Raw genomic sequence first — 47,374 nt, 5'->3', positions numbered from 1 at the left:
TCCCAGCAGCAGTGGTACACCCGCGACAGCTCCGTCGGCGGCTGGACCAACGGCGTCTGGAACATGACCTTCTCCGGTGTCGAAGGCGCCCCCGCGCAGAGCTTCCCCAACCCGCCCTACACCACCCTCAACACCACCCCCGTCTCACGCGAGAAGCCCTTCCTCTACCTCGACGGGAACGCCTACAAGGTGTTCGTCCCCGCCAAGCGCACCAACGCGCGCGGCACCACCTGGGGCAATGGCGCGCCGCAGGGCCAGTCGCTGCCGCTCGACCAGTTCTATGTCGTCAAGCCGGGCGCGACCGCCGCGACGATCAATCAGGCGCTCGCGCAGGGGCTCAACCTGCTGTTCACACCCGGCATTTACCACGTCGACCAGCCGATCAACGTGAACCGCGCCAACACCGTCGTGCTGGGGCTCGGGCTCGCCACGATCGTGCCGGACAACGGGGTGACCGCCATGAAGGTCGCCGATGTGGACGGGGTGAAGCTGGCCGGTTTCCTGATCGACGCGGGTCCGGTGAACTCTCCGACGCTTCTGGAGGTCGGTCCCCAGGGCGCCTCGGCCGACCACTCCGCCAATCCGACCACCGTGCAGGACGTGTTCATCAGGATCGGCGGCGCGGGCCCCGGCAAGGCCACCACCAGCATGGTGGTCAACAGCGACGACACGATCATCGACCACACCTGGGTCTGGCGCGCGGACCACGGCGCCGGTGTCGGCTGGGAGACCAACCGCGCGGATTACGGTATCCGGGTCAACGGCGATGACGTGCTGGCCACGGGGCTCTTCGTCGAGCACTTCAACAAGTACGACGTGGAGTGGTACGGCGAGAACGGCAGGACGATCTTCTTCCAGAACGAGAAGGCGTACGACGCCCCCAACCAGGCCGCCATCCAGAACGGCTCCATCAAGGGCTACGCCGCCTACAAGGTCGCCGACACCGTCAACAACCACGAGGGCTGGGGTATGGGCAGCTACTGCAACTACACCTCGGACTCGACGATCCAGCAGGACCACGGCTTCCAGGCGCCGGTCAAACCCGGGGTGAGGTTCCACGATCTCCTGGTCGTCTCGCTCGGCGGTATGGGCCAGTACAACCATGTGATCAACAGCATCGGGTCACCCACCTCGGGAACCTCGACGGTTCCGTCGACGGTGACCTCCTTCCCGTAGGAGGCGCTGCCGCGGGGAGACCCGCGGAGGTCCCGTAGGCGTCCCTCATGAGGGCCCGGCCCGGCAGCGCGCACCGGCGCTGCCAGGCCGGGCCCCGCCCGTTACCCGACCGGCGGGCCGACGCCGCGCACCGACCGGATGCGCCGCCCCCGTACGGCGCAACCATTCATACGATCGGCCGGGCGGCACACCGTGAAGCTGCGGCTTCCCGTGAGGCGCTCGATGATGCGCCGAAGGCCCCGCCGTCCACGGGCTGTCCACGGCGCCAGGCACAGCACGCCGGCATCGAAGACGCGAGCGAAACCCGCACAGACAGCCGATGCCCGTGATGCACCGTTACGTACCCGTGCCCAGACTGACGGCATGTCGGGCAAACAGAGCGCGGGTCTCCTCGTGTACCGGGTGACGGACACCGGTACCGAAGTGCTCCTCGGGCACATGGGCGGGCCGTTCTGGTCCGGCCGCGATGCCGCCGCCTGGTCGATCCCCAAGGGTGAGCACGGACCGGACGAGCGGCCGGAGGACGCCGCCCGCCGGGAGTTCCAGGAGGAACTGGGCCTGCCCGCACCCGACGGACCGTGGATCCCGCTCGGCGGGACGCGGCAACGGGGTGGCAAGACGGTCACGGTCTGGGCCGTAGAGGGGGATCTCGACCCCGCCCTCGCCGTGCCCGGCACTTTCACCATGGAGTGGCCGAGAGGATCGGGTGTCCTGCGCGAATTCCCCGAGCTGGACCGTGTCGCCTGGTTCTCGCTGGAGAACGCCGTGGAGCCACTGGTGACGGGGCAGCGGGTCTTCCTCGACCGGCTGAGCGAGTGCATAGGCGACGGCCGCAGGCCGTCCCCGCCCAGCCGCTGACCCCGCCATCCGGGTGCCGCCCAGGCGCGCCGTCCGGTCTTGGTTCATTCAGGAAAGGGATCTTCTCCGTGCCCGCTCGCCCCCATGTCTTCACCGCCGCCAGTACGGCGCTGCTCGCCGCCGCGGTCATCCCCGCGACCGTGCTCCCCGCCCTGGCCGTACCCGCCGAGGCGCCGCACGCCCCCGCGCCGCACGCCCGCGCGTCGCCTGACGCCGCGTCCGCCGACCCCGCGTACCGCGCCCTCGTATCGTCCCTCTCCGTAGCGTCCGCCTCCGCGCCGCACTCCTCCGCGCCACTGGCCTCCGCGCCGTCCTCCGCCGCGCCGCCCTCCTCCGACGCGCCACGAGCCTCCGCGCCATCCGCCTCCGTGCCATCCGCCTCCGCGCCGTCCGCCTCCGCATCGCCCGATCGCCACGGCGCGCCGGAGCCCGCGGCAGGGCCGCCCGCCGGTAAAGAATCGTTCAGGCACGACGGATTCCCCGAGGACGGACCCGTCACCGCGTCCGCCCTGCTCGCCAGGGCAGGCGGCTGCGACCAGATCTCCCACGGGCAGTACCGCACCCGGGAGAGCACTCCGGCCACGATCCCCGTCTGCGATGCCAAGGGCGCCGTCTTCTGGAAGGCCGACATGGACATCGACTGCGACGGCCAGACCACGGCCCACTGCAACCCCGCGGCGGACCCGTACTACCAGGACACCACCGCGTATCTGCAGTCCGACGGCAGGGCGCTCAACCCGGAGGAGCTGCCGTACATCGTCGTGCCCCTCTCCAGCTCCATCTGGAACTACCGCTCGTCGGGCGTCCGGGGCGGATCCGTCGCGGCGGTCATCCACCGCGACAAGGTGGAGTACGCGGTCGTCGGCGACACCGGCCCGCCGGGCATCATCGGGGAGGCGTCGTACGCGACGGCGCGCGCGCTGGGAATCGCGCCCGACCCCTCGGGCGGCGGGGTCCCGTCGGGGGTGACGTACATCGTCTTCAAGGACTCCGAGCTCTCCCGGCTGGATGACCAGGAGGCCATCGCGCGGCGCGGCGACGAGCTGGCGAAACAATTCCTCAGGGACAACTGAGCGGAGCCGCCAGGTCGAAGGGCCCGTCGGCACCACGCGTACGTGCGGCGGGGGCCCCGCCCTCGGGCCGGACCCCCGCCGCACACACCTCGTCCCTCCGGACGGGGAGAAGGCTCAGACGATGCCTTCCGAGATCTCGGACTGCTCGCGCGCGTTGCCGTACGCCTGCGGAGTGCTGTACGAGCCACGGGCTATGTACCACCAGGCGGTCGCCAGGATCAGCACCACGGCCAGGGCGATCACGGCGTAGTTCATCGAGTCGACCGTCACCGGGTTCGACTGGGGCAGGCAGAAGAGGACGGTCACCAGGGCCACCCACACCACGGCTATCCAGCCGATCGGCTTGCTCCAGCGCCCGAGCGTCCACGGCCCCGGCTCGAAGCGGTCCTTGGCGCGCAGCTTCAGGAAGATGGGGATGGCGTACGCCGGGGTGATACCGATGACGTTGATGGCCGTCACCGCGCCGTACGCCGTCGTGGAGTACAGCGACGGCACGGCGAGCACACCCGCGACGATGACCGCCAGCCAGACCGCCGGGACCGGGGTCTGGGTACGGCTGCTGACGCGCCGCCACAGCGCGGAGCCCGGCAGGGCGTTGTCGCGGCTGAAGGCGAAGACCATCCGGCTGGCCGCCGCGACCTCCGCGTTGCCGCAGAACAGCTGCGCCACGATCACGAGCAGCAGCAGCGCCGTGGCACCGCTCGTACCGAGCGCGTCGATCAGGATCTGCGCGGGCGGCACGCCGGTGGCGCTGTTCTGGGCGCCCGCGTAGTCCTGGATGGCGAAGGTGAGACCGGCCAGCAGGGCGAAGCCGGCGATCCAGGAGACCCAGATGGCCCGGACGATCCCGCGCGCGGCCGTCACGGACGCGTTCGAGGTCTCCTCCGAGAGATGGGCCGAGGCGTCGTAACCGCAGAAGGTGTACTGCGCGAGCAGCAGCCCGATGGCGGCCACATAGAGCGGGTTCTGCCAGCCGGTGTCATTGACGAACTCGGTGAAGACGAACGACGGCGACTGGTGGTGGTCGGGGACGATCGCCAGGGCACCGACGATGATGGCGACACCGGCCAGATGCCACCACACACTGATCGAGTTGAGCACGCTGACCAGCCTGACCCCGAACAGGTTCAGCACGGCGTGCAGCAGCAGGATGCACAGGAAGATGACGAAGGTCCAGCCCGGGGTGGGGCTGAAGCCGAACTGGAGATTGAGGAAGGCTCCGGTGAACAGCGCGGCCCCGTAGTCGATTCCCGCGATCGCGCCGAGCAGTCCGAGCAGGTTGAGCCAGCCGGTGTACCAGCCCCACTTACGGCCGCCGAGCCGGTCCGCCATGTAGTAAAGGGCGCCCGAGGTCGGATACGCGCTCGTGACCTCGGCCAGCGCCATGCCGACGCAGAGCACGAACAGACCGACTCCCGCCCAGCCCCAGAGCATCACCGAAGGACCGCCGGCGCCCATGCCGAAGCCGTACAGGGTCATACAGCCGGACAGGATGGAGATGACCGAGAAGCTGATGGCGAAGTTGCCGAAGCCACCCATGCGGCGGGCGAGAACGGGCTGGTAGCCGAGCTCGCGCAGCCGCTGCTCCTCGTCCCTCTGGGGTAGGGGACCGGCCTTCGACCAGGCCGGTGGCGAAGTGGACATCGAAAGTACCTCCGGTAAGGAACAACAAATCGGGGAACGGCTGGGGGACGTGCTGCCGAGGGCGGAGGGCACAAGCGGCACCGCGGTGGGTGCCGCTCAGCCGCCCGGCCCGTCCCGCTGGTCGCGGGCCGCCGCGAGACACCGGCTGCGGGCGCGCAGGAACACGTCCTCGGCCTGCCCGGCGTCGCCGGGGCTGCGCGTACGATACGCCCACGGCACGGAGACGTAGTAAGGCCCCAGGGCCTCGAACACCCGGGCCCCTTGCTCGAATTGGAGCGATCCCCACAGGGCGTGCGCCAGCTGGTTGAGGTCGAGCAGCGAGGCCTCGGCGAGGACGGCGTGGTCGAACCACAGACTCACCGCGCGCAGCGCGTCACGGGTGGCGTCCTCCGTGACCCAGTGGAGGTCGAGCGCCTTCTCGTGACCGTTGTCCCGGCGGTAGCGCTCCACCCGTACGAACAGGGGCATGACGTGCAGCGCGGAGCCCTCGGGCGCGGAAGAGGCCGCCCACTGGACGAAGTTGACCGCTTCCGAGAGTGATCCGTCGGCCCGCCGCGCGTAGACGAACTGGAGCATGCGGTGGTACGCCTCGCGGTTGTACGGATCGCGCTTGTCGGCCTCCGCGAGCAGGGCCCAGGGACCGGGGAAGAGCATCGGTCCCGGCGGCGGCAGCCGGTGTTCCTCCAGCCGCTGTCTGCTGTCGAGTTGGGACAGGGCCAGCAGACAGACCCAGGGCACCGGGTCGTCGGGAGCGTGGCGCGCGGCGGTACCGCACGCCTCCCATGCCTGCTGCCACAGCTCCTGCGTGCGGGCGTGTCCCTCGCGATGGGCCCGTACGGCGCGTTCCACCAGCACGCGGGTGTGCATCACGAGTGCGGCGACGCTCCCGGGCTCCTCGGACAGCCATGCCTGTACGGCGTCGGACCCGGCGGCCACGGCGGCGAGCACCTGGGTGCGCTGGGTCCACAGGGACCAACCGGGCGTCTCGGCAAGGACGTTGCGCATCGAGACCCAGCGGCCGGTACGCAGATCCTGGACCGCGGCGCGGAGTTCGTTGTCGTGTCCCGCCGGGTGGTACACGGGGCGCATGTTGTCGCTCACCATCAGCCCCGCCCCGTCCGCACACACGTGGACGGCCGCCGGGCGAGCCACGACGACGGCCGTCGGAGGATGGCCCGCGAGGGCGGCGGGCCGGGCGGGACTTTCGGGGCGCGCCCTAGCATCGCCCCTCCCTTCCCGGACCCGGTGGGCCGGGGACCCGTGGATGGCGGACGCTCCCCCGTTCCGGTATCGCGGAACTCCCGTACCGCGGCGGCCGGGAGACGCCGGCCGTCGCGGGCTGCCTACAGGACGTACTGAGCCGGGCGCGGCCGAAGGGGCACCTGGCTGAAAGTATGTTCGTCATAGATCCTCTAGGACGGTGGGGGGTGGAGCGATCCGGCGTCGTCGCAGAAGGCACAGACCTGATGTGCCGCAGGTCAGGAAGAGCCGAAGAGCACTGTCTGTCGCTGCGGCGATCAGTGTAGGGGGCATAGTGACATGGCTCGAACACTTTGCTGATCTTTCGCAACTCTCTGTTGATCAAAGCAGGTTGGACTTCGCCCGGCGGCGGTGCCCGGACGATTTCCCGGAGCGCCGGGCCGGGACGCCGCCGCACCCGCGCACGGACGGGCCAGCGAACCCTTGACGCCCGCTCTGACCTGCATCACGCTTTCGCTCAGCGATCACGACGCGCCGCGACCGACGCGGCCTCGTGCCCCTCCGCGACCGAAGAACGGGATATGCCGCCAGCCCAGCACTCGCCCCGCCCCCGCGCCGGATCGATCACCCGGCCGGTACTCGCCATCGACCAGGGCACCTCGGCCACCAAGGCGCTCGTGATCTGCCCCGAACGAGGCGTGATCGGTACGGGGTCCGCCCCGGCGCCGCCCCGCTACGGCTCCGGCGGACTGGTGGAGGTCGATCCCGCCGTCCTCCTCCGCTCCGTACTCGACGCCGGGCGGCAGGCACTCGCGGACGCGGCGGAGCCGGTCGCGGCCGTCGGTCTGGCCAACCAGGGCGAGACGGTGCTCGCCTGGGATCCGGGTACGGGTACACCGCTCACCGACGCGATCGTCTGGCAGGACCGCCGCGCCGAGCCGCTCTGCGCGGAGCTCGCCCCGTACGGCGACCGCTTGAGGCAGCTGACGGGGCTTCCGCTCGACCCGTACTTCGCCGCGCCCAAGATGGCCTGGATCCGACGCGAGCTGACCCGCGAGGGCGCCGTCACGACCAGCGACTCCTGGCTGATCCACCAGCTGACCGGCGCGTTCGTGACGGACGCCGCCACTGCCGGGCGCACGCAGCTGCTCGACCTCGACCGGGTCGGCTGGTCGCCGGAGGCGCTGGAGATCTTCGGGCTCTCCCACGAGGCGCTGCCCCGTGTCGTCGACGCGGCGGGGCCGGTCGGCACCACCGCTGCCTTCGGTGCCGAGATCCCGCTGACCGGACTGCTCGTCGACCAGCAGGCCGCGCTGCTCGCCCAGGACGTGACCGAACCGGGATCCGCCAAGTGCACGTACGGCACCGGCGCGTTCCTGCTCGCGCAGACCGGCGGACTGCCGCGCCGGGGAACGTCGGGCCTGGTCAGCTGTGTCGCCTGGCGGCTGGACGGACGGACCAGCTACTGCCTCGACGGGCAGGTCTACACGGCCGCGTCCGCCGTGCGCTGGCTGACGGATCTCGGGGTGATCTCGGGGGCCGCCGATCTCGACGCGGTCGGCTCCGCCGTACCGGACAGCGGCGGCGTGACCTTCGTACCCGCGCTCGCGGGGCTCGCCGCGCCGTGGTGGCGCGGCGATCTGCGCGGCTCGATGACCGGCCTCGGTCTGGACACCGGCCCCGGACAGCTGGTGCGCGCGCTGTGCGAGGGCATCGCCGCCCAGGTCGTGGAGCTGGCGGACGCGGTGGCCACCGATCTCGGCTCGCCGCTGACGAGCCTGCGGGTGGACGGCGGGCTGACCCGGTCGGCGCTGCTGATGCAGACCCAGGCCGATCTGCTCCAACGGCCCGTCGAGGTCTCGGCGTTGCCCGATGTCACGGCGCTGGGGGTGGGCGCCCTCGCGCGTCTCGGCCTCGATCCGGCGCAGTCGTTGCGGCAGGTGATCCCGGAGTGGAAGCCCGCCGCGGTCTACGAGCCGGGGATCGGCGCGGACGAGGCGGCGGAGCGGCTGGGCGTCTTCCGCGCGGAGGTCGCGGCGCTGCTCGACCGCACCGGACCTGGAGCACCATGACTGTCACGACCTCGGGCACGCTGCCGGACGAGGTGTACGACGTCGCCGTCATCGGCGCCGGAGTGGTCGGCGCGGCCATCGCCCGTGAACTTGCCCGCTACCCGCTGCGGATCGCGCTGGTGGAGGCGTCCGACGATGTCGGCGACGGTACGTCGAAGGCCAACACGGCCATTCTGCACACCGGTTTCGACGCCGTGCCCGGTTCGCTGGAGTCCCGGCTCGTACGCGAGGGACAGCGGCGCCTCGCGGAGTACGCCGCGCGGACGGGGATCCCCGTCGAGCCGCTCGGCGCCCTGCTCGTCGCGTGGGACGAGGAACAACTGGCCGCGCTCCCCGGGCTGGTGGAGAAGGCCGAGCGCAACGAGTACCGCGCGACACGGATCCTGGACGCGGCCGAGCTGTACGCCCGTGAGCCGCGTCTCGGCCCCGGCGCGCTCGGGGCGCTCGAAGTCCCCGGCGAGAGCGTCATCTGCCCCTGGACGACGACGCTCGCGTACGCCACCCAGGCCGTACGGGCCGGGGCCGATCTGCATCTCAACTGCCGGGTGGAGGACGTCTCCGACGTGCCCGGCGACGCGTCCCCGCACGAACTGACCACCGGCCGCGGCGTGTTGCGGACGCACACACTGATCAACGCCGCCGGACTGTACGCCGACGAGATCGACCGGCTGCTCGGCCACGCCGACTTCACCGTGACCCCCCGGCGCGGTCAGCTCATGGTCTTCGACAAGTTCTCCCGCGATCTGGTCCGGCACATCCTGCTGCCGGTGCCCACCGCGCTCGGCAAGGGGGTGCTGGTGGCGCCCACGGTGTACGGCAACGTGATGCTCGGCCCGACCGCCGAGGACCTGGACGACAAGACGGCGACCGGATCGACGGCCGAAGGACTGGACTTCCTGCGGGAGAAGGGCGGACGGATCATGCCGGAGCTGCTCGACGAGGAGGTGACGGCCGTCTACGCGGGACTGCGCGCCGCCACCGAGGAGGACGACTACCGCATCCGCTCCCATCCCGGGCAGCGCTACATCACGGTGGGCGGTATCCGCTCCACCGGGCTGACCGCGTCCATGGCGATCGCCGCCCATGTCGTGGAGCTGCTCGCGGGCTTTGGCCGGGACCTGGGCGCGGCACGGGAGCTCGAACCGGTGCGGATGCCGAATATCGGTGAGGCGTCGCCACGACCGTACGCACGCGCCGAGCTGATCGCGGCGGACCCGGAGTACGGCAGGATCGTCTGCCACTGCGAACGGGTCTCGCGCGGGGAGATCCGCGACGCCCTCGCCAGTACCGTCCCGCCCCGCTCGCCCGAGGGGCTGCGGCGGCGCACCCGCGCCCGGGGCGGCCGGTGCCAGGGCTTCTACTGCGGCGCCGCCGTACGCGCCCTGCTCGCCGCCGAAACCCCTGAAGCTCCCGAAGCCCCGGGCGCGATCGGCGCGTCCGGCACACCCGGACCGTCCGGCACACCCGGAGCGTCCACCAGGCCAGGACCGTCCGGTGGCGGCGAACCGTCCCAGGGCCCGGAGGTCGGACCATGAGCGCGACATCGGACCGGGACGGCCTGTCCTCCGTCCCCGGCCCCGGCCGACGGCAGCGCTCGGTCGAGGTGCTGGTGGTCGGCGCGGGTCCCGCGGGTCTGGCCGCGGCCGCGCGACTGGCCGCCTCGGGCGCCGGTACGGTCGAGGTCGTCGAGCGCGAGGAAGAGGCCGGAGGCGTCCCCCGCCACTGCTTCCACACCGGGTTCGGCCTGCGTGATCTGCACCGTCCGATGAGCGGACCCGCGTACGCCCGCCACTGGCGGGAGCTGGCGACCGGCGCGGGGGCGACGCTGCGCACCGGTGTCTCCGTGACCGGCTGGGCAGGACATCACGGGCGCGAGGTCTCCCCCGGCGGCCCCGGGCCGCTCACCGTGGAGATCACCGGCCCCGAAGGCCTGGAAAGCCTCTCCGCCGGAGCGGTCGTCCTCGCCACCGGCGCGCGCGAACGGCCGCGCAGCGCACGGCTGGTGCCGGGGACACGGCCGGCCGGTGTGTTCACCACCGGCGAGCTGCAACAGGCCTTCCATCTGCATCATCAGCGGATCGGGCGGCGGGCCGTCGTCATCGGGGCCGAACCCGTCAGCTTCTCCGCGGCGCGCACCCTGCGGAGCGCGGGCGTGGAGATCGCGGCGATGGTCACCGAGCAGCCGCGTCACCAGTCCTCCTGGGCTTCAGGGCTCGGGTCGCGGCTGCGCCACCGCGTACCGCTGGTCACCGGCACGACCGTCACCGAACTGCTCGGCCGGGGCCGGCTCACCGGAGTCGCGCTGCGGCACGACGACGGCAGGACGACGACCGTCGGCTGCGACACCGTCGTCTTCACCGGGGACTGGATCCCCGACCATGAGCTGGCCCGCCGGGGCGGGATCATCCTCGACCGGGGCACCCGGGGCCCGGCGGTCGACACCGCGTTCCGCACGGCCGCGCCCGGCGTCTTCGCCGTCGGCAATCTGCTGCACGCCATCGAGCCCGCGGGCACCGCCGCCCGGGAGGGCCGGCTCGTCGCGGGGCCCGTGCTGCGGTATCTGGCGGACGGCGCCTGGCCGGGCGGGCAGGTACCGGTGGAGGTGGACGCGCCCCTGCGGTGGGTCGCGCCGAACCGTATCGATCCGCGCGGCCCGCGCCCGCCGCTGGGCCGCTTCACGCTCCGTACGGCGCGCTCGGCGGACCGGCTCTCGTTCCTCCTCGTCAGCCAGGACGGACGGGTGCTGCACCGGGAACGGCTGCGGCGCGGCGCGGTGCCGAACCGCCCGCTGTACGCCTCCGCCGACTGGATCGACCGCGCCGATCCCGGCGGCGGGCCGGTCGTGATCAGCACGGGCTGAGCGCGGTCGCGGTGCCGCCGTGCCGCGCGTACGGGCTCAGAGGGCGTCGGCCCCCAGGACCGCCGCGTAGAAACCGGCGCGCGAGGCGAGCGGCGTCAGCTCGCCCGCCCGCCGCGCCGGGAAGCAGACCAGCGGGTAGCAGTCCGACTCTATGTCGAGCACGGCGAGCGCCACGCCCTGTTCCAGATGGAGCCGGCCGGCCTCATTGAGGAAGGCGGCGGTGTCCAGCGGCTCCGCGTCCGTGCCGTCCGTGCCGTCCGTACCGTCCGCGTCCTCCGGGCCCGCGAGGGACCACGGGTCGACGGTGGGACGGGATTCGAGGCCCCGGAGCTGACGCCTGATCTCGTCACCGCCCTCCTTCCAGTCGACCTCGGCCAGCAGCCCCTGGGCGGTGAGAGCGTCGACGAGCGCGATCCACGCGAGGTTCTCGATGGGCGCGTCGATGCCGCGGCGGTCGAGCCGCGTGGCGTGCGTACGGACGTAGGCGTCCGGATCGTCGTACGCGAACAGGGCCTCTTCCGCGACGGCCGCGCGGCCGGGCGCGAGGAGCTCGGCCAACTCGGCGAGCGCCTGCGCGGCGGGGGCGGAGGCGGAGGCGGAGGCGGGACTATCCGTCATGATGACAGCTCCTCGGAGGTCGGCTCAGGAACCAGCGCATGGCGGGAACCAGGGCTGGGCATCGGGGAGTCCGGGTGTCCAGGGGGGATCACCGGCCCGGGAATCACCCTCCCACGGGGGTCTGACAACCGGCCGGTTCGCCCGGGGGCACGGGAAGCGGAGCCTCGGGAAGCAGGACCGCGGGCAAGCGGGACCGGAGAGCGGCGCCCGGAGGCGCGGACACGGGAGGACCAGCCGCCCTTCCCCGCAGAGTGAACGCTGAGTGACCGGCTCCGGTCCTGTGGCCATGGGCGGGGCGACGGTTCCCCGACACGGTGATCCCTGTGTGGTGATCGGCGTTGGCCGTTGGAACTTCGTTCACCCGCAGGCCACGCCCAGTGTCAACCATCAAGGAGTAGCCAGGGGGCCGTCCCCGGCGCGCTTGTTGACGCGCTCGCACTCGGGAGACCGCAGAATGACACGCATACGCTCCGCAGTCACCGCCGTCGACCGCCGTTCCTTTCTCACCGCCACCGGAGCGGTCGGCGTCTCCGCCGGGATCGGGCTGGCGCTCGGCGCGGGCGGCGGTCCCGGGCAAGCGGCCGCCGCGCCCGGAGTGACCGCCGCACCCTCCGTCCCCGGTCCCCGCGGCCCCGCCGCCCCGGCCACGCCCATCCGTACCGTCCCCGCGCGTACGACGCTGGAGACGGTGGCCGCGCCACGCGACAGCGCCGCGGCCTTCCGGCGGCTCGGCGACGGCCCCGGCTGGCGCAGGGTCGTCCGCGAGACGCTCGCGGCCCCGCGGCCCGGCCGTGCCCAGCGGCGCACCGTACTCAGCTCCTTCGTCCAGCTCACCGATCTGCATCTGGTGGATGTCCAGCACCCGGTGCGCACCGAGTATCTGCGCTCGCAGCAGCTCTCGGGCTGGCGGCCGCAGGAGGCGCTCACCGTCCCCGGGGCGGTGGCCCTGATCGAGCAGATCAACGCGCTGAAGGCCGGACCCGCGACCGGGACTCCGCTCGCCTTCGCCGTGACGACGGGCGACAACACCGACAACAACTCCCGGGCGGAACTGGACTGGTTCCTCACGGTGATGAGCGGTGGCCGTATCTCCCCCAACACCGGTGACCTCCAGCGCTACGAAGGAGTGCAGAACTCCGACGAGCGGTTGTTCTGGCACCCGGAGGACTCACGCCGCGACACCGACAAGCGGCTCGGCTACCCCCGTATCGACGGGTTCCTCGCCGCCGCGATCCGTTCCGTGAACAGCCCGGGGCTGCGGATCCCGTGGTACTCGACCGTCGGCAATCACGACGGTCTGGCCAGCGGGGCGATGGCCGACCCGTCCGGCTTCCTCGCCGAGTTCGCCGTCGGCGCGAAGAAGCTGTACGGCATCCCCGACGCCGAGGCCAAGCAGCTGCTGAAGCTCCTCTCGAAGGGCGGCGACCCCAACGGGCAGAAGCTGATCGACCTGCTGCGCCGCTCGAAGCGCGCGATGCGGTCCATCACCGCGGATCCGCGCCGGGCGCCGTTCGGCCCGCGTGAGTATCTGACCGCGCACCTCGACCCGGAGCGGGCGGGCGCCGGTCCGGCCGGCCATGGCTACACCGCGGCCAATCTGGACGACGACACGCTCTACTACACGTTCCCGATGGGCGAGAACGTCACCGGTATCAGCCTCGACACCACCGACCGGGGCGGCCACTACACCGGTTCGCTCAATACCGCCCAGCTCGACTGGCTGAAGCGCAAGCTCGCGGAGCACCGGGACGGATACGTCGTCATCTTCAGCCATCACAACAGCTGGACGATGACCAACACCCACCCCGACCCCGCGCACCCCGGTGAGGCCCGGCACAACGGCGACGAGGTCCTGGCGCTGCTCAAGCGGAACCGCAATGTGCTGGCCTGGGTCAACGGTCACAGCCACCGCAACTCGATCCTTCCGCACGGCAGCTTCTGGGAGATCTCCACCGCCTCGCACATCGACTTCCCGCAGCTCGCCCGGGTCATCGAGATCGCCGACAACGGGGACGGCACGCTGTCGCTGTTCACCACGCTGATCGAGTCGGCCGCGCCGCACAGGACCGACTTCGAGGACCTCTCGCAGACCGGTCTCGCCGCCCTCTACCGGGAGCTGTCGCACAACGCGCCGGGTTCGACCACCGCCCCGTCGGGCAAGTCCACCGACCGCAACACCGAGCTGCTGCTGAGCCGCTGACCCACCCCCCGCCGCCACTGCCCCGGCCGGACCCGACCACCGGCACGGCCCCGCCCGACAGAGCCCCGGCCGCTGACGCCGCACGGGCGACGGCACCACTCACGAAGGGACGCACAGCCATCCACCCCGGTCCTGCCTCCGACCGCGGTCACCGGACCCGGCACACTGTCCGGGGCGGTTCCGGATCCGGTGCCCGCCCGACGACCGCCGTGGGAGGCACGATGCCGCTGCAGATCAGCGCGACCAATCCGGAGCAGCCGGCCGTGCTGCTGGATCTGCCGTGGACCACTCCGCTCGACCAGTGGCCCGACGCGTGCCTGGTCGCGCTCCCGCGCGGTATCTCACGCCATGTGGTGCGCTTCGCGTCGGCAGGGCCCGAGGTCGTGGCGGTCAAGGAGATATCGGAGCGCGGGGCGGTCCGCGAGTTCGGTCTGCTGCGCGATCTGCACCGCCTCGGGATCCCGGCCGTGGACCCGGTCGCGGTGGTGACCGGGCGTGTGGACGCGGACGGGGCGCCCCTGGAGCCGGCGCTGATCACACGCCATCTCAAAGGATCGCTGCCCTATCGCTCGATGTTCGAGTCGACGATGCGGCCGACCACGGTGAAGCGGTTGATGGACGCGCTGGCCGTGCTGCTCGTACGACTGCATCTCGCCGGATTCGCCTGGGGCGACTGCTCACTGTCCAACGCGCTCTTCCGGCGGGACGCGGGCGCGTACGCCGCGTATCTGGTGGACGCCGAGACCGGGCAGATCCAGCAGAACCTGAGCCGGGGGCAGCGCGAGTACGACATCGAGCTGGCACGGGTGAACATCGCCGGGGAACTGATGGACCTGGAGGCGTCGGGCGCGCTGCACCCTTCCGTCGACCCGGTGCCCTTCGGCGCGGCCATCGTCCAGCGGTACGAGGACCTCTGGCACGAGGTGACACGCGAGTCGGTGTACCCGGTCGACAAGCGGCACTACATCGACCGCCGGATCCGCCGGCTCAACGATCTGGGCTTCGATGTCGCGGAGATGCAGATCGAGCGCTCCCCGGTGGGTGACACCGTCACCTTCCTGCCGAAGGTCGTGGACGCGGGCCATCATCAGCGCCAGCTGCTGCGGCTGACCGGCCTGGACGCCGAGGAGAACCAGGCGCGCCGGCTGCTCAACGACCTGGAGAGCTGGATGGCGGGCGAGGAGGACTACGCGCCCGGCGATCCGCTCGGGGCGCGGCCCGAGGTCCTCGCGCACCGCTGGGTCCGCGATGTCTTCCGGCCGACCGTACGGGCCGTCCCGCTGGAGGCGCGCGGCGAGATGGACGCGGCGCAGATCTACCACGAGGTACTTGAGCACCGCTGGTATCTGTCGGAGGCGGCGGGGCGCGATGTCGGTCTGGAGACGACGATCGCGGACTACCTCGTGAACGTACTGCCGCACTCGGTGAACGCGATGACGCCCCCGGGGGCGGAGACCACGGGCGGTCTCTCACCCTGACCCCGGCAGCCGGCGATCGCGTCGTGCGCGCTCTCACTGGAGGGCGCGTACCGCCGCCGCGAAGACCGAGGGCATGCGGGCAGCCGCCGGCACGATCAGCCGGGCTCCCGCCGCGTGGCCGCTGACCCTCAGCAGCCCCTCCGTCAGCATCCGGTGGCGCCGGGACAGCGCGCGCCACAGCCCCTCGTACTCCTGCGGCCGCCCGGCCCGCAGACACCGGACGGCCGCCTCCGCCGAGGCCAGCGCGAGCGCGATGCCCTCGCCGGTGAGGGCGTCGACGTACCCGGCCGCGTCGCCGACGAGCAGCACCCGGCCCGCGCTGCGGCGGCGTACCCGCTGGCGCAGAGGGCCCGCGCCGCGCACGGCGCCGACCGGCTCACCGTCCAGCAGCGGGACGAGCCGGGGGAAGCGGGCCAGATGGTCGTCGTAACCGCCCCTCACCGTGGTCAGTACGGCCACCCCGACCAGATCGTCCGCCACGGGCGTCACATACGCCTCTCCCGCCCGCCCCGAGGACGACCAGTGGACCTCGACGAAGTCCGTCCAGGGCTTCATGCGGTAATGCCGCCGCTGCCCGTACCGCCGGGGCCGCCGGTCGGGGACGTCCAGGCCGAGGCGGTGCCGTACGGGTGAGCGCAGCCCGTCCGCGGCGACCAGCCAGCGCGCCCGCAGCCCGCCCGCGGTCACGGAGTCCGCGCTCTGCTCCACCGCGCCGACCCGGCCGGTCACGGTCCTGACACCCGCTTCGGCGGCCCGTCGTGCCAGCGCGGCGTGGAGTTCCGTACGCCGCACGCCGAGCCCGGGTCCGTCGTCGAACGGGGCCTCGGCCCGGTGGGCGCCGCGGATGTAGCGGATGCCGCGCAGTGGATGGCCCGGGAGCGGGTCGAGGCCGAGGGCGGTCAGCGCGCGTACGCCACTCGGCATCACGCCTTCGCCGCACGCCTTGTCGACGGGGGTGGAGCGGGGTTCGATCACCACGGTCTCCAGGCCGGCCAGCGCGGCATGGACCGCGGTGGCGAGACCGGCGGGTCCGCCGCCCACCACCAGCAGATCGATCACGGCCGGGCGCCCGCGGTGGCCGACTCCAGCGCGCGGTTCTCGCACCGTATCCGGATCGTCAGCAGTACCGCGTTGCACGCGGTGAACAGCAGCGCGGTGATCCAGGCGCCGTGTACGAGCGGCAGCGCGATCCCTTCCGCCGCCACCGCCACATAGTTGGGGTGCCGCAGCAGCCGGTACGGGCCGCCGGTCACCAGTGGGAGTCCCGGGACGACCAGCACCCGGGTGTTCCAGCGCGGGCCGAGCGTACGGATGCACCACCAGCGCAGCGCCTGCGCGGCCAGCACGACGGCGGCCATCGGCCAGCCGAGCGCCGGGTCGAACGGCCGGTCGGCCAGCCATACTTCCGCGAGACAGCCGAGGAGCAGCAGGGTGTGCAGCGCGACCATCGGCGGGTAGTGCCCCCGCCCCCGCTCGACGGCGCCGCGCGCCAGACTCCAGCGCGCGTTGCGCCGGGCGACGACGAGTTCGGCGACGCGCTCCACGCCCACGGCCAGTACCAGCGTGGTGTACCAGATCATGTCTCCCCGTCCCTCTGTCTCTTCTCCCCGTCCCTCGCCGCCGGGGCCGCCGCCGCCCCTACCAGCGGAGCAGCACCAGCTCGGAGCAGAATCCGGGCCCCATCGCCAGCAGCAGTCCGTGGGTACCGGGCGGTGGCGGGCGCTCGGCCAGCGTGTCACGCAGCACATGCAGCACGGAGGAGGACGACAGATTCCCCACCGCCGCCAGCGAACGCCACGTCATGTCGAGCGCGTCGGCGGGCAGTCGCAGGACCTCCTCGACGGCTTCCAGCACCTTCGGCCCGCCGGGGTGGCACACCCACGCGGTGATGTCCTCGCGCGTCAGTCCGTTGGCGGCGAGGAATCCGTCGACATCCGCGGCGAGGTTCTTGCGGACCAGATCCGGAACGCTCGCGTCCAGGACGATACGGAACCCGGAGCCCGTGATGTCCCAGCCCATCGCCTGCTCGGTGTCCGGATACAGCCGGCTGCGCGTGTCGACGACGACGGGGCCGGTGGCCCGGCGCCGGGGGCCGCAGGCGACGACGGCCGCGGCGCCGTCCCCGAAGAGCGCGGTCGCGACGAGATTGGCGGACGAGACGTCGTCACGCTGGAAGGTGAGCGAGCACAGCTCGACCGAGAGGAGGACGGCCACCCCGTCGGGCCGTCCGAGCAGATAGTCGTGCAGCCGGGCGATACCGGCCGCTCCCGCCACACAGCCGAGCCCGAAGACCGGCACTCTCTTCACGTCGGAGCGCAGTCCGAGCCGTCCGACGAGGCGCGCGTCCACGGACGGCGCGGCGATACCCGTCACCGAGGTGAACATCAGCAGATCGACATCGCGCGGGGAGAGTTCCGCCGCGTCCAGCGCCCGGCCGACCGTCTCGGCTCCCAGGGGCACGGCCCCGGCGATGAAGGCGTCGTTCACCGCCCCGAAGTCCTTGAGACCGTCGTACTGATCGAGGGGGAGGGCCGTGTGGCGCGTCTCCACGCGCGCGCCGCGGTGCAGCCGGTCGAGTACCTGCCGGTCGGCACCTGCGGGCAGACACGTCTTGGCGACCATGTCCGTGATCTCGTGCTGGGCGTACCGATGCGGAGCCAGGGCTCCATGGACGGCTGCGATGCGAGTCATCTGCGGTCCGGGGTCGGAGGGGGCGGCTGATGTGCAATCCCTGCCCCCGCTCGGTCGTGCCACACACGAAGTCGCCTGTACGGCCCCTCAGGCCCGGTCGTACGACCGCGCCGTGACGGTCGGTCCGGCCGGCGCGGGGTACGGGCGTCACGGACCGGCCGCTGTCGGTGGCGCTGCTTACGATGGACGCGTGGACGCCATCGACCAGCCGGGGAGCATCGTCCGTACACCGCTCGGCGAGGCTCCGGGCGGCTGGCCGCGCCGGACGGCCGGGCTGCTCGGCGCGCTGCTGGGCGCGTGCCATCCGGGGCCCACGGTCGCGGTGACGCTGCTGGTCGCGGGGCTCGCGGTGGCCGCCGGACAGGACGCGTCCGGCTGTCTGCTGGTGACCGCCGCCGTCCTGACGGGGCAGTTGTCGGTCGGCTGGAGCAATGACGCCGTCGACGCGGCGCGGGACACCGCGGCCGGGCGCCGCGCCAAGCCCGTGGCGGCCGGGTCCGTCGGCGCGCGTACCGTACGGGCCGCGGCCGTGGCGGCGCTGGTTCTGTGCGTTCCGCTGTCGCTGGCGTACGGCGTGCTCGCGGGCGTGGTGCATCTCGTGGGGGTGGCCGCGGCCTGGCTGTACAACGTCCGGCTGAAGTCGACGGTGCTGTCCTGGCTGCCGTACGCGATCGGGTTCGCTTCCCTGCCCGCCTTCGTGACGCTCGGTCTGCCGGGGCGGCCCCGGCCGGACTGGTGGATCGTCACCGCCGCGGCGCTGGTGGGGGTCGGGGCGCATCTCGGCGATGTGCTGCCGGACATCGAGGCGGATCTCGCGCTGGGGGTACGGGGCTGGCCGCAGCGGCTGGGGCCGGCCGCCGTGCGGCTGCTGCTGCCGGCCCCGCTGGTGGCGGCGACGGTCCTCCTCGCGCTCGGCGGAGCGGGCGCGGTCGGTGCGGTCGCCGTCGCCGTGGCGCTGATCGCGGCGGTCGGCGGCTCGCTGCTGGGCCGCCGCCGCCCCAAGGTGCCGTTCCTCGCGGCGATCGTGGTCGCGGGTGTCGATGTCGCGCTGCTGCTGTCGCGGGGGGCCGCGCTCGGCTGACCCGGTGCCGGCCGGGATACGGCGTCAGCCGGAGACGCCGAGTTGCTCGCGGAGGAAGGCGATCGTGCGCTCCCAGGCGAGCGCGGCGGACGCGGCGTGGTACGCCTCGGGGCGGCCGTCGTTGAAGAAGGCGTGGCCCGCGCCCGGGTAGAGATGGATGACCGGAACGATCCCGGACTGGGACTCGATCGCGGTACGCAGTTCCTTCAGGCTCGACGGCGGAACGGTGTCGTCGTCCTCACCGTAGTGACCGAGGATCTCGGCCTTGAGGTTCGAGAAGTCGGGGACACCGTCGCGGTTGACGCCGTAGAACGGCACGGCCGCGGAGACCCGCTGGTCCTTCGCGGCGAGGCTGAGCACGAATCCGCCGCCCATGCAGAAGCCGACGGTGCCGATCGTCTCGCCGTCCGTCTCGGGCCGCGCGAGCAGATAGTCGACGGCGCCGGAGAGCAGGTCGACGCCCCGCTCGGTGGGCAGGTCGCCCATCATGCGCAGCGCCTCGCCGGAGTCATGGGCGACCCGGCCGCCGTACAGATCCGGGGCGAGCGCGACGAAGCCCGCGCGTGCGAGGCGGTCGGCGATGTCCTTGATGTGGGCGGTCAGGCCCCACCACTCCTGGATGACGATGACGCCGGGGCCGTGTCCGGCGGGCGGTACGGCGAGATATCCGTACGCGGTCGTTCCCGCGCTCGGGAACGAGACGTTCTGCAGGGTGGATTCGGTGGGCGCGGCGGAGTCGTTGGAGTCGGTCGGCTCGGTGGCCATGGCGGGTGCTCCCAGCTCTGGTGTGCGGTGACGGAACGACATCGAGATCGTATGAAACGCGGACGCGCGGAGGGCGCGCGCCTCTCCGGGCCACACGCGGGTACGCACGACGGGCACGCGGCGCCGGTCTCGCTCGTTGTCGGAGTGACTCTGTGTGACACCTGAGGAGAGATGACCGAAATGGCCCTGTGGGACCGGTTCAAGGAATCCGCCGCGACGATGCAGACGCAGCTCACGGCGAAGAAGAACGACCTGAAGAGCGGCTCGTTCCGCGACGCGAGTATGGCGATGTGCGCGCTGGTCGCCGCGGCCGACGGCTCCGTCGACCCCGCCGAACGCCAGCGGGTCGCCTCGCTGATCGCCACCAATGACGTACTGCGGAACTTCCCCGCGGACGACCTCCAGCGCCGCTTCGACGGCTATCTCAACCAGCTGACCGCGGACTTCGCGTTCGGCAAGGTGGGGGTCCTCCAGGAGGTGGGCAAGGCCAGGAAGAAGCCCGACGAGGCGCGGGCCGTCATCCAGATCGGCATCGTCATCGGCGGCGCCGACGGCGACTTCGACAAGACGGAACAGGCCGTGGTCCGCGAGGCCTGCTTCGCGCTCGACCTGCCGCCGCACGAGTTCGACCTCTGATCCGGCCTCTGAACGGCCTCTGAACGGAGCATCCGGCCCGATACACACGGGGCGGTGGCCGACGGCCACCGCCCGTGTCGTACCCCCGGCCTCAGCTCCAGGGCCTAGCTCGTTCCGCGCCGCTCGGCCGGGCCGGTCCTGGAAGCCGGATCCGTTCTGAACGCCCAGGCCATGTCCGGCTCCAGCGCGAAGCGGAAGAGCCGCTGGACGGGAGGCGTACAGAGCAGCGTGACCACCACGCCCGCGAGGACCGTGACGACGACCGGGCCGATGGGCCGGTGCAGCCAGCCGGCGTCGTACCAGTCCCAGGTGCTCGCGCTCTGGGCGAGGAATCCGTGCAGCAGATAGCCGCAGAGCGTGCCGGCTCCCAGCAGCGTGAACCACATGCGGCGGCCGGGGACCCAGGCGAAGAAGCAGGCGGTCAGTACGAGGGAGCAGCCGAAGAGGGCGAGCGTCATCAGGATCCCGCTCCACCAGGGCGCGCCCAGTTCCTGCGCGCTGTCGCGGTGGAAGAACCACGCCATGTTCATGCGGGTGACGGCCCAGTACGCGAAGACGACCGTGGCGGCGAAGACCGGAACGGCCAGGAGGCGTACTTCCCTGCGGCGGACCAGCTGGAAGTGCTCGGGCTTGAGCCGCAGGCCGAGCACGAAGAACGGCAGGAACTGCAGGACCCGCTGGAGATCGAGGTCGTCGCCGATGTCCGGGGAGAGGGAGGCGAGCATGGCGATCCCCAGCGCGACCGGGACGGGCCACCGGACCAGACGCCAGATCGGCGCCGTCATCCGCCAGACGAGGAGGGCGAGCAGGAACCAGGTCAGATACCAGGGGTCGAGAAGGGTGATCTCCATGGACGGATCGTCCGCGGCCCATCGGTGGAAGAGGCTGTAGGCGACCTCGAACACGATGTACGGCACGGCGATGCCGGTGATCAGCCGGCGCACCCGGTCGGGCCGGAAGTCGAAGCTCCGCGAGAAATAACCCGAGATGATGATGAACGCCGGCATATGGAAGGCGTAGACGACGATGTAGAGCGCGGAGACCGCCCGGCTGCCGTCCCGCAGCGGCTCCCACGCGTGTCCCATCGCGACCAGCACGATCGCCAGGAACTTGGCGTTGTCGAAGAACGCGTCCCGCTTCTTCGCCGGTGGCGCGGCCGGCCCGGCCGGTGCGGCTTCCGCCGGTCGCGCGGTCGCCGTGGCCCGTACCGGCTGATCAGTGAGCTGCGTCACAGAGCCTCCCAGCGGGAACCCGGATCGGCGAACACACCTCTTACGGAAAATGTGGGGGGAAAACGTGGGGCGAACATTCAAGGCACCCTAACCAGGGCTCCCGCCGCCCCTCCACCTGGGTGGCGCGGATCCGGAGGCCCCTACTGAGCCATCACAGACTCGCCACACGGCCTCCTTCCGGCCACATCCCCCCGGACGGCGTGGAGGCTCGCCGCCGGGCCCGGACTCACTGGGCCCGGACTCGCTCGTCCAGGGCGTGTTGCGAAGGTAGCGCCGTCCGCCCGAAGGGCGGGGCCCGCGGCGTCCGGTGCACTACGCTCGCCGCGCTCTCTCCGTCTCGGCGCCTGACTCCTCCTTTGGATGCCGAGCGGCGATCGCAAGGCGGAGGGTCGCCCCAGTACTGGACGTACTGGGGTGATCCCGACAACACCGCAAGCGTGCGTGCTGGGCGTCGCGGGCCAGGCGGGACTTTCGCAACACGCCCTAGACCTTGAGGAGATCCGCCGCGAGCTGGTCGATCCGCGTCCGCCAGGCGGCCAGGGCCGCGTCCGCGTCGGCGCCCTCGGGGCCGGTCTGGGTCAGTACCAGCCGGGCCCCATGGCCGGTCCCCTGCCTCAGTTCCCAGGTCACCGCTCCCTCGGGCTGCCAGGTATAGGTCAGCGACTTCGGCGCCCTGACCTCCGTGACATGGCCCGCCGGAACGTTCTCGGCGGTGAACCCGACCGGGACGGGCAGGCCCGCCACCGGCTCGATGCCCGCCGACAGGACGTCCCAGACGGTCGCGGCCGGCCGTACCAGCTGACGTTCCAGCCGGATCCGCGGGCCGGCGGTGTCGTCCCCGGCCGGCTCGGCGGTGCCACGGCCGAGACCGAACCGCCGTACGTACGTCTCGTGCAGCTCGCCCGTGTCACGGCCGACGGTGACCGGGCCCCCGGCGAGCAGCTGGGCGAGGGCGGCGATACAGAGGTGCCAGCCGGAGGCGAAGCTCGCCGCGCCCGCGAGATCGTCGAAGGTGTGCACGAGCGTGAGCAGGGAGCCCTCTCCGTCGGGCGCGACGGACCAGCTCAGATGGTCGGCGCCCCAGGTGAACGCGAAGAGCCGGGGCTCGTCGACGTCCGTGACCGTGCCCGTCATGCCCGGTCCGCTGACGCCGGGGAAGTGGAAGCCCATCGCGCCACCGGGCGTGAGGTCGACGGTCACCTCGGAGGGGAACCACTGGGCGAGAGCGGCGGGTTCGGTGATCGCGGCCCAGACCTTCTCGGGAGGGTGCGGAAGCCTGCGCTCCATCCGCAGGGCGGTCCGGCCGTCGGCGGCGGTCGTCAGCGTGTCGTCCTGCGAGATGTCGTGCCAGGTGTGGTCGTAGGGGGTGCCGTCGTGCGGGTTCGTGTTCATGAGGGGTCGTCCTCCATCGCGTCGAGACCTGCCGGCCCCCGACGAGACCGGCGTCGCGCAGTACCCGCAGATGCTGGCATACGACCCCACGGCAATGGACGCTCCAGCACGGCGCGGTGTCATGAAATTTCCGCCATGGAGGGCGGTGATTACGCTCCGGATCTGGCCGGATCCGCGTCGTGACAGGACGTCAGTAAAGGCTTCATAGTTGGAAGTTCGGGCATTCCGGAGTCGCTTTCCACTCCCCCGGGAAATCACTCCGCCACGGCACCCGAGGTACCCGCGCAACGTCACCGCAAAAGCACTGCGGCCCACGCCATCAGGGTCCACAGAACGGCGCAAGGAGAGCGGCCGTGCATGACGAATTCCTGTGCCATGTCACCGCGTACGGAATCTGCGGTGGACAGCGTATCGGCGTTCCGCTGGGAACATATCGCGCCCCCACTCTGGCACTTGCACTGTGGTGGTTGCGGGATCGTGCGACCTGGATAGCGGAACGGCTCGATCCCAGCCCGGAAAACAAACATTTTCCGGCCGCCGCGCTCACTCCGGTGGGGCGGGGCGTGCCGGACGTACCGACGACGCTCCGGGCCTGGCGGGACGATACGGCCCATCAGGACATGGTCGCCGAGCACTTGGCGGCCGGGCGTCTCATCCGTGTCGCCACGCGCGACGACACCACGGAATACGAGTTACTGGCGGAATCGGTGGACGCGCTGCGTATGGACCGCGCGCTGCCGCCTCTGCTCTCGGAGGAAGCGCTGCCGGAGCCGCTTCACCGGGAACGTCCGCTGGTCGCCACCGCACCCGGCTCCCCCCACGAGTTCCGAGGACACGGCGGCAGACACGGTGGCGGTCAGGGCCGGAGGACCGGGGGTGATGATTCCTCCGGGGACACCTTGGAGTTCGGCCGGATATACCGGTGAGGGACGAATGACGGACGCATGACGGCGGAACGGGGAACGGGCGAAGGAGGGAACGGGGGAATCCCGGGTTATCGGCACGGCGCCGCCGGTCAGCGCCCGGGGTCCTCTCCCTGCGCGATCTCGATATGGGTGTGCAGGTCGTTCGCCGCCCCCACGGCCGAGGCGCCGGACAGCGTCAGGCACATCAGCAGCGCCCCCGCGACGAGGCGGCGGGTCCGTGGCCGGAGCGCGGGCCGGCCGGCCGGGCCGGTACCCAGCAGCGCGGCGACACGCCGGGGCACCGGGCCCGCGGTCGCCGCGAGTACGGTCCGGGGCCTGACCGCCCCCGACAGGCCCGGGGCACCGCGGGCGGCCAGCGCGGCGCGCCCGATCGCGCGGGCGGCGAGCCGCCGGTCACCGACGGCCGCGGCGGCGGCCTCGTCCGCGGCGCGCTCCAGCGCGTAGCCGAGCGGTTCGCGCAGCGCGCGCAGGGCCGGGTGGCAGAGCGCGGCCAGTTCCGCCGCCGCGAGCAGGACATGGTGGCGGCCGCGCAGATGGGCGCGTTCATGGGCGAACAGCGCCTCGCGCTCGGGCGGTTCCAGGGCGCGCAGCATGCCGGTGGTGACGACGATCCTGCCGGGGTGCCCCGGCAGGGCGTACGCGTCGGGCCGGTCGTCCCGTACCACCGCCAGTTCGCCGTCCGTGCCGCCCGTGAGGGCCCTGGCCCGGCGCAGCTCCGTCAGGTCGCGCCGCGCGGCGGCGGTGAGCGCCGCCGTACGCCAGACCAGCAGAGCCCCGGCGACGAGCGCGAGCGCGATGGTCACCGGGGGCGGTCCTGCCGTCAGCGGCTCGGCGAGTTCACCGAGGACGGCGACGGCGGGGAGATACGACGCGCCCGGTACGACCAGCAGCACCAGGGCGGCGGAACTGCTGGCGGCCAGGACCAGCGCGGCGGCGGTGAGCAGCACAGCCGCGCGGCGCGGCGGGAGGACCGCGGCGGCCCGGCGGGCGGCGGGCGCCGCGAGGAAGGGCACCAGGAGCGGGATCAGTACGAGGTAGGTCATCCGGCCTCGCCGCCGTCCAGCAGGGAGCGCAGCAGCCGCTCGTCCTCGTCGTTGAGCTGGGAGACGAAGCGGGCGAGCACCGCGCTCCGGTCCTCGTCCTTCGCCAGCTCGGAGTGCATACGGCGGGCGGTCAGCCCGGGGGCGTCCTCGGTCGGGGAGTACGCGTAGCCGCGCCCCGATCGGATGCGCGTGACACTGCCCTTCTCGTACAGCCGCGACAGAATCGTGGTGACGGTGGTGCGGGCAAGCGGTCCACCGAGCGCTTCCTGGACGCGTCCGGGGGTGAGCGGCTCCTCGGCCGCCCACAGCGCCGCGAGCACACCGGCTTCCAGTTCCCCCGCCGGCCGCCGTTCCGCGCCGTCGTCGCCCATGGGAACGCTCCTCCCGTTCTCTTCGTCTACAGTGAAGTAGACCGTCTACAGAACTGTAGTCAATCGGGTCGTCATGCGGGACACCCCTGTCCGCCCCTCCGTCCACCATTATGGGAGCAGCCCTTCAATGGACGTATCCGCCTTCGCGACGATGCCGCAGGCCGTGAACCTTCTCGACGCGGGATCACTGCTCTCCGCGTTCGGCGCCCTCGGCATCGCCGTCGTCCTCTTCGCCGAGACCGGCCTCCTCGTCGGGTTCTTCCTCCCCGGTGACTCACTGCTCTTCACCGCGGGACTGCTCTGCGTCTCCGGCGCGAACGGAACCGCGCACCTCTCGCTCCCGCAGGTCCTGGCCGCGTCGGTCCTCGGCGCGCTGCTGGGCGCGCAGACCGGCTACTGGATCGGCCGGCGCGGCGGCCGGGCGCTGCTGGCACGCAGCCGCGCCCGCAAGCTGCACGAGGGAGCGGCCCGCGCGGAGGAGCTGCTCGAACGGTACGGCCACGCGAAGGCCATCGTGCTCGCCCGCTTCGTCCCGGTCGTGCGCACCGTGCTGAACCCGCTGGCCGGCGCCCTGAACGTGCCCGCGCGCCTCTTCACTCTCTGGCAGGCCCTCGGCGGCGTGCTCTGGACCGTCGGGCTCGTACTCGCCGGATACGCGCTCGGCTCGTCCGTGCCCAACGTCGACCGTTATCTGCTGCCCATCGTCGCGGTCATCGTGGTCGTCTCGCTCATTCCGCTGGCTCTGGAGGTGCTGCGCTCGCGCCGGGCCGCCGGGTCCGTGCCCGAGTCCCCCGAGGAGGCACGTTGACCGCGAGTGCGTGGGCGGCGAGCGCGTGGGCGGCGGGCGCGCCCGAGGACCGGTGGTTCGACGAGGGTCTGTACAGGTCCGTGACCGGCCTGGCGGACCGCTCGCCAGGCCGGCTGGACAGCGCCGTCTCCCTCTGGTCCACATACGGTCTGGCCCTGTTCGCCGTGCTCCTGCTGGCGGCGTGGTGGCGCGCCCGGCCCGCGGCCGGCGCTCCGCGGTCCTCGGCGCGCGCCGTCATGGCGCTCGCCGCGCCGCTCGCGATGGTCCTGGCGTACGTCGTCGGTCTGGCCCTCAAGTCGGTGATGCGGGAGCAACGGCCCTGTCAGACACTGCACACGATCACCATCGAGGCATGCCCTCCGCTGGGCGACTGGTCGCTGCCGAGCAACCACGCCGCGATCGCGGCGGCAGCGGCCGTCGCGCTGCTGTTCGTCGACCGCGCGCTCGCGGCGGTCGCGGTCCCCGCGGCGCTGCTGATGGCCGGATCACGGGTCTGGGTCGGGGCGCACTACCCGCACGACGTCGTCCTCGGGCTGCTGGTCGGTGCGGCGGTGGCCTGGGCGCTGATGAGCCTCGCGCGACGCACCGCACCGCTGGCCGAGCGGCTCCATGACACCCCGCTGCGCCCGCTGGTGGCCCGTCGGTGAGCCTGACGGAACCGCCGGCCCGCAGAGCCGTCCGCACCGCGCCACTGATCGTCACCGTGCTGTGCGCCGGGGCCTTCGCCCTGCTGGCCGTGCTCGTGACGGGCCGCGGGGGCGCCCCGTTCCCGCTGGACACGGACGCGCTCGACTGGTCGCTCGGGCACCGCTCGTCCCCCGCGGGCGTCACCGCGGCGCGGGCCGTGACGGCGAGCGGCACCGGACCGTACCCCTATCTGTGCGCCGTCGTGGCCGGGCTGCTCGCCGGCCGCGACCCGCGGCACCGGCTGATGGCGGCGGCGGGCGCGCTGGTGTTCCTCCTCGCGGGGCAGGCCGCCCGCTACGGTCTCCTGGCGGCCGTGGCCCGGCCGCGGCCGCCGATGGCCGACTGGCTGACCCACGCCTCCGGCTTCGCGTTCCCCTCCGGGCACGCCACCACGTCGGCGCTCGCGGCGGGTCTGCTGATCTGGGGCCTCGTCCGCTTCGGCCACTCCGCCCACCCCGGCCGGGGATCACGGGTGATACCCAAATGGCTGAGAGGGGCGCTCATCGCGCTCCTCGTCTGCTGGGCCGTCGCCGTGGGGCTGAGCCGGATCTACCTCGGGGTCCACTGGGCGACGGATGTCGTGGGCGGATGGCTCTACGCCGCCGCCTGGCTCGGCCTGGGCGCGTCCTTCGTCCCGGCCCGGTCGCACTTCCCGGCCGGAGCCGCGCCGGTGAGCACGCGTCGTATCCGCCGCCGGAACGACCGATGAGTCTCGGACCCCGCGGGCGTCTACCTCTTCGGCACCCCTGATCAGCCTCTGATCAACCCCGATCACCCCCTGATCGAGAAAGGACGGCCGTCATGTTCGGCAACACTCCGGCGTTCAGCGGTTTCGCCGTGGACGACATCGAGAAGGCCAGGCACTTCTACGGCGAGACACTGGGACTGACGGTGGAGGAGGAGTACGGCCTGCTGCGTCTGCGTCTCGCGGGCGGAACCACCGTACTCATCTACCCGAAGCCCGATCACACCCCCGCGTCGTTCACGATTCTCAACTTCCCGGTGGACGACATCGACGCGGCGGTCGAGGAACTGGGCGGCCGCGGCGTGACCTTCGAGCGCTACCCCGCCATGGAAGCGGACGAGAAGGGCATCTTCCGGGGCGGCGGCCCGTACATCGCGTGGTTCACGGACCCGGCGGGGAACGTCCTGTCCGTGCTCCAGGACCGCTAGGGCCTGTCCGGTCGTATATTCGCCCGGATCCCGCGCTCAGAGCGCGCGGTGCATGATGTGCAGCCCGACATAGCCGTGCGCCGGGTGCAGGAAGCCCTCAGGGAGCGTGCCCAGTACCTCGAAGCCGAGCGACCGGTACAGCTTCACCGCGTGCGCATTGGTCTCGCCGACCGCGTTGAACTGCATCGCGCGGTATCCCGCCGCACGGGCCCAGTCGATCGTGTACGTACAGAGCGCTCTGCCCACCCCGCGCCCCGCGTGCGCCGGGTCCACCATGTAGCTCGCGCTCGCGATGTGCGAGCCGTTGCCCATGTGGTTCCGGTTCATCTTCGCCGTGCCCAGGACCGTGCCCGCGTCGTCGACGGCGACGACGGTGCGGTTCGGGGGCGCGACCAGCCACATGTCACGCCCGTCGGACTCGCCGAGCCCGACGGGGTAGGTGAAGGTCTCGCCCTCGGCGACGATCCGGTGGAAGAACGGCCAGATGGCGGGCCAGTCCTCGGGGGTGGCTTCCCTGATCAGCATGCGGCCAGAATGCGCGTACGCCCGGCGCGCCCACCAGTGGTTTTCCCGCTCACGCCTTGCCGGCGGCCACGGCCGGCCGGAGCGGGGCGCCCGCGTCGTGCAGGCTTCTGAGCGCCTGACGGTAGGAGGTGAGGAGGCCCGTCTCCAGATAATCGATCCCGAGTTCCTGGCAGTAACGCCGGACGAGGGGCTGGGCCCGGCGCAGCTGCGGCGTGGGCATGCTCGGGAAGAGGTGGTGCTCGATCTGGTAGTTGAGCCCGCCCAGCGCGAGATCGGTGAACCAGCCGCCGCGCACATTGCGCGAGGTGAGGACCTGGCGCCGGAGGAAATCGGGCCGGTCGTCACCGCTCAGGGTGGGCATGCCCTTGTGGTTGGGGGCGAAGATCGAGCCCATATAGAGGCCGAACAGGCACTGGTGGACGGCGAGGAAGGCCACCGCCTTGCCGGGCGGCAGGACCACGAACAGCGCGCCGAGATAGAGCGCGAAGTGCGTGAAGAGCAGCAGCCCTTCCTGGCGCCGCTGTTTCAGCGAACGGTCGGCCAGCGCCCGTACCCCGGCCACATGGAGGTTGATGCCCTCCAGCGCGAGGAGCGGGAAGAACAGATATGCCTGCGAGCCGCCGATCAGCCGGGGCAGCCCCGTGGCCGCGCGTGCCTGGCCGCGGGTCCACACCAGTACGTCGGGTTCGACATCCGGATCCAGCTCCACGTGGTTCGGATTGGCGTGGTGACGGGAGTGCTTGTCCTGCCACCAGCCGTATCCCATGCCGATACCGAGGTTCCCCGCGAACCGCCCGGCCCAGGTGCTGGCCCGGCGCAGCCGGAACACCTGGCGATGTCCCACGTCATGCGCGACGAGGGCGACCTGTCCGAAGACGACGGCGAGGAACGCGGCGACGGCGAGTGTCCACCAGCTGTCGCCGAGGAGGACGAAGGCCGCCCAGCCGAGCGCGTAGAGCACGGCGATGAGCGACATCCGTGCCACGTAATACCAGGGCCGTCGGCGCATGAGGCCGGCCGCGGTGATTTTCCTCGCCAGGCAGGCGAAATCGCTGCCGGCTTCCCGTCGCTTTTCGAGCACCGCGGGTTCACCTGAGGGATGGATCGCCATTCAGCCACGCCTTTCGGGTCGATCACGACCGTCTTGAGCCGGCTGTGTTGATTGTGTACACCGACCGGGAATGTTTTCGAGTGTAACCGCCCGCCACCCCCGAACGGCGGATACGGGCGCGGCCGGCATCGGCCGATACCCGGGCCGGGTACGTCCTGAAAACAAGGATGAGAAGAGAATAAGCCGAGGAGAGGTGAGGCGCTCATGTTCGAAGCCGACGACATCCGGGAGTGGCGCGGCCACGATGTGGTCGATGCCGAAAAGCGGAAGATCGGCTCGCTGGAGGCCATCTACGTCGACACCGCCACGGACGCCCCGTCGTTCGCCACGGTCACGGTCGGTCTGCCCACGAAACGGCGGCTGGTCTTCGTCCCGCTGGCCGACGCCACGGTCGGACCGGATTATCTGAAGATCCCATGGGACCGGAAACTCGCCAAGGATGCCCCGTCGATCGATACCGACGGAGAACTGCTCTCCGAGGACGAACCGCGGATCTTCGCGCACTACGGGCTGCCCTACGCGACCGGCTCGCAGGGCGAGCGCCGGCTCGGCCGCCGCTGAGAAAACGGCCCGGAGAAACGGCGCGGAGAAACGGCCCGGAGAAACGGCCCGGAGAAACAGTGCGGGCGCGGGGCGCGGTGTGTGAGCCGCGCCTCGCGCCGTGACCGCGTGGAGATCAGACGAGGTTTTTCTCGATATTCGCCAGATACGCGGGCATGAAGTGGTCGCGAATTCCGTCGGACGCGGGCGCGAACAGGTCGGCGGTACGCCCCTTGATACGGTCCTTGAGCCCGTCGATCAGCGGCATCCGGTCGTGGAGTACACCGTCGGCGTCGAAATACCTGACGTGATCCACGTGGGTGAACACCGGCGCCGGCGGGACCTGCGGAACGATGTCGTTGTTGTTGACGAAACGGTAGGTACGGCCCTTCAGCGCGGTGTTGTGCGCGACGGCGAGCAGCCGGTCGCAGGTGCGGGGCTGTCCGTAGGTGTAGATGCCGTCGGCGAGGATCCGCGGCTCCTCGAAGTACAGCCGGCCCCCGGCGAGCATCGCGAGGGCGCCGCCCAGGCTGTGCCCGGTGAACCACACCGTCTGGCCGCCGGTGCGGAACGCCTCGACGGCGGACCGTACGTCCGGATACACGGAGGCGAGTGCCCGGTGGAAGCCGAAGTGGACGAAGCCCTTGTTGCCCGGTCCCGGCACGGGCGGGGTGTTGGCGTCGGTCAGCCAGTCACGGATCTCCACCGGCTGGGTGCCGCGGAACGCGATGACGATCATCCGGTCGCTGGCGGCGACGTACGCCTGGGTGTCCTCCAGGGGGAACGGCAGTTGATGGCGGGCCTCGAAGTGCCGGAACCGGTCGAACCCCCAGTCGGCGAGGACGGTCCGCGCCTCGTGCTCGTCGCGGTAGGCCAGCTCCGCGGCCTTCGCCAGCCAGTAGGCGTGGGCCAGTTGATAGCCGGTCGTCTGATGGTCGAGCGGGGCGACGGGCACGGCGAACCTCCGGGACGTACACGGACACGGGCGTGGAGTGACGCGTCCGATGATCGAGGATTCCCCGGACCCGCCACAGCGCCGCGTTCACCCGCACGGGCGGCGTGCGGAAGCGCTGGGGCGTGTCTTCAAAGTCCCGCCCGCCCGGCGTGCCCCCAACCCTGGTGGCGCACGGTGTTTTCGGCGCGATGCGGCGCCCGCGCCGGACCGGGTCGAGGTGGCCGAAAATCGACGATCATTCCTCTGATTGGTCTGGACCACATGTGCGGCGACCGCTAGGGTCCCTGCCAGCCGACACCCTCGTACCGAGCACCCTCCGACGGCCCCACCCCGCCCCGCTCCCCCTGTCGGCTCCGTACCAAGGACCGAAGTACCGTGATTGATATCGTTGTCGTACTCCGGGCCGAGGACGCTGTCCTCGACTTCCTGTCCGTACTCACCGACGACGACGGCGGTGGCGGCAGCGGTGGCGAGACCCGGGTGATCCTCGCCGATCGCGAGCGCACCGAGACGCTGGTCCTCGGTGCGGACCTGGGCGCCACGGAACGCCTCGCGCTCGTCGCGGCCCATGTCAGGCCCGTGACGGAGGGCATCGCCTCGCCGGGGCCCGAGGTGCTCGCCACGCTCCTGCGTCAGGCCGCCGCCGGAGGGCCCTTCCGGATCTGGACACACTCCCCCGCGGACACCCGGCGCAGTCGCGGGCGCCTCGGCCGTGACACCGCCCTCGCCCGTGCCGCCGACGCGCGCCTCGCGGAGGCCGAGCTGCGGCACGCCGTCGGGTTCTCGCCGTACCTCCAGATCCTCAGCGATCTCGACCGCTCGCTGGGAAGGGAACACATCGCGGCCAAACTGGACTTCGTCAATGGCTCGTGCGGACATCTGCTGGCCGAGCCCGACCCCGAGTTCGTCGTCCAGACGCCCCATGTCCCCGCCGTCGAGCGCTTCTTCGACACCGACCCCGAGCAGCGTGAGCGGCTCTTCGCGCTGCTCGCCAGCCTGGACGACGAGGCGGCGTCCGTGGTGGATCCGTGGGAGTTCGGCAGTTCGCCGTACGAGGCACGGCGGCTGGACGCCACCGCGGCCTGGGTACGGGACCGGTGCGCCGGCGAGGGCTCCGGCTCCGGCTCCGGCGGCACGCTGGTGGAGGTGGGGGCCTGCGAGGGAGCGCTGACCCACCGGCTCGCCGCCGCGGGCTTCACCGTACGGGCCACCGAGCCCAACGCGGTCTTCCGGCCCCGGCTCACCGCCGCGCTCGCCGGTACCGAAGGGGTCACCGTGGACGGTGCCGGCCTCGCGGAACTGGCCAAGGAAGACGGTCCCCGCGCCACCGCGCACCTGCTGATCGAGATGCTCTACTACGGCCAGGATCTGGCGCTCCTCGACGATCTGGCCACGGATCTCGTCTTCGTCGCGCTCGAACCCGAGGCGCTGGTCTCGCGCGTACGCCCCTGGCTGGAGCGGTCCACCACCTGGCGGGCGGACGAGGAGACCGTTCTCGTGCCGCCGCAACTGGAGACCGTCTGCGCGGGACGCGCCTATCTGAGCAAGCGCGGCAGTGTGGGCCTGCTCCTGCGGCGTACGAACGGCTGAGCGCCCGGGGAGACCGGAGAGGTACGACATGGACGACGCGTACGACCGTTGTGTCGGGCTGGGCTACCACTGCGAGTCCACCCATCAGATCCGCCGGATCACCGGCGACGACCGCGCGCATTTCTTCGACTGGCTCGATCTCGAATTCGAGTCCGTGGTGGAGACGATCGCCGGTGACTTCTCCGACGTGCTGCGGCCCGGGATGGTCGAACCGTTCAGCGACGGCCTCTGCGCGCTGGACCGGGGCTCCGACATCCGTTTCTTCCACGACTTCCACCCGGTGACCGGCAGGGCGCTCAGCCGGTCCGACATCGACCGGCAACTCGACGGCGTACGCGCCAAGTTCCGGGCGCTGGCCGACCGCTGGCGCACGCTCGCGCGCTCGTCCGCGTATGTGCTGTACGTCCACCACGACGCCTTCGACGAACTCACCGCCGCCGATCTGCGCCGGCTGAGGCTGGTCATCGCGACGGCGTACCCGCGCCACCGGTTCGATCTGCTCTGGCTGCGCCGTACTCCGCCGCCGGACGGCGGCGCTCTGGGCCCCGGAATCCGCTGGGGCACGGTCGCGACCGCCCCCGGCCGGTGGGAGGGCGACGACGCCGAGTGGGACGCGGCCTTCCGCGCGGTGCGGTTCGCCACGGCGACCTCACCGACGCCGTCACCCTCCGTACCAGCCGGAGTTTCCGCGACGCCCGCACCATCCGTTACCGACAGGAGCACGTCCGTATGACACCGCCCCCGCCCCCGCCCGCCACCGTGATCCTCTCCCCGCACTTCGACGACGCCGTGCTGTCGCTCGCGGGTCTGATCCCCGCGCTCGACTCGCCCGTCACCGTCGTGACCGTGTACGGCGGCGCGCCGTGTCCAGGGCAGGAGGTCTCCTGGTGGGACACCACCTGCGGCTTCTCGTCCGGCGGCGAGGCGCATCTCGCCCGGGTGGCGGAGGACACCCGGGCCTGTGCGCTGCTCGGTGCCGAGCGGGTCGTCCTCGGGCATCCCGACGGTCCGTACGGGGACGGCGGTCCGCTCCACGAGATCGACACGTATCTCGCCGATCTCGCCCCCGGCACGCGGCTGCTCATCCCGCTGGGCACCAACCAGGCCGACCACGCGAAGGTCCGCGACCGTGCACTGCGGGTCCTCGGCGAACTCGGCAGGCCGCTCCCCCTCGTCTACGCCGACCTCCCCTATACGGGGCATCTCAAGGAGTGGGGCAGCGCGGACACCGACGCGGCCCTCGCCGTGAATGAGGACTTCGGGCGCGCCTATCAGGACATCGCGAGCCGCTACCGGACGCGGACCGTCCACGATCTGACGCTGTCCGACCAGCAGTGGGCGGCCAAGCGCGCGGCGGTGCTCTGCTACGCGTCGCAGCTGGCGCCGCTCGCCATCGACCACGACAGGGTGATGGCCCGGGGCGGCCCGCTGCGCGCCGAGCGTGTCTGGGCGCTGGAGGAGCCCGGCTCCCCGGGAGAGTCCGGCTGACAGACGAGGCGCCGTGCCCCGGCCCCGGCCCCGCCCGCGGTCTGTCCGCGCGGGCGGGCCGGGGGCTGGGGCCGGGCGGGCCGCGTGGCACCCATCCGGGGGCCCCGCACGGGTGAGGCGCCCCCGGCGGGCAGGAGGCGGGTAGTAGACGACCTATGACCCGCAAGCGTTTCGGTGCGACGGAGCACAGACACCGGTTCCGGAGCCTCTATCGCTCGATCGCCGCGTCTGCCGCCGTGCTCGCCTGGAACCGCGGCCGTGAGATGGAGCTGATGCACCGGGCGATGAGCTTCGCCGCGCTCGGCTTTCTCACTCTCGTGCCCCTGCTGATCCTCGTCGCCGCGGCCGACCCGGCGAGCGGTCAGGGGTTCGCCCGCTGGCTGGGGCAGGGCCTGGGGGTGTCGTCCTCCGCGCAGGCGGAGATCCAGCAGCTGTTCGGCAGACCGGGCCAGGCATTGCAGCGTACGACGGCGTTCGGGCTCGCCGCGCTCGCGGTGTTCGGGCTGACGTTCGGGTCCGCCGTACAGACCGGTTACGAGCGGGTCTGGGAGCTGCCGACGGCGCGCTGGCACACCATGTGGCGCCATGTGCTGTGGCTGGCGGTGCTCGTCTTCTTTCTCCTGCTCTTCGTCAACACTCCCGTCACCTCCGAGTCCGTCGTCGCGATCGTGTTCGCCACGTTCGGCGATCTGCTCGCGACGTGCCTCTTCTTCTGGTGGTCGCAGCGGGTGCTTCTCGCGGGCCGCGTCCGCTGGCCCGCGCTCCTGCCGGGAGCCGTCGCGACCGCGCTGGGGCTGCTCGGACTCCGGGTGTTCTCGCGCGTCGTCTTCTCGCCGCTGATCGCCGCGAACGCGGTCACCTACGGTCCGTTCGGGACGGTTCTGGTCATCCAGTCCTGGCTGGTCGGCGTCGGCTTCGTCGTCTACGGCGGCGCGCTGGTGGGGCGCCTCTTCCACGAGCACCGCATGCACCGGCGGATCCAGCGCTGTATCGACGCCTACGGCGAGACGGATCCCCCCGGCGGGGCGGACTGAACCGGCGGCAGGGACCGAACCCACGGAACAGGGGGCGCCGCGGCCAGGACCGGGGCGGTACGCCGGCCCGACCGCGAGAGCGCCGGAGGGGCGTGCCGTATGGGAGACGGCACGCCCCGGCTCATGACCGTCGTAACCGTCAGAGGTCGAACTCGCCCGGCGCGATGCCGACCGCGAAGCAGGCCTCGCGGACGACCGCGCGCTCGCTCTCGTCGAAGTCGCCGTCCGCGCCACCGATGACGATGCCGATCTGGATGACCGCGCGGGCCTCCGTGGGCTTCTTGGCGACCTTGCCGATGGTCTGCAGGACGCCGACCTTGCCGAAGTCGAAGTCGGCGGTCAGCTTCTGGCAGTAGTCGTTGAAGCGCGTCCGCAGATCCTCCGCCGGGAAGTTCTGCAGTACGTCGTTGGTCATGATCAGCGAGGCGACGCGCTGGCGCTCGGACGGGTCGATGGAGCCGTCGGCCGCCGCGACCAGCGCGCACATCGCCATGCTGGCGTCACGGAAGGCGCCGCTCTTGAGGTCGTTCTTCTTCGCGTTCAGCTGCGTCTGCATCGACGCGGCGGAATCCTTGATGCGGTCCCACAGGGCCACGTGGAGTCTCCTGGAAAGTGAGAGCGGCGGGAATGACGGGTGCGGACGTGCTCTAGAGGTGGGGGACGACGGCCGGCATGAGGTCCTGGAACGTACGGCCCTCGGCGGGGGTGCCGATGGCGGACATCTGCCAGCCACCGCCGGAGCGGTACACCTTGGCCATGACCTGGGCCGTGTGCTTGCCACCGCCGGTGAGGGTGTAGCGGGCCAGTTCCTGGCCGCTGGTCTCGTCGACCAGCCGGCAGAAGGCGTTGTCGACCTCTTCGAAGGTCTGGCCGGTGAAGGAGTTGACGGTGAAGACGATCTGGTCGACGTGGACGGGTACGCGCTGGAGGTCCACGACGATCGATTCGTCGTCGCCGCCCTGTCCCGCGCCGCCGACCCGGTTGTCGCCGGTGTGCCGCACCGACCCGTCGTCGCTGGTCAGATGCTGGAAGAAGACGACATCCACGGCCTCCTTCCCGGCGAAGAGCAGCGCCGAGGCGTCCAGGTCGATCTCGCGGGCGGTCAGCCGGGCGAGGAAGCCCTTGCGGGCCGCCTGCCAGCCCAGGCCCATGCGGACGACGGTGAGTTCACCTCCGCCGGACTTGGTCAGGCTGATCTGCTGGCCCTTGGCAAGGTTGACGCTCATCGTTCACTCCTGGGGGCGTGGGGGCGGAGGCGCGGGCCGGTACGCGGACAGCGGACAGCGGACACGCGCGGGTACGGGTACGGGGACGGGGACGGGGGTCAGATGTTGACGCCGTAGTCGGAGGCGATACCGGCGAGGCCGGAGGCGTACCCCTGGCCGATGGCGCGGAACTTCCACTCGGCGCCGTTGCGGTACAGCTCGCCGAAGATCATCGCGGTCTCGGTCGAGGCGTCCTCGCTGAGGTCGTAGCGCGCCAGCTCGGCGCCGCCCGCCTGGTTGACCACCCGGATGTACGCGTTGCGGACCTGTCCGAAGGACTGGCCACGGGACTCCGCGTCGTGGATCGACACCGGAAAGACGATCTTGGTGATGTCGGCGGGCACGGCGGCCAGATCGACCTTGACCGTCTCGTCGTCGCCCTCGCCCTCACCGGTGAGGTTGTCCCCGGTGTGCTCGACCGAGCCGTCCGGGCTGGTCAGGTTGTTGTAGAAGACGAAGTGCCGGTCCGAGCCGACCTTGCCGGAGCCGTCGACCAGCAGCGCACTGGCATCCAGATCATGATCGGCGCCGGTGGTGGTCCGTACGTCCCAGCCGAGGCCGACCAGAACGGCGGTCAGACCGGGAGCCTCCTTGCTCAGCGAGACATTGCCGCCCTTGGCGAGGCTCACACCCATGTTGCTTCCCTTCTTCCGTCCCGGAACCGGGCACGCCTTCCGTCCCGGTGCCACGTGCGCCGTATGGCACAATCACAAATCTACAACACTGTAGAAGTTGACCTGCCGCGCAGGTGCGTCGCGAAGAGCAGGCGAGGATGTCCCAGTTTTTTCTACAAGTTTGTAGAGAAAGTAGAGTGCATCCGTCGCACGGGGCGATGACCGGCCTGTCCGGACGAACGGCGGCCGGCAACGGGCACGGAGGATCAGCGTGGGCAGCGAAACCAGCGGGCGGCGGCGGGGTCGGTCGACGGGCGGGGGGCACCGCGGCGGCCGGCGGGCGGGCAGGACCAGGCTGACCCGGCGGGGCCGAATAGCCGTGTGGTCGGGCGGGGCACTGGCCGTGGCCCTCATCGGTGTGTCCGGTGCGGCGGCCTGGATCTATCAGGACCTCAACGGCAATATCCACTCCGCCGACGTGAACAACAAGATCGGCGGCGACCGGCCGGTCAATCTGAGCCCGGGGTCCAAGAACATCCTCGTGGTGGGGTCCGACTCACGGGGCGGCGACAACGCGAAGTACGGCAAGGGCCTGACCACCATGCAGTCGGACACGCTGATGGTCCTGCATGTGTCCGCCGACCGCGAGTGGGCCACGGTCGTCTCGCTTCCCCGCGACTCGTGGGTGGACATACCGGCCTGCGACAAGGGGGACGGCGGCAAGTCCGCCCCGCACAAGTTCAAGATCAATGAGGCGTTCGCCATCGGCGGTACGAGCGGCGAGGTGTCCGGCGCAGCCGCCTGCACCATCAGGACGGTGGAACAGAACACCGGCCTGCGCATGGACCACTTCATGTCCGTCGACTTCCAGGGCTTCAAGGGCATGGTCAACGCGCTGGACGGCATCGAGGTCTGCCCCGAGACCGCCATCCACGACAAGAAGGCCCATCTCGACCTGGACGCCGGCTGCCAGACGGTCAGGGACGAGGCGGCCCTCGGGTACGTCCGTACGCGCTACAGCGTGGGGGACGGCTCGGATCTGGGGCGTATCGGCCGGCAGCAGGAGTTCATGGAGGCCCTGGCGGCCAAGGCCCAGGAGAAACTGACCAGCCCGAACGCGCTGTACGGTTTCCTGGACTCGGCGACCAAGTCGCTGACCACGGACAAGGCGCTGGCGGGCATCAAGCCCCTCTCCGGCCTCGCGTCCGAGGTCAAGGGAATCCCGACCGAACGGCTGACGTTCCTTACGGTGCCGAACTACGCGCGGGAGGCGGACACGCCGACCGACAAGGCGAACGTCGTCTGGCAGTACCCGCAGGCGGCGGAGTTGTTCGCGGCCCTGGCGAAGGACGACGAGGTCGACAAGGAGAAACTGGAAGCCGACGCCAAGAACCCGGTCTACGCCCATACGGTGCGGGTCCAGGTCCTCAACGGCTCCGGTTCGACGGGGCGGGCCGCGACGGTCGCGGAGTCGCTGCGGTCGGCGGGCTTCACGGTCGTCGGTGTCGGCAACGCACCGGAGGTCACGAAGAAGACCACGGTCGGTTATCCGCAGGACCAGGCGGGACCGGCCGAAGTGCTGGCCTCACGGCTGCCGGGCAGCGTCGCCCGGCAGGACGCGGAGGCCGCCCCGGGAGTGGTGACACTCACTGTCGGCAAGGATTTCGACGCCGTCCGATGATCCGAACGATGCCGTGAGCCGAACACGGCATTGCGCTTCTTTGCGAGTCCTTTACTATTGCTGGGCGGGGTTTCCACTCCGCCCTTCACCACCGAACTGACCAGAGAAGGAGCTGCGGTCCCGCAATGGGTGAGCCTCCCAGTACGAGCCGTGCCGTCCCCGTCCCGTCGAGCGATGGAGCGGAGGTGGCACGGTGACCGAGGTGCTTCTGCTCCTCCTCGCTCTCGCGCTCACGCTCGCTTGTGCGGTGTTCGTAGCGGCCGAGTTCTCCCTGACCACCATCGAGCGCGGCGAGCTCGAACGTGCCGCCGCCGCTGGTGAGCGCGGCGCCGCGAGCGCGCTGGCGGCGGTCAAGCGGCTGACCTTCCAGCTCTCCGGTGCCCAGCTGGGCATCACGGTGAGTTCGCTGGTCATCGGCATGCTCGCCGAACCGTCCCTGGCCCTGCTCCTGCGCGGCCCGCTGGAGGCGGTCGGCCTGCCCGCCGGCTCTGTGTCCACGGTCGCCACCCTGCTGGGCGTCGCCCTGTCCACCGTCGTACTGATGGTCATCGGCGAGCTGGTCCCCAAGAACTGGGCGATCTCCAACCCGCTCGCGGTCGCCAAGGTCGTGGCGGGGCCGCAGCGCGGCTTCACCGCCGCCTTCACCCCGCTGATCAGGCATCTCAACAACACCGCCAACCGTCTGGTACGCCGCTTCGGGCTGGAGCCCGCCGAGGAGCTGGCCTCCGCCCGTACCCCCGAGGAACTGGTCGCCCTGGCGCGCCACTCGGCCCGGGAGGGCGCCATAGAGGCGGACTCCGCCGAACTGTTCGTGCGGACCCTGCATCTGGCCGACCTGACCGCGGAGAACGTGATGACGCCGCGCGTGGACGTACGGGCCCTGGAGGCCCACGCCACCGCCCAGGACGCGGCGAATCTGACGCTGGCGACCGGCCTGTCCCGGTTCCCGGTCTACCGCGACAGTCTCGACGAGGTGATCGGCACCATCCATATCCGCGACGTCCTCGCGCTGGACGAGAGCAGGCGCGGCGACACCCTCGTGACCGAGCTGGCCACCAGCCCGCTGCTCGTCCCGGACTCCCTTCCGGTGGACCGGCTGCTGCGGCGTCTGCGCGAGTCGCGGACGATGGCCGTGGTGATAGACGAGTACGGCGGCACCGCGGGCGTCGCCACCGTCGAGGACATCGTCGAAGAGGTCGTCGGCGAGGTACGTGACGAGCACGACCCGGACGAGACCCCCGACCTGGCTCCCGGCCGGCCGACCGCCGACGGCCGCCGCGTATGGGAGGCGGACGGCAGTGTCCGTCTCGACCAGCTCGCGGAGATCGGCTGCGACGCACCGGAGGGGCCGTACGAGACGCTCGCCGGGCTGCTCGCGACCAGGCTGGGGCGGCTGCCCGTCCTGACCGACACGCTGGAGATAGAGGGCTGGCGGTTCGCGGTCCTGCGGATCGAGCACCACCGGGCCGACCGGGTCAGGATCACCGCGCCCGTACGGGCCACCCAGCTCGTGGAGGAGAACCGATGACCGGCCTGCAGCTCGCCATCGGCGTGTTCACCCTGTTCACGAACGCGTTCTTCGTCGGCGCCGAGTTCGCCCTGATCTCCGTACGGCGCAGCCAGATCGAGCCCCTGGCGATCAAGGGCAGCCGCCGGGCCAAGACCACCCTGTGGGGCCTGGAGCATCTGTCCGCGGCCATGGCCACGGCCCAACTGGGTATCACCATCTCCTCGTTGGTGCTGGGCGCCGTCGCCGAACCGGCGATCGCCCATCTGCTGGAGCCGCCGTTCGAGGCGATCGGTGTGCCGGGGGCGCTGATCCACCCGATCGCGTTCGTGATCGCGCTGACCCTGGCGACGTATCTGCACATGCTGATCGGCGAGATGGTGCCCAAGAACATCGCGCTGGCCGCGCCGGCTCCGACCGCGCTCGCGCTGGGGCCCGCCCTGGTCGGGCTGACCCGGGCGCTGCGTCCGGTGATCTTCGGGATCAACGCGCTCGCCAACGCCATCCTGCGGCTGCTGAAGGTCGAGCCCAAGGACGAGGTCGCGTCGGTCTTCACCGACGACGAACTCGCCCGTCTGGTCAAGGACTCCAGCGAGGCGGGGCTGCTGGACCCCGCGGACGGCGAGCGGCTGCGCGACGCCCTGGAGCTGGGCACGCGTCCGGTGGGTGAGGTGATGGTCCCGCTCAACCGGGTGATCACCGTCGACCACCAGGTCACCCCGCGGGAGTTGGAGCGCGTCGCCGCGTCCTCCGGCTTCTCGCGGCTGCCGGTCACCGGACCCGACAACACGATCCTCGGCTATCTGCACATCAAGGACGCGCTCGGTGCCGGGGAGCGGACCCGGCCCTTCCCGCGCTCCACGCTGCACACGGTGATCAGGGTCGAGATCGACACCCCGCTCGACGACACCATGACGGCCATGCGCGCCGCCGGTACGCACCTCGCCGCCGTCAGCGGCGACAAGGGGACCGTCATCGGCTTCGTCACCATGGAAGACGTCCTGGAGGAACTTGTCGGCCCCGCGGCCGGCTCACCGACCGCCGCGTAGCCGAGCGGCGGAAGAGCGGCCGGTGCCCCGCCCCGGGCACCGGCCGCTTCTTCATGGTGGCGGTCAGGGTTTGCGCGCCACTCCGACGTAGCAGGCGGCTTCCTTGTCGCTGACGTTCCCACTGTGTTCTTCGGGGTCGGGGCGCCACTCGTGCGAGGGGGTGATCCCCGGATCGAGGAGCTGCCAGCCGGCGAAGAACCGGGCTATCTCCTCGCGGGTGCGCGCCTGCCCCGGTGTGCCCGCGGCGCGGTAGGCGGTGGTGAGCCGCGCGATGCCTTCCGGGTCGAACTCGGTGGTGACATGCGCTATGGCGAGTGTGGAGCCGGACGGCAGTGCGGACTTGAGGCGTTCGACGATGTCATGGGCGTCGTGCTCGTCGGTGACGAAGTGGAGCAGCGCGTTGAGGCTGAGCGCTATGGGGCGGCTGAAGTCGAGCGTCGTGCGTATCTCCTCGGCCGCCAACAGGGCCTCGGGTGCGGTGACATCGGCCTCCGCGTACGCGGTGCGCCCCGCGGGGTGGCTGTGCAGCAGCGCGCGGGCGTGGGCCAGCACGATCGGATCGTTGTCCGTATAGACGACGTGTGCCTCCGGGACCTCCCGCTGGGCGACCTCGTGGAGGTTCGGGGAGGTGGGGATTCCGGTGCCGATGTCGAGGAACTGCCGCATGCCCTGCCGCGCGAGGAAGCGGACGGAGCGGTGCATGAAGCGCCGGTTGATCCGCGCGGTGGAGAGAATGGAGGGGAAGGCGGAGATGGCCCGCGCGGCGGCCTCGCGGTCCGCGGGGAAGTTGGTCGTCCCGCCCAGATAGTAGTCGTACATACGGGCGGAATGCGCCCGGTCCAGTTCCAGATCCACCGCACCGTTGTCGCCCATCGCGCGACCCCCGTCCTCATCGCCGGATAACAGTCGGTGACTTCCCACCGCCGTATGCGGACAACCGTACGAGATGGCCCAACTCTCCTCGCGGGCAGGCCGGATGGGGAGCGACGGCACCCGGGCGACGGAATGATCCGGCAACACCGCCCACCCCGCGGCCCAGTAATCATATGATGGCTGTCCGTGAGGAAACGCCGGGTGTGTCCCGCACGTCGAGGACGCTCGTCCGGTTGGCTGACAGATGGAGAGAGGCACACCTCTCGCACCGACGCCCTCCGCCGTGGAGCGGCGCGGTGTCCAGTGAACGGGGCACGCGTGCAGGTCGATCCGGAACGTCCTGTGGTCCGCGTCTCCCGGGGCGCCCAGGACCTGGACGACCACCGCCCGCCGGTCGCCCCTGACGGGACGGTCCACCGGCTGGCGCTGACCTTCGACGCGTTCGACGCGCGCCACCACACGCTGTGGCTGCGCTACGCCCATACCCAGGTGGGCAGTCGGGCAGGCGCGGAGACCGTGGTCGACGCCACCTGCGCCCGGCTCCTGGAGCACTGGCCGCATGTGCTGACGCAGGAATCGGTGGCGCGGTACGCGTGGGCGCTCCTCAAGGAGGAGGTGGCGTGGTGGCTGGACGACCACGACATGGAACCGGCGCTGGTCGACACCGCCGCCTTCCACGCGGCGGTCCGCAAGCTCCTCAACCACGAGAAGCGCGATCAATTCGACGTGCTGCAACGGGAGATCGGGCTGTACAGGGCCATCTCCCGGCTTCCCGAGCGGCAGTACGACGTGGTCGTGCTGCGCTACGCCCTCCAGGTCCCGGACGAGGAGGTCGCCGAGTACATGGGCATCGAGGTCGCCACCGTACGGTCCCATGTCCGGCACGCCCGCAGACGACTGGCCAGGGACCTCGACGTACGAGCGCCCGAGAGGGAGGAGTAGGCCGTGCGCCATCCCCACGAACCGGACCCCCGGCCGATCGACGCGCTGCTGGAGGACGCGGAAGTCCTCGCCGACACCTATGACGACTACGACACGGCGGCGGCGCGGAACCGGGCCGGGGCGCGACGGACGGTGCGGGCGGCGGCGTGCCGTACGGACCCGGGCGTGGCGCCGCGTCGTTACCCCTCGGCCCATGAGCAGGCCGCCCATGACCTCAGCCTCGCCGTCGCCCTCGTGCTGAACGCGCCGGAGGCGGCGGCCAGTCTGGCGCGGCTGGTGGACCATGACCGTATCGATCCCGAGGGCGCCGTCGTCTTCGCCGCGCTCCTTCATCTGACCGGACACCGTGACGCGGCCCAGTTCTGGTGGCAGTTCGCCGCCGGGGGCGGCAATCGCACCGCGGCCTTCTGTCTCTTCCTCGCCCATCAGCAGCGGGCCGAGTTCAAGGACGCGGCGTACTGGCGCCGCCAGTCCCGCCGTCTGCCCGGGTCGGGACGGCCCGTGACGCCGCCCGCGCTCTCCTCGCTGCTCCCCGAGACGGTCCGGCACGATCTGCTCAGCCAGTGCCACCACGGCCGTCACCCCACGCTGCCCGCCGCACTGGAGGCCGTGATCAACCGGCTCCGCGTCGACAGCGCGGACGAGGACTTCGGCGAGGTCCCCCAGCCCGGCCCCTCCCTGACCGACGACCTCACCCGGGGCACCGGCGGCCGTCCCGCCGGATAGCGCGGAGGCCGGGCGCTTCGGCGCGTCACCTCTTATGCCGGTCCCGGATGGCACAAAAGTCCGACACGGGCATTTGATGTACCCAAGCGTGCGCCCCTCCGGCGCACGGTGGCCCTCCACGGTGAGAGTACCGCCCGTGGAGTTCGGTAAAGGGAGCCGCGCCATGTCTCTTGATCCCACGCCCTCCGACGACGCGCCGATACGGACGCTGCTCTGGACAGCGGCGACCGCCCGGCCCCTGGACGAGGTCGCCGCGCTGGTGAGCCTGCTTAAGCGGACCGGAGAGGTCCCCAACCCCGGGGACGAAGCACTGCGCGCCGCGGCCGTCACCCGTCCTCTCGATGAGGTACGGCAGCTGGTCGCCCTGCTGAACGAGCCCCCGCACGAGGTCGACGAGGCCGACACGACGCTGCGGGCCGCGGCCGTCGGGAGGCCGATCGAGGATGTGGCACTGCTCGTGTCCATCCTCGGCACCGAGGAGCGCGGTCTTACCGCCCCGGCCGGTTCCGGCGAGGCGCGCCGCGAGCCGGAACAGCTCGACATGTTCGGCCCGGACGCCGAGGAGGCCGCCGAGCGAGCCGCCCCGGCCGCGCCCTTCGCCCCGGTCGAGCCGGTCGGTCGGGCCGCTCCGGCCCCGGCCGCCCCGACTGCCCCGACTGGCCCTGCCGCCCCGCTCGCCGTCTCGACCGCGGCCAAGCCGAGGATCGAGGGCCCCGGGATCGCCGCGGGCCTCGCGGCCCTGGGCGGTACGAAGTCCGGGACCCATGGCGTCTCCCCCGCCCTCCGTTCTGCGCTGCGCCGGCCCGCCGCGGCCGTGCTGTTCGCCTGCGGCCTGATCCATCTGCCGACGGACTTCGCCCAGTTGCGTTCCGGGGGCTTCGCGGATGTGCTCTCCCTCGCCATCACCGCCCTGTGTCTCGTGCTCGGCCTCTGGCTGGCCGTGCAGGACACGACCCGGATCTGGGCGGCGAGCGCGGCGACGGCGATCGGGATCATCGCCGCCCACTCGATGTCGGGCGCGGGCGGGGTCGACCTGCTGGAGAGCAGCCTGGGCGAGTCGTTCGTCTGGGCGAAGGTGACGGCGATGGCCTGCGCCGTGCTCGCCGCGCTCGTCGGCGGTTCGGTCCTGATGCGCCGCCAGCGGACGGCCGGTACGGCCAACGACAGCTGATCGCGGGCGCGGCGTCCGTGCCGGACGTACGGGGCGCGAAGGGACAGGGCGCGCGGGACGCCCGGCGGACGGGGCTCGGCAGGCCGGGACGCTCGGAGGACGGGACGCTCGGAGGACGGGGCGCGAAGGACAGGGCTCGAAGGACGGGGCTGGTATGACGGATCGCGCGCACGGAGGCCGCCGCCTGGGCTATCCGGTGGCCGCCGCGGTGTTCGCCATCGGCATGGCCGGTACGACGCTGCCCACCCCGCTGTACGGGCTCTACCGCCAACAGCTCGGCTTCTCGGAGCTGATGGTGACGGTCGTGTTCGCCGTCTACGCCCTCGGGGTGATCGCCGTACTGCTGCTGGCCGGCGACCTCTCCGACCAGGTGGGCCGGCGGCCGGTGCTGCTGGCCGCGCTGGCGCTGGCCGCCGGGAGCGCCTTCTGCTTCCTGTTCGAGGGAGGGCTTCCGCTGCTGTTCGCGGGCCGGCTGCTGTCGGGCTTCTCCGCCGGGCTGCTCAGCGGCGCGGCCACCGTCACCGTGCTGGAACTGGCCCCGCCCGACGAGAAGGCGCGGGCGGGGCTCGCCGCCACCGCCGCGAACATGGGCGGCCTTGGCTGCGGACCGCTGCTGTCCGGGCTGCTCGCGCAGTACGCGCCGTGGCCGCTGCGTCTGCCCTTCCTCGTCCATCTCGGGCTGTTGGCCGTGGCGTGCGTACTGACCTGGTTGCTGCCGGAGACCGTCGCGCGTCCGAAGCGGCGGCCACGGCTGAGGCCACAGGGTCTGGTGGTGCCGCCCGAGGTGCGTGGGGTGTTCGCGCCGTCGGCGCTCGCCGCGTTCGCGGGCTTCGCCCTGCTGGGTCTGTTCACCGCGGTTGCGCCGTCCTTCGTGTCCCAGACCCTGAACGTCGGCAACCTGGCCGTCTCGGGATCGGTCGTCTTCTCCCTCTTCCTCGCCTCCACCATCGGCCAGTCGCTGATGGGGCGTCTGGGGGTACGCCGGGCGCTGCCGGGCGGTTGTCTGGTGCTGGTGGCAGGTCTGGTGCTGGTGGGAACGTCGCTGGCGGTGGAGTCGCTGGCGCTGCTCGTCACGGGCGCGGTCCTGGGCGGTCTGGGCCAGGGGCTGGCCTTCCGCGCGGCGATGACCGCCGTCAGCGGCGCGGCGCCGCCCGGGAACCGCGGCGGCACGGTCTCCGCCCTGTTCGTCGTCGCCTACGCGGGAATCTCGCTGCCCGTCGTCGGTGTCGGCGCGCTGACGCTCGGGCTGGGGCTGAAGGGCGCCGGGCTGACGTTCACGGCGTGCGTGGTGGTGCTGGTGGCGTTCGTCGGCCTGTATCTGCTGCGCCGGCCACTGCCGGAGGGCTGACAGAGGCCGGCGGGGAGCGGCAGGAGGCCGGGGAGCGGGCTTCTCAGGGGCGTCCCGCCGGTGGCACCTCCTCGCTCCTGGGCACCGGACCCGGTGGTGTTCCGTCCCCGAACGGCCGTCCGCCCAGCTCCTCCCGGTGGTGTGCGGTCAGCCAGCCGGACAGATCGGGGCCGAGGGGCACGATGCCGGTCGGGTTGATACCGGTGTGCACCTGGTAGTAGTGCCGCTTGATGTGGTCGAAGTCCACCGTGTCGCCGAACCCCGGGGTCTGGTACAGGTCCCTGACGTAGGCCCACAGCACCGGGTCCTCGGTGAGTTTGGAGCGGTTGCACTTGAAGTGTCCGTGGTAGACGGCGTCGAAGCGCACCAGAGTGGTGAACAGCCGGATGTCCGCCTCGGTGAGGGTGTCCCCGACCAGATAGCGGCGGTCCGCCAGCCGCCGCGAGACCTGGTCGAGACGGCGGAACAACGCGCGGTAGGCGTCCTCGTAGGCGCTCTGCCCGTCCGCGAACCCGGCGCGGTACACACCGTTGTTGATATCCCGGTAGATCCCCGCCATGATCTCGTCGATCTCGTCGCGCAGCGGCTCCGGATAGAGATCGGGCGCGCCGGGCCGGTGCAGCGCGGTCCATTCGGTGGCGAGGTCCAGGGTGATCCGCTGGAAGTCGTTGGTCACCAGTTTCCCGCTCGGTACGTCCACGATGGCGGGCACGCTGACCCCGCCGGGATAGTCCGTCTCCCGCGCGTCGTACGCCTCGCCGAGGAAGCGGATGCCGAGGACGGGGTCCCGGCCGTCGGGGTCCAGGGTGAAGCGCCAGCTGCGGTCGTCCTGGATCGGGTCGGTGACGGCGAGGGAGATCGCGTCCTCCAGGCCGAGGAGCCGCCGGGAGATCAGGGCGCGGCCGGCCCAGGGGCAGGCGCGGCTGACCACGAGCCGGTAGCGGCCGGCCTCGACGGGCCGGCCGTCCCTG

At 71.5% G+C, this 47,374-nt stretch carries 44 protein-coding genes and 2 pseudogenes (1 of these 46 running past the window's edge); 27 read left to right on the top strand and 19 right to left on the bottom strand.

Annotation, left to right across the window (positions count from 1 at the left end):
• The 3 genes and pseudogenes from ACZ7LS_RS31170 to ACZ7LS_RS31160 form a co-directional block, all read left to right on the top strand.
• Positions 1-1,176: pseudogene (locus ACZ7LS_RS31170) on the top strand (coagulation factor 5/8 type domain-containing protein); the annotation flags it as partial.
• Positions 1,177-1,539: 363 nt separating this feature from the next.
• Complete coding sequence (locus ACZ7LS_RS31165; RefSeq protein ID WP_382524517.1) at positions 1,540-2,034, top strand: NUDIX hydrolase; 495 nt, start codon at positions 1,540-1,542, stop codon at positions 2,032-2,034.
• Between the two features lie 68 nt (positions 2,035-2,102).
• Positions 2,103-3,107, top strand: coding sequence for a glycoside hydrolase family 75 protein (locus tag ACZ7LS_RS31160; RefSeq protein ID WP_385135710.1), 1,005 nt, complete (start codon positions 2,103-2,105; stop codon positions 3,105-3,107).
• A 114-nt stretch (positions 3,108-3,221) separates the two neighbouring features.
• Here ACZ7LS_RS31160 and ACZ7LS_RS31155 read toward each other — a convergent pair whose 3' ends face one another.
• Both ACZ7LS_RS31155 and ACZ7LS_RS31150 read right to left on the bottom strand, forming a co-directional pair.
• Positions 3,222-4,751 carry an amino acid permease gene (locus tag ACZ7LS_RS31155; RefSeq protein ID WP_382674635.1) on the bottom strand — a complete coding sequence of 510 codons (1,530 nt, stop codon included), beginning with the start codon at positions 4,749-4,751 and terminating at the stop codon, positions 3,222-3,224.
• 96 nt (positions 4,752-4,847) lie between these two features.
• Positions 4,848-5,855: a hypothetical protein gene (locus tag ACZ7LS_RS31150; RefSeq protein ID WP_385135708.1), complete on the bottom strand. Its 1,008-nt coding sequence runs from the start codon at positions 5,853-5,855 to the stop codon at positions 4,848-4,850.
• 719 nt (positions 5,856-6,574) lie between these two features.
• Here ACZ7LS_RS31150 and ACZ7LS_RS31145 point away from each other — a divergent pair.
• Genes ACZ7LS_RS31145 through ACZ7LS_RS31135 form a run of 3 tightly spaced genes read left to right on the top strand, consistent with a single transcriptional unit; the run spans position 6,575 to position 10,883 of the window.
• Positions 6,575-8,023 carry an FGGY family carbohydrate kinase gene (locus tag ACZ7LS_RS31145; RefSeq protein ID WP_382524596.1) on the top strand — a complete coding sequence of 483 codons (1,449 nt, stop codon included), beginning with the start codon at positions 6,575-6,577 and terminating at the stop codon, positions 8,021-8,023.
• Positions 8,020-9,558: an FAD-dependent oxidoreductase gene (locus tag ACZ7LS_RS31140; RefSeq protein WP_385135706.1), complete on the top strand. Its 1,539-nt coding sequence runs from the start codon at positions 8,020-8,022 to the stop codon at positions 9,556-9,558. The genes ACZ7LS_RS31145 and ACZ7LS_RS31140 overlap by 4 nt, the downstream gene beginning before the upstream one ends.
• Complete coding sequence (locus ACZ7LS_RS31135) at positions 9,555-10,883, top strand: NAD(P)/FAD-dependent oxidoreductase (protein ID WP_385135704.1); 1,329 nt, start codon at positions 9,555-9,557, stop codon at positions 10,881-10,883. Before ACZ7LS_RS31140 ends, ACZ7LS_RS31135 begins: the two co-directional genes overlap by 4 nt.
• Positions 10,884-10,919: 36 nt before the next feature.
• Here ACZ7LS_RS31135 and ACZ7LS_RS31130 read toward each other — a convergent pair whose 3' ends face one another.
• On the bottom strand, positions 10,920-11,501 hold the full coding sequence (locus tag ACZ7LS_RS31130; protein WP_385135702.1) for a DUF6630 family protein: 582 nt from the start codon (positions 11,499-11,501) through the stop codon (positions 10,920-10,922).
• Positions 11,502-11,955: 454 nt separating this feature from the next.
• Between ACZ7LS_RS31130 and ACZ7LS_RS31125 the strand changes: the two genes are divergently transcribed.
• Positions 11,956-13,701, top strand: coding sequence for a TIGR03767 family metallophosphoesterase (locus tag ACZ7LS_RS31125; protein ID WP_382875514.1), 1,746 nt, complete (start codon positions 11,956-11,958; stop codon positions 13,699-13,701).
• 221 nt (positions 13,702-13,922) lie between these two features.
• Positions 13,923-15,179 carry a DUF4032 domain-containing protein gene (locus tag ACZ7LS_RS31120; RefSeq protein WP_382524501.1) on the top strand — a complete coding sequence of 419 codons (1,257 nt, stop codon included), beginning with the start codon at positions 13,923-13,925 and terminating at the stop codon, positions 15,177-15,179.
• A 33-nt stretch (positions 15,180-15,212) separates the two neighbouring features.
• On the opposite strand, the gene ACZ7LS_RS31115 is transcribed toward ACZ7LS_RS31120, so the two are convergent.
• The 3 genes from ACZ7LS_RS31115 to ACZ7LS_RS31105 are packed head-to-tail and all read right to left on the bottom strand — an operon-like array spanning position 15,213 to position 17,870.
• Entirely contained in the window at positions 15,213-16,238 is a 1,026-nt protein-coding gene (locus ACZ7LS_RS31115) for an NAD(P)/FAD-dependent oxidoreductase (protein ID WP_382674617.1), read from the bottom strand.
• Entirely contained in the window at positions 16,235-16,759 is a 525-nt protein-coding gene (locus tag ACZ7LS_RS31110; protein ID WP_382674614.1) for an isoprenylcysteine carboxyl methyltransferase family protein, read from the bottom strand. Before ACZ7LS_RS31110 ends, ACZ7LS_RS31115 begins: the two co-directional genes overlap by 4 nt.
• 58 nt (positions 16,760-16,817) lie before the next feature.
• Positions 16,818-17,870, bottom strand: coding sequence for a type III polyketide synthase (locus ACZ7LS_RS31105; RefSeq protein ID WP_382524496.1), 1,053 nt, complete (start codon positions 17,868-17,870; stop codon positions 16,818-16,820).
• 190 nt (positions 17,871-18,060) lie between these two features.
• Here ACZ7LS_RS31105 and ACZ7LS_RS31100 point away from each other — a divergent pair, with 190 nt between their 5' ends.
• On the top strand, positions 18,061-18,951 hold the full coding sequence (locus tag ACZ7LS_RS31100) for a UbiA family prenyltransferase (RefSeq protein ID WP_382524495.1): 891 nt from the start codon (positions 18,061-18,063) through the stop codon (positions 18,949-18,951).
• Between the two features lie 24 nt (positions 18,952-18,975).
• Here the strand turns inward: ACZ7LS_RS31100 and ACZ7LS_RS31095 are convergent, their stop codons facing one another.
• Positions 18,976-19,716, bottom strand: coding sequence for a dienelactone hydrolase family protein (locus ACZ7LS_RS31095; protein WP_382524493.1), 741 nt, complete (start codon positions 19,714-19,716; stop codon positions 18,976-18,978).
• Positions 19,717-19,896: 180 nt separating this feature from the next.
• Here ACZ7LS_RS31095 and ACZ7LS_RS31090 point away from each other — a divergent pair, with 180 nt between their 5' ends.
• The gene (locus ACZ7LS_RS31090) at positions 19,897-20,352 is read left to right on the top strand and encodes a tellurite resistance TerB family protein (protein WP_385135722.1); all 456 of its coding nucleotides are present in this window, start codon (positions 19,897-19,899) and stop codon (positions 20,350-20,352) included.
• A gap of 104 nt (positions 20,353-20,456) precedes the next feature.
• Here the strand turns inward: ACZ7LS_RS31090 and ACZ7LS_RS31085 are convergent, their stop codons facing one another.
• Both ACZ7LS_RS31085 and ACZ7LS_RS31080 read right to left on the bottom strand, forming a co-directional pair.
• Entirely contained in the window at positions 20,457-21,584 is a 1,128-nt protein-coding gene (locus tag ACZ7LS_RS31085) for an acyltransferase family protein (RefSeq protein ID WP_385135697.1), read from the bottom strand.
• A 483-nt stretch (positions 21,585-22,067) separates the two neighbouring features.
• Positions 22,068-22,976 carry an SRPBCC family protein gene (locus ACZ7LS_RS31080; RefSeq protein WP_385135695.1) on the bottom strand — a complete coding sequence of 303 codons (909 nt, stop codon included), beginning with the start codon at positions 22,974-22,976 and terminating at the stop codon, positions 22,068-22,070.
• Positions 22,977-23,329: 353 nt separating this feature from the next.
• On the opposite strand from ACZ7LS_RS31080, the pseudogene ACZ7LS_RS31075 reads away from it, so the two are divergent.
• A pseudogene (locus ACZ7LS_RS31075) lies at positions 23,330-23,725 on the top strand (hypothetical protein); the annotation flags it as partial.
• 266 nt (positions 23,726-23,991) lie between these two features.
• Here the strand turns inward: ACZ7LS_RS31075 and ACZ7LS_RS31070 are convergent.
• Together ACZ7LS_RS31070 and ACZ7LS_RS31065 are read right to left on the bottom strand one after the other, a co-directional pair.
• Complete coding sequence (locus ACZ7LS_RS31070; protein WP_385135692.1) at positions 23,992-24,945, bottom strand: M48 family metalloprotease; 954 nt, start codon at positions 24,943-24,945, stop codon at positions 23,992-23,994.
• Positions 24,942-25,316 (bottom strand): BlaI/MecI/CopY family transcriptional regulator, encoded by a 375-nt coding sequence (locus ACZ7LS_RS31065; protein ID WP_382524485.1) that lies wholly within the window; start codon positions 25,314-25,316, stop codon positions 24,942-24,944. The genes ACZ7LS_RS31070 and ACZ7LS_RS31065 overlap by 4 nt, the downstream gene beginning before the upstream one ends.
• Positions 25,317-25,443: 127 nt before the next feature.
• On the opposite strand from ACZ7LS_RS31065, the gene ACZ7LS_RS31060 reads away from it, so the two are divergent.
• The 4 genes from ACZ7LS_RS31060 to ACZ7LS_RS31045 all read left to right on the top strand — a co-directional run bounded on the left by ACZ7LS_RS31060 (position 25,444) and on the right by ACZ7LS_RS31045 (position 27,984).
• Positions 25,444-26,124, top strand: a complete 681-nt coding sequence (locus ACZ7LS_RS31060; protein ID WP_382674600.1) for a DedA family protein — start codon at positions 25,444-25,446, stop codon at positions 26,122-26,124.
• Between the two features lie 68 nt (positions 26,125-26,192).
• On the top strand, positions 26,193-26,771 hold the full coding sequence (locus ACZ7LS_RS31055; protein WP_382524592.1) for a phosphatase PAP2 family protein: 579 nt from the start codon (positions 26,193-26,195) through the stop codon (positions 26,769-26,771).
• Complete coding sequence (locus ACZ7LS_RS31050; protein ID WP_385135688.1) at positions 26,768-27,520, top strand: phosphatase PAP2 family protein; 753 nt, start codon at positions 26,768-26,770, stop codon at positions 27,518-27,520. Before ACZ7LS_RS31055 ends, ACZ7LS_RS31050 begins: the two co-directional genes overlap by 4 nt.
• A gap of 92 nt (positions 27,521-27,612) precedes the next feature.
• Positions 27,613-27,984, top strand: a complete 372-nt coding sequence (locus ACZ7LS_RS31045; RefSeq protein WP_382674594.1) for a VOC family protein — start codon at positions 27,613-27,615, stop codon at positions 27,982-27,984.
• Positions 27,985-28,020: 36 nt separating this feature from the next.
• Here the strand turns inward: ACZ7LS_RS31045 and ACZ7LS_RS31040 are convergent, their stop codons facing one another.
• Entirely contained in the window at positions 28,021-28,509 is a 489-nt protein-coding gene (locus ACZ7LS_RS31040; protein WP_385135685.1) for a GNAT family N-acetyltransferase, read from the bottom strand.
• 49 nt (positions 28,510-28,558) lie between these two features.
• On the bottom strand, positions 28,559-29,590 hold the full coding sequence (locus ACZ7LS_RS31035) for a fatty acid desaturase family protein (RefSeq protein ID WP_382524477.1): 1,032 nt from the start codon (positions 29,588-29,590) through the stop codon (positions 28,559-28,561).
• A gap of 234 nt (positions 29,591-29,824) precedes the next feature.
• On the opposite strand from ACZ7LS_RS31035, the gene ACZ7LS_RS31030 reads away from it, so the two are divergent.
• Entirely contained in the window at positions 29,825-30,181 is a 357-nt protein-coding gene (locus ACZ7LS_RS31030) for a PRC-barrel domain-containing protein (RefSeq protein WP_382524475.1), read from the top strand.
• Positions 30,182-30,296: 115 nt separating this feature from the next.
• On the opposite strand, the gene ACZ7LS_RS31025 is transcribed toward ACZ7LS_RS31030, so the two are convergent.
• Positions 30,297-31,115, bottom strand: a complete 819-nt coding sequence (locus ACZ7LS_RS31025; RefSeq protein ID WP_382524473.1) for a lipase family protein — start codon at positions 31,113-31,115, stop codon at positions 30,297-30,299.
• A gap of 375 nt (positions 31,116-31,490) precedes the next feature.
• Between ACZ7LS_RS31025 and ACZ7LS_RS31020 the strand changes: the two genes are divergently transcribed.
• The 4 genes from ACZ7LS_RS31020 (at position 31,491) to ACZ7LS_RS31005 (ending at position 35,227) form a co-directional block, all read left to right on the top strand.
• Complete coding sequence (locus ACZ7LS_RS31020; protein WP_385135680.1) at positions 31,491-32,705, top strand: hypothetical protein; 1,215 nt, start codon at positions 31,491-31,493, stop codon at positions 32,703-32,705.
• Positions 32,706-32,733: 28 nt separating this feature from the next.
• Positions 32,734-33,438 carry a papain-like cysteine peptidase gene (locus tag ACZ7LS_RS31015; RefSeq protein WP_385135677.1) on the top strand — a complete coding sequence of 235 codons (705 nt, stop codon included), beginning with the start codon at positions 32,734-32,736 and terminating at the stop codon, positions 33,436-33,438.
• Positions 33,435-34,193, top strand: a complete 759-nt coding sequence (locus ACZ7LS_RS31010) for a PIG-L deacetylase family protein (RefSeq protein WP_382969762.1) — start codon at positions 33,435-33,437, stop codon at positions 34,191-34,193. Before ACZ7LS_RS31015 ends, ACZ7LS_RS31010 begins: the two co-directional genes overlap by 4 nt.
• A 155-nt stretch (positions 34,194-34,348) precedes the next feature.
• A complete protein-coding gene (locus ACZ7LS_RS31005; protein WP_382881701.1) occupies positions 34,349-35,227 on the top strand; it encodes a YhjD/YihY/BrkB family envelope integrity protein in 879 nt (292 codons plus the stop codon).
• 139 nt (positions 35,228-35,366) lie between these two features.
• On the opposite strand, the gene ACZ7LS_RS31000 is transcribed toward ACZ7LS_RS31005, so the two are convergent.
• From ACZ7LS_RS31000 to ACZ7LS_RS30990, 3 genes are all read right to left on the bottom strand, one after another.
• Complete coding sequence (locus tag ACZ7LS_RS31000; protein ID WP_382524463.1) at positions 35,367-35,822, bottom strand: tellurite resistance TerB family protein; 456 nt, start codon at positions 35,820-35,822, stop codon at positions 35,367-35,369.
• A gap of 52 nt (positions 35,823-35,874) precedes the next feature.
• Positions 35,875-36,453: a TerD family protein gene (locus ACZ7LS_RS30995; RefSeq protein ID WP_382524461.1), complete on the bottom strand. Its 579-nt coding sequence runs from the start codon at positions 36,451-36,453 to the stop codon at positions 35,875-35,877.
• A gap of 98 nt (positions 36,454-36,551) precedes the next feature.
• A complete protein-coding gene (locus tag ACZ7LS_RS30990; RefSeq protein ID WP_385135672.1) occupies positions 36,552-37,127 on the bottom strand; it encodes a TerD family protein in 576 nt (191 codons plus the stop codon).
• A gap of 250 nt (positions 37,128-37,377) precedes the next feature.
• Between ACZ7LS_RS30990 and ACZ7LS_RS30985 the strand changes: the two genes are divergently transcribed.
• The 3 genes from ACZ7LS_RS30985 to ACZ7LS_RS30975 all read left to right on the top strand — a co-directional run bounded on the left by ACZ7LS_RS30985 (position 37,378) and on the right by ACZ7LS_RS30975 (position 41,343).
• Positions 37,378-38,787, top strand: coding sequence for an LCP family protein (locus tag ACZ7LS_RS30985; RefSeq protein ID WP_469449911.1), 1,410 nt, complete (start codon positions 37,378-37,380; stop codon positions 38,785-38,787).
• A gap of 193 nt (positions 38,788-38,980) precedes the next feature.
• Positions 38,981-40,315, top strand: a complete 1,335-nt coding sequence (locus ACZ7LS_RS30980; protein WP_382674576.1) for a hemolysin family protein — start codon at positions 38,981-38,983, stop codon at positions 40,313-40,315.
• Complete coding sequence (locus tag ACZ7LS_RS30975) at positions 40,312-41,343, top strand: hemolysin family protein (protein WP_382524456.1); 1,032 nt, start codon at positions 40,312-40,314, stop codon at positions 41,341-41,343. Before ACZ7LS_RS30980 ends, ACZ7LS_RS30975 begins: the two co-directional genes overlap by 4 nt.
• A gap of 63 nt (positions 41,344-41,406) precedes the next feature.
• Here ACZ7LS_RS30975 and ACZ7LS_RS30970 read toward each other — a convergent pair whose 3' ends face one another.
• Entirely contained in the window at positions 41,407-42,216 is an 810-nt protein-coding gene (locus tag ACZ7LS_RS30970) for an SAM-dependent methyltransferase (protein WP_385135668.1), read from the bottom strand.
• Between the two features lie 303 nt (positions 42,217-42,519).
• Here ACZ7LS_RS30970 and ACZ7LS_RS30965 point away from each other — a divergent pair, with 303 nt between their 5' ends.
• From ACZ7LS_RS30965 to ACZ7LS_RS30950, 4 genes are all read left to right on the top strand, one after another.
• Positions 42,520-43,158, top strand: a complete 639-nt coding sequence (locus ACZ7LS_RS30965) for an RNA polymerase sigma factor (RefSeq protein ID WP_382524452.1) — start codon at positions 42,520-42,522, stop codon at positions 43,156-43,158.
• A 3-nt stretch (positions 43,159-43,161) separates the two neighbouring features.
• Positions 43,162-43,884, top strand: a complete 723-nt coding sequence (locus tag ACZ7LS_RS30960) for a hypothetical protein (protein WP_382674572.1) — start codon at positions 43,162-43,164, stop codon at positions 43,882-43,884.
• A gap of 163 nt (positions 43,885-44,047) precedes the next feature.
• On the top strand, positions 44,048-45,055 hold the full coding sequence (locus tag ACZ7LS_RS30955; RefSeq protein WP_382524449.1) for a hypothetical protein: 1,008 nt from the start codon (positions 44,048-44,050) through the stop codon (positions 45,053-45,055).
• Positions 45,056-45,209: 154 nt separating this feature from the next.
• Positions 45,210-46,403, top strand: a complete 1,194-nt coding sequence (locus ACZ7LS_RS30950; protein WP_382524447.1) for an MFS transporter — start codon at positions 45,210-45,212, stop codon at positions 46,401-46,403.
• Between the two features lie 43 nt (positions 46,404-46,446).
• Here the strand turns inward: ACZ7LS_RS30950 and ACZ7LS_RS30945 are convergent, their stop codons facing one another.
• A protein-coding gene (locus ACZ7LS_RS30945; protein ID WP_385135663.1) for a glutathione S-transferase family protein crosses the window boundary here: on the bottom strand, positions 46,447-47,374 show its 3' portion. Its footprint extends 167 nt past the window's final position; 928 of the gene's 1,095 nt are visible here — the last part of the coding sequence; its start codon lies off the right edge, out of view — the gene reads right to left on this strand; the stop codon is at positions 46,447-46,449.

The sequence above is a fragment of the Streptomyces sp. NPDC039430 genome, from assembly GCF_055639435.1.
This window is presented reverse-complemented; position numbering and strand designations above follow the sequence as displayed.

Bases quoted from the DNA above. Each gene is read 5' to 3' on its own strand.
- ACZ7LS_RS30955 (WP_382524449.1), top strand. From the start codon at position 44,048: ATGTCTCTTGATCCCACGCCCTCCGACGACGCGCCGATACGGACGCTG.
- ACZ7LS_RS31110 (WP_382674614.1), bottom strand. From the start codon at position 16,759: ATGATCTGGTACACCACGCTGGTACTGGCCGTGGGCGTGGAGCGCGTC.
- ACZ7LS_RS31155 (WP_382674635.1), bottom strand. From the start codon at position 4,751: ATGTCCACTTCGCCACCGGCCTGGTCGAAGGCCGGTCCCCTACCCCAG.
- ACZ7LS_RS31015 (WP_385135677.1), top strand. From the start codon at position 32,734: ATGGACGACGCGTACGACCGTTGTGTCGGGCTGGGCTACCACTGCGAG.
- ACZ7LS_RS31010 (WP_382969762.1), top strand. From the start codon at position 33,435: ATGACACCGCCCCCGCCCCCGCCCGCCACCGTGATCCTCTCCCCGCAC.
- ACZ7LS_RS31095 (WP_382524493.1), bottom strand. From the start codon at position 19,716: ATGGCCACCGAGCCGACCGACTCCAACGACTCCGCCGCGCCCACCGAA.
- ACZ7LS_RS31005 (WP_382881701.1), top strand. From the start codon at position 34,349: ATGACCCGCAAGCGTTTCGGTGCGACGGAGCACAGACACCGGTTCCGG.
- ACZ7LS_RS30950 (WP_382524447.1), top strand. From the start codon at position 45,210: ATGACGGATCGCGCGCACGGAGGCCGCCGCCTGGGCTATCCGGTGGCC.
- ACZ7LS_RS31165 (WP_382524517.1), top strand. From the start codon at position 1,540: ATGTCGGGCAAACAGAGCGCGGGTCTCCTCGTGTACCGGGTGACGGAC.
- ACZ7LS_RS31030 (WP_382524475.1), top strand. From the start codon at position 29,825: ATGTTCGAAGCCGACGACATCCGGGAGTGGCGCGGCCACGATGTGGTC.
- ACZ7LS_RS30995 (WP_382524461.1), bottom strand. From the start codon at position 36,453: ATGAGCGTCAACCTTGCCAAGGGCCAGCAGATCAGCCTGACCAAGTCC.
- ACZ7LS_RS31060 (WP_382674600.1), top strand. From the start codon at position 25,444: ATGGACGTATCCGCCTTCGCGACGATGCCGCAGGCCGTGAACCTTCTC.
- ACZ7LS_RS30975 (WP_382524456.1), top strand. From the start codon at position 40,312: ATGACCGGCCTGCAGCTCGCCATCGGCGTGTTCACCCTGTTCACGAAC.
- ACZ7LS_RS31150 (WP_385135708.1), bottom strand. From the start codon at position 5,855: ATGGTGAGCGACAACATGCGCCCCGTGTACCACCCGGCGGGACACGAC.
- ACZ7LS_RS31130 (WP_385135702.1), bottom strand. From the start codon at position 11,501: ATGACGGATAGTCCCGCCTCCGCCTCCGCCTCCGCCCCCGCCGCGCAG.
- ACZ7LS_RS31065 (WP_382524485.1), bottom strand. From the start codon at position 25,316: ATGGGCGACGACGGCGCGGAACGGCGGCCGGCGGGGGAACTGGAAGCC.
- ACZ7LS_RS31045 (WP_382674594.1), top strand. From the start codon at position 27,613: ATGTTCGGCAACACTCCGGCGTTCAGCGGTTTCGCCGTGGACGACATC.
- ACZ7LS_RS31135 (WP_385135704.1), top strand. From the start codon at position 9,555: ATGAGCGCGACATCGGACCGGGACGGCCTGTCCTCCGTCCCCGGCCCC.
- ACZ7LS_RS31090 (WP_385135722.1), top strand. From the start codon at position 19,897: ATGGCCCTGTGGGACCGGTTCAAGGAATCCGCCGCGACGATGCAGACG.
- ACZ7LS_RS30970 (WP_385135668.1), bottom strand. From the start codon at position 42,216: ATGGGCGACAACGGTGCGGTGGATCTGGAACTGGACCGGGCGCATTCC.
- ACZ7LS_RS30990 (WP_385135672.1), bottom strand. From the start codon at position 37,127: ATGGGTGTGAGCCTCGCCAAGGGCGGCAATGTCTCGCTGAGCAAGGAG.
- ACZ7LS_RS31070 (WP_385135692.1), bottom strand. From the start codon at position 24,945: ATGACCTACCTCGTACTGATCCCGCTCCTGGTGCCCTTCCTCGCGGCG.
- ACZ7LS_RS31080 (WP_385135695.1), bottom strand. From the start codon at position 22,976: ATGAACACGAACCCGCACGACGGCACCCCCTACGACCACACCTGGCAC.
- ACZ7LS_RS31140 (WP_385135706.1), top strand. From the start codon at position 8,020: ATGACTGTCACGACCTCGGGCACGCTGCCGGACGAGGTGTACGACGTC.
- ACZ7LS_RS31120 (WP_382524501.1), top strand. From the start codon at position 13,923: ATGCCGCTGCAGATCAGCGCGACCAATCCGGAGCAGCCGGCCGTGCTG.
- ACZ7LS_RS31125 (WP_382875514.1), top strand. From the start codon at position 11,956: ATGACACGCATACGCTCCGCAGTCACCGCCGTCGACCGCCGTTCCTTT.
- ACZ7LS_RS31040 (WP_385135685.1), bottom strand. From the start codon at position 28,509: ATGCTGATCAGGGAAGCCACCCCCGAGGACTGGCCCGCCATCTGGCCG.
- ACZ7LS_RS31105 (WP_382524496.1), bottom strand. From the start codon at position 17,870: ATGACTCGCATCGCAGCCGTCCATGGAGCCCTGGCTCCGCATCGGTAC.